The sequence below is a fragment of the Candidatus Villigracilis saccharophilus genome, from assembly GCF_016711665.1.
Map to the genome: position 1 here is coordinate 56,865 of NZ_JADJSO010000017.1, position 57,488 is coordinate 114,352.

Sequence of the window (57,488 nt, forward strand, 5' to 3'; positions counted from 1 at the left end):
TGATTATGCGTGCTGTGATACTTGCTGGTGGAAAAGGCACCCGCCTTGCTCCTTATACAACCGTTTTGCCGAAGCCGCTCATGCCGGTCGGTGAAATGCCGATTCTTGAAATCGTCATGCGTCAATTGGTAAACCACGGCTTTGATGACCAGACCCTTGCGGTTGGATATTTGGCAGAATTGTTGATGGCCTATTGCGGCGACGGAAGTAAATTTGGCGCCACGCTTGAATATTCGCGTGAAGGGCAGCCCTTGGGGACGGCGGGACCAATTGCGCTCGTTCCAAATCTAAATGAGACTTTTCTCGTGATGAACGGTGACCTGTTGACCACGATCGATTACAGCGCCATGCTGAAAAATCATCGTGAACGCGGCGTGCTGGCTACGATTGCCTGTTATCAGCGCGACGTGAAAATTGATCTTGGCGTGATCGATGTCGACTCAGACAACTGGGTGGCCAATTATATTGAGAAACCGACCTATCATTATGAGGTCAGCATGGGCATCTATATTTTTGAGCCTGCCATTCTGAATTACATTCCTTTAAATCAAAAACTGGATCTTCCCGATCTTATGCTTAACCTGCTCAAGGCAGGACAAAAGGTCAATGTGTTTAAATTTGACGGTTATTGGCTCGATATTGGTCGCCCGGATGATTATGAACGCGCGATTGATGAGTTTGCAAAACATCGCCAGGAATTTATAAAAGAATAAAAAGGCTGATATCGTGAATTTGATTGTATTTACATCTTCCTACCCCTATGTTCGCGGTGGGGAGCAGAATTTTTTGAATGTTGAAGTCCGACACCTGCTTGATGAGTTTGACAGGGTTATTTTTGTTCCCGAAACAGTTGAAGGCAGTCGTTTTGGTGACTTATTTAATGCGGAAGTCGATGTCAGTTATGCTGAATATCTTGCCTCCCATAGCGTGTACACCATTTTTCTAAAAGGTCTTTTTTCTCCATTGTTCCGTCAGGGTATGATGGAGAGTAATTTCCCGCTGTTTTCATATAAAGCATACAGGAGGTTGGTTTCTTTTGCAGGCAAAGCCGAGATCACACATCAATGGGTTATCAACTGGCTTGACCGTCAGAAATTAAATGGCCAGGATTGTCTTTTTTATACCTACTGGTTCGATCAAGCCTCTGGAGGAATCAGCCTGGCAAAGAGGCAGGTTCCAGAATTGAAGCTGGTGTCGCGCGCGCACGGTTATGATGTCTTTGAAGAGCAATATTACGATCCACCCTTTTTTCCCTGCCGCGCCGCGGTGTTAGAACTTATTGACAGGGTTTTCCCTGCTTCTTTCGCTGGGAAAACCTATTTTATCGATCATTACCGATTTTTTTCCGCTCTTTTTGAAACAGCTTTGTTGGGCGTTCCAGATCCTGGTTTTTTGAGTCGGTCCTCACAGGATGGCGTATTTCGTATGGTCTCCTGTTCCATGATCCGCTCTGAAAAACGAGTGGAAAGGATACTGGAGGCAGTTCTTCAGGCAGCATTATTACGTCCCGGACAGCATTTTGAATGGACCCATGTCGGGAATGGGGTGACGCGCGATGAACTTCAAAATCTTGCCAATAAAAAATTTCCAGCCAATGCAAAGGCGTTTTTTTCAGGGTACTCAGATAATACAGCCTTGCTTCAGTTGTATAGGGATGAACCATTTGATGTATTTATCAATGTGAGTGAAACGGAAGGAACACCGGTTTCCATTATGGAAGCAATAAGCTGTGGGATCCCCGTGATTGCCACTGCGGTGGGCGGGAACGTGGAAATTGTATCCACACAGAATGGCATTCTTATAGGTCCCAACGCCGCTGGGGAGGAAATCTCGTCAGCAATGTTCTATTTGATCGATCATCCGGGTGAAGCTGAAACGAAACGAAAAGGAAGCCGCTATATTTGGGAAACTCGCTATAATGCCCATCTCAACTTCTCTGACTTTGCCAGGAGACTGAAAGAGATACGCCTTGAGTCGTAAATATCTGTAAATCCCGGGGATATCCAACCAGGATAGGAGTGTGCTTTTAATGTGCGGAATATTTGGAGTTTGGAATCTTCATAAACAACCGGTTGATTTGGGCGCTCTGATTAATTCATTGAATTCAATCCGTCATCGCGGTCCGGATGATGAAGGCTATCTGTTGATCAACTCGAGCAGTAATGAAGTCGCGTCCTGCCTCGGACCGCAAAGCGCCGCGCATGTGCGATTGCCCCGTATTGAGAATGTTTTCAATCCGCAATTTGATCTTGCCTTTGGTTTTCGGCGCCTGTCTATTTTGGACCTTTCCCCAGCCGGCCATCAACCCATGAGCAATGCGGATGGTTCTCTTTGGATCGTGTTCAACGGGGAGATCTATAACTATATTGAACTGCGGGATGAATTACAAGCGCTGGGGTATGTGTTTCGGACACAGACAGACACCGAAGTGATCTTGAACGCATATGACGCCTGGGGGGAGGGTTGCCTTGATCGTTTTAATGGGATGTGGGGATTCGCCTTGTTTGATAAACGGAATAAACGCCTGTTTTGCGCCCGTGACCGTTTTGGGATAAAGCCCTTCTATTTTTTCTTTGATCGTGAACGCTTTGTCTTTGCTTCTGAGATCAAGGCTGTGCTTCAATATTCAAATATTGAGCGTAAACCCAACGATGCCATTGTTTATGATTATTTAAATTATGGTTTGCTGGATCATACTGCCGAAACATTTTTTACCGATATTCACCAATTGCCCGCAGCTCATTTTCTTATGCTCGAAGATTCAAATCTTCATATTAAGCGTTATTGGAACATTAACCCTGATGATAAATTAGACTTCGGCTCAGGCGCGCAAGCCGATGCGAAATACATTCATCAATTTTACGATCTGTTTGAAGATTCGATCCGCTTACATCTGCGCAGCGATGTTGCCATTGGTAGTTGCCTGAGTGGGGGGGTGGATTCATCTTCGATTGTCTGCCTGGCGAATAAGCTCTTGTTTTCGGATCATTCTGTACCCACTGACCTGATCGGCGGAAAGCAAAAAACATTCTCCTCCTGCTTTGAGGATCTGCGCTTCGATGAAAGAGAGCATATCGAAAAAGTTTTATCTGTTACATCTGCCGAACGGAACTATACTTTTCCCAAACCGCAAAATCTATTAAGCGATTTGCCTGACCTGGTCTGGCATCAGGAAGAACCTTTTGGTTCTACAAGTATTTATGCCCAATGGTGTGTTATGAAAATCGCGTCTCAGCGCGGAGTGCGGGTCCTGCTGGATGGTCAGGGCGGGGATGAACTGCTTGCGGGCTACCACCCATATTTCGATTCGTACTGGGGGACTTTGTTGAGTCAGGGGCGATTTCAAGACCTGCAAAAGGAATGGTCTGCTTATAAAAATATGTATCAGGTTTCTCCTGCTTATTTAATTCAACACACGCTTTTTTCGATCGCGCCGACGTTTTTCCAGCGCCAGGTGCGTGCGAGGCGCGGGGCGGTCGGCCTTCAAGCTGATCTTGTATCCAGGTTTCGGAGCCGCTACCCGGATGAGCAGATTGAGTATTCGGGAAACCCGTTTTCAAAACGCCTCTATCAGGCGTTGACACGTTCCTCCCTGCCGGGGCTGCTGCATTATGAAGACAGAAATTCCATGGCGCACTCCATCGAGGCCCGTGTTCCATTCCTTGATTATCGATTGGTTGAATTTGCTTTCTCCCTGCCTGCAAATCAGAAGATCAATAACGGTTATACAAAAACGATCCTAAGGGATTCCATGAAAGGAATACTGCCTGAGGCTATCCGAACCCGTACTGATAAAATGGGATTCGTTACCCCGGAAAAAATCTGGCTGTCGCTTGATCTAAAAGGCTGGACCGATGATGTCTTTAATTCCGCGGCTTTTCGCTCCAATCCATATCTGAATGCATCTGAAATCCGCCTGCTTCTTGAAGAGCATCGGGCTCAAAAGCGCGACCTCGGCTTTATGATCTGGCGCTGGTTAAGTCTTCAACTTTGGCTGGATCGATTCGTAAATTCTCCATCCTGAAATTAAGAGAAAACTGTCAATGCGTATTGCCTATGTCACCGTCCACGTTGCGCCTGAGATCATGCAAGGCGGAGTCGGTAAAAAAATAAAAAGCCAGGTTTCGATCTGGCACGAACAGGGTCACGAGGCGGCTCTGTTTAGCCTTACACCTGCAGAGCTCTCGTTTCCCGATGCGCGGCAATTTAATTTTGAAACCCGCTCCAGGTTTAAGTTACTTCGCTTGCTTGAGCGCGAGATCAAGCGTTCGGTCATGCTGAAGCGCATGTTTGTTTCCATTCAACAGTATCACCCTGACATCATCTATTTGCGGTTTGGATTATATTCATATCCATTGCATGCCCTGTTTAAGATAGCACCTGTCGTCTTGGAAACGAACTCCAACGATGTGAATGAATACCGTAAGCGCGGGTTGTTTTTTTACTGGATGAACCTGCTCACGCGTAATCTGACCATTGATCCTGCATGTGGAGTGATCGTTCCATCCTTCGAGTTGGCAGAAATGTTATTCCCTGATGGTAAAAAAAACGTTGTTGTGATCTCCAATGGGATTGACTTGAAGGATACCGAGGCGCTCCCGCCTGCGCACAACAAGTTCCCTGTGATTACCTTGGTTGGTTCGCCCGGCATGGCATGGCATGGCGTTGATAAGTTGATTAATTTCGCCAGGACAAATTCTGATCTGGTTGTGAACATCGTCGGATATTCAAAAAAGGATATTGAGATTGATATTCCTGCGAATGTGCGTTTACATGGCTTTCTAAGCAGGGATAAAGTGCGCGAGATCCTTTTGAATACAGATGTGGCTTGTGGCTCCCTAGCCATTCATCGTAACGACATGGAGGAAGCATCGGTACTCAAGATCCGTGAAGCGCTGGCTTATGGAATCCCTGTGCTCATTGCATACCGTGATACTGATCTGCATCAAGTTGATCTTGAGACCATCCTGCATATCCCCAATACGGAAGATAATTTGTTGAGAAATGCTGAACGCATCCGCAAGTTTGCTTACGATATGATGGGGAGGCGGGTCCCGATCGAATCTGTCGCGCCGTATCTTGACCAGCGTTTGAAGGAAAATACACGGCTCGATTTTTTTCAGAAGATCATTAAGCTAAAAAGCAGATGAATTATCACGACTCTCTCTCTGTTCTCCTGCTCGGCACACAAATGGCGACCGGTGGCGCGCAAAAGGTGCTGCTCGACCAGGCGCGCTGGTTCCATGAGCGTGGTCATAAAGTGACTGTCATCTTTTTGTATGACAAGGAAGGTCTGCATGAAAAATGGCAGGCTCTTTCACCTGTCCCGATCATCAACTTAAAGGCGTTTCATGGACATGGCCAGGGCATAAAGAATTTCGCCCCCTTTGTAAATGGGCTATTCTCGCTTTGGAGTATCCTGCGACGCGAAAAATTTGATGTCATCGAAACTTTTACGCATGACAGCAATATGGTTGCGCTTCCGATTGCATGGTTGGCGCGTGTCCCTGTGCGGATCGCGACCCATCATGGAGTGATCGAAGGCTTTTCCAGATGGCGTGAACTAACCCATTCATGGATGATCAATCACAATATCGCGCATAAACTTGTGACCGTTTCCCAAAAAACGTATGAAGTTGCTTTGAACGAAGGAGTCCGGGCAGAGAGAATTCTGGTGATACAGAATGGGATTGCTCCACTGCCGCTCGAAAGCCGACGCAGGCTCGAGGTTCGAAAAGAGGCCGGGATGGATGCGGATGATCTTGTATTGTTGGCTGTCGGGCGCCTTGTTTATCAAAAAGCCCATCAAGTTCTAGTCGCAAGTATGCCTGCAGTATTGAAGGAATTTCCAAATGCGAAAGTTTTAATTTGCGGCGAGGGCGTTTTACGGGCAGACCTGCAGTCGCAGATCGAAGGACTCGGTCTGTCACACTCGGTAAAATTATTGGGAAAATCAGATCATGTTGCCAGTTACCTCGCAGGCGCAGATATTTTTGTTTTGCCTTCCCGTTGGGAAGGGCTGCCCATTGCGCTTCTGGAGGCGATGAGCGCGGGGTTGCCAAGTGTTGCCACAAAGGTGGAAGGGGTGGATGAAGTGCTCGTGGAAGGTGTGCATGGTTTATTGGTGCCGGTTGAGAACCCGGCGGTTCTGGCAGAGGCTATATTACAATTACTGCGCGACCCTGAAACCCGAACCAAAATGGGAATGGCGGCGCGGCAGCATATTTCCCGTTTTTATACCGTTGACCGCATGGGCCAGCAGTATCTTGATCTCATGTTAAACTGTTTGAATGAAAATAAGTGACTCGGAGTTGAAGAGATTTGACGTTGGATCGTAAGAATAAACAGCTTGGGAATATTTTAGCTATTCTAGGCACCGCAATATTATTGTATGGCGCGTGTCTCGAATTCTATAATGTCGCCTGGGGTACGGGCGTTTGGCTGGGCGAATATTCCTTGAAGTGGTTTATGTTATTCATTGTGTTTGTCTTTTTCTGCGTTGCCCTGTTCTTGGGCATCACGTTCTTGATTTGGATGCCTGACAAATTCATAGTTTTTTCAACGCGGGTGGCCGTGATTCGAGAACGGATTTTTTTCCTGCGCTGGCTGCTCGCTGTGACGCTGCTTGTTTTTCCGGTATGGTTTTTACAATATTCAATGTGGGGTATTGTTTTTCAAGGATTATATATTCGTGCTTTGATATGGGGCACAGTGGTATTTATTATTGCCGGAATTTTTACCAAAGGCAATTCGCTGATCGGGTGGAGGGAGTTTCTTGCCGCGCTCATTCTGACTGGCAGCGCTTTTTCGATCGCGGCTTCATTAAGCGGGGCAAGTAATTATCCATTTTCGTTAGGCTGGTCTGAAGGTAATCGTCTTTGGGATTATTCGACGGTGTTCGGCCGCGCATTATACGATTATCCCGTTGATCGTAGTATTCCAGTATTGTCAGATAGAAGCAGGCTGTTGGTTGGAGGTTTGCCCTTTATCATCCCTGATCTAACAATAGGAATGGAGCGGTTTTGGGTTGGGTTAACCCAGATCCTTCCGTATTTTTTTGTCGGCCTTGCCTCCTTCAGCAAATCAGCACGGAATAAATATACCTGGTTGTTGACCATTCTGTGGGTATTTCTATTCCTGAAACAAGGACCGATCTACTCGCCTCTCGTTTTGTGCGCCGCATTGACCGCCTTGCTTTGGCGGAAACCCTTATGGATTTCCATACCATTAATTATTTATGCCGGATACGCCGCGCAGGCCAGCCGGTTCACATGGATGTTTGCCCCGGGAATTTGGATCGGCATGTTGGAATTGTCCGGTGCGGCTCTTCTTAACGGGAAACTGGCCGCCAAACACTGGGCGCGTGCCATCTCTTTGGGCTTTGCGGGGTTCTTCGGAGGCTTTCTATTGCCAAAGATCATGCCCCTGTTTGAAAAGAACGTGGATATGGCAGATATTGGCGGGCAAATTGCCAGTGCGGGAAACAATATGCAGACGATCACCAGTGAAATTACCCATCAACCGCTTCTCTGGTACCGACTCCTTCCCAACTCAACGTATGGCAATGGGATTTTACTCGGGTTGCTGATCGCAGTAGGACCCTTGCTGATAATTCTAATATGGCTTGCAATAAACAAAAAATGGCTGTTGAATATCTGGCAGAAACTTGCCATATTTGCCTCATTACTGGCGTTTCTTGCTGTGGGATTGGTCGCCAGTACAAAGATAGGCGGCGGTGGGGATTTGCACAATATGGATATGTTCCTGATCGGCTTGATGTTTACTGCTGTCATCGCCTGGTTCAATGGCGGCAGGGAACTGATCTTGGATGGCGATCAACTGCCGTATTGGATCAAAGCGGTTGTGATCCTATCTCTAATCCTCCCTGCTCTTGGACCCTGGCGTCAGATGCGTTCATATAATTATGGCGAAAAATCCATGGCGCTTGTGACCTTGACAGATGCTCCCGATGAAAAATCACTCGAGTTGCTGCCCTCTCAGGAAAAAATTGATACCGCACTTGAAACAATTGAAGAAGAGATCTCACTGGCCCGGCAAAAGGGCGATATTCTATTTATCGATCAAAGGCAATTGTTGACATTTGGTTTCGTCACGAAGATCCCCCTGGTCCCTGAATATGAGAAAAAAGTTTTGATGAATGAGGCATTAAGTTCAAACAGCGCATATTTCGAGCCGTTTTATAGCGACCTCGCCGCGCATAGGTTTGTTTTAATTATCAGTGAATTATTGCGTACACCGGTCAAGGATGATTCTTTTCAGTTTGGCGAAGAGAACAATGCCTGGGTGATGTGGGTCGCGAATCCGATCCTATGCTATTATGATGAGAAAACCACCCTGAAAGAAGTCGGCGTTCAATTGCTTGTCCCGAAAGATGGACAGCTTGATTGCTCTGAGCAGCTTCCGTAGGGAACCCACTTTAAAGTAAGAAGCGGATTGTTATGCAGTTTAGATCAAAACCACTATTCATAAAAACCTTCTTTTTGATAAACGCGCTTGAAAGCGCGGTTGTTTTTTATTATTTATCCTCGGTCTCTTCTGACTTAAAGAATGCCGTATTCCTGGGATACTCCTTATCCCGCCTTGCCATGGTGGGCTTAACCTTTATTCTTTTTGTACTCTTTGGTTCATTGTTTTTAAGAAGCAGCTTCTCTGAACTTTTTTTGAATAGATTGATTTTTCATATTGATAATATTTCAAGTACACCTTTCAGACGATATGTTCTGAATCTCTTTACCGCGATTTTGGTTTTCTTGGGCGCAGTTTTGCTCCTTACGCCGTCAGGCAGAATATTGGAATATGGCATTCCGATTGAACGCATCTTTCCCTTTGTTCATTTTGGGATAATCCTGGGCATCCAGACTCAAGTTGGCGTTTTTCTCTGGCGCGGAAATAAATTAAATTGGCGAATTTTGTTTGCTTGGAAGAAGCTTTTCATAACTACCGGCATCATCAGTGGCTTTTTAGTATTGTTTTCGTCCTGGGTGGCCCGGACTCGCATAGGGTTACAGCCCGAGCTTTATGGCTGGCACGCCCCTGGCACCCCTGTCTTATTCTCACAAGTTATTGTGGCATGGCTCTTCGGTCTGCTATTGATTTCTTGGGGTAATGTCGCTCGGGATTCGGCGGGGATGCGGCTCAAGAACTGGCTGCCTCATATCCGTTTGGATTTGTTCATTTGTTTGGTGTTATGGATTGGGGCGTTTCTTGTCTGGTGGGGAGAACCCATGCGGGAGGAAAGTTATTTCAATCCGTCTCCCACTCCGCCCAATTTTGAATATTATCCGTATTCGGATGCTGCGCTTTATGATCAGTCGGCACAAAACTTGATCATTGGTGCAGATCAGAACAATAAGATCATATTACGTCCGCTTTATGTTTTTTTTCTTGCTTTCCTGCATATGATTGGTGGGCAAAAATATGATACTGTGATTTCTTTTCAGATCGTGTTTCTTGCGGTTATTCCTGCGCTGGCTTACCTCTTGACGTTCCAGATTGGTGGACGTCCCGCCGGGTTGGTCACCGCAATATTGCTCATCTTTAGGGAAAAGAATTCCATTGAGTTAACCAATGTAATTGAAGTTTCTCACTCAAAATTGTTAATGTCTGATGTGCCAACCATGGCCTTGATGCTATTAATGACCTATGTTTTGATTAAATGGCTCAAAAGATCTTCCACTACATGGCACCTTGGGATTGTCGCCGGGGCTTCATTTGGATTGGTGATGCTTGTGCGCAGCCATCAGGCGCAGTTCATCATTCCCGCATTGCTGATTGGCATGTTCTTTTCAGGTGGGTTTCAATTAAAACGAGGGTTTCAGCGCAGTCTGGTTTTTGTTTTGGGGTTTGCCGCGGTGGTTTTCCCATGGGTTTTGAGAAACGATCAGGTAAATGGAAAACCCGCAATTGAGAGTTCGGAATTCTATATATCCTGGTATGCCGGTGCGTACACAGAGCCATCTGATACGGTGGATGTTCTTCCCGAAGAATCTCCTGATGAATACTCTCGTCGGATCAGGAGCCAGATTATTCAGTATGTGATTGATCATCCGGCGGAACTGGCGCGTATCTACGCGTCCTATTTTGTTCGTAATGAAGTGGATTCTGTTATGTATCTGCCGATGTCGCTTAAGTTGTACGATCCGCGTTCCTACGTTTCCGAGATGAAGATTTGGAGCGATCCATTGATTGATCTGAGGGCGGATTCTATTTTGATTTTCTTTGTTACCCTTGGCCTAATTTCTTTGGGCATTGGCGCGGCATTCCAATGGTATGGCTTTCTTGGATTGTTGCCCCTTTTCATTCATTTTACTTACAACTTTAGCATGTCCCTTGCCCGGATTTCCGGGTGGCGGTTCGTTTTGCCAGTGGACTGGATTTTCCTGCTTTATTTTTGTGTTGGTTTGATCCACCTCACAATTATATTGTCGTCAATGATTGGAATCAAAACTTTATCGCTTGATGTGAACCGGGATTTGAACGAAAGACCCGCCGAAGATTTGGCAGAAACTCCCAGTAAAGTATTGCTTTATTTTGCCTTATTCTTGATCATGGGTCTGGCTTTGCCTCTGACCGAGAAAATCGTTCCAGGGCATTTTGTTGATCTATCGCCTGATCAAATGGCCTCTCGATTTACGGCGGATGGACCGATGGTCTTGAATGAGAATGTGGTCACAGTTGAGGAGTTAAAGGTTTTCCTTGAAACAGAGTCAGGCGCGAAGATTTTGATTGGCCGCGCGCTGTATCCATCGTTTTATAAAGCTGGTGATTTTTGGGGAGATCAACAATCAGCTACATATTTAGCACGTGATTTCAACCGCCTGCACTTTACTTTGATCGGCCAGAAAGGTGCTCTGGTCTTTCTTCCCATGGATTTGCCGCCGGATTATTTTCCGCATGCATCTGATGTTTTTATCCTCGGCTGCGAGACCAGTGGCGGCATTCGTGCTTTGGCTGTAAAAATAAAAGATCAGCCTTCTTTTGTTACGACTTCTCCGTGGCATGGTTTAACTTGTTTTCCTCGGAAATGATTGCGTTGGAGAGAGTGAAATGGTTCAAAGAATTAGGGATTTTATTTTTCGAACTGAGATTTTATTGCCAGCAGGTATATTCCTGCTTTTCCTTGGATTCTCCCTTCCAGGCATTAGCTGGGGCACGCCAGCGCTTTGGAATCCGGATGAACTTGTTTGGCGCGTGGAGAGCGCCTTGCAGGGCGAAATGGTTTTTGATGAGACAGAGCCTGATTTTAATTACCCGTCTTTGCCAAAATATGTGATGTTTGGGATAGGCAAGCTCGTTTATGGAATGGGATATTCAAGTTCGATATTTATCATTGCGGCGCGTAGTTTCTCGGCTTTGTTGGGGGCAGTCAGCGGTGTTCTCATTTATTATTTGGCGCGTACGATCGGTGTAAATATGCCAACCTCTGCGCTGGCCGGTTTGTTATATATTGCCAGTGCTGTGGCGGTTACAAACGCCCGTTTTGCGCACAATGACCTGTACTTGCAATTCTTCGCCATTCTTTGTATTTATTTTTCAATAAAATATCAATTTACCAAGTTGCGTTTTTGGATTTACGCCTCCTTTTTTGCCGTAGGACTTGCCGCGTCCAGTAAATATACGGGCGGGAGTCTTTTGCTTGTGCCTTTATTTGTGATGATCGTTATGAACTGGGGTGATCTGCGAAAGAATTGGTTTCGATCTTTTGTGATGGCGTTGATCGGCGGCGCGCTTAGCTTTGCAGGATACGTCGTTGGGACTCCCAAAGCCCTGTATTTTCTATCTTATTTTAAAAATGTCATTCCTGCGCTTCAACGGTATCCGCAATATGGATTTAATTCCGGAAGTTCGATCGGGCTATATGGCCAGTGGAGCGTTTTTGAATCTGCTGTAGGTACATTCGCTTATTATCTTTTTATCCTTAGCTTTATCTGGTTCGCCGCGCGCCTGATCTTGATATGGTTTGTAAAGATCCAGGCGGATGAAAAGCGGATTCAAGCCGTCGTTATTCTGGTTACCGCCATCCTTATTTTTGATCTGCCGTTCATGGTGTCCATTAATTACATTCCGCGCTACTTCATCCCCTTTGTGCCTTTCCTGTCCATTCTTGGCGCGTTGTTTATGGATGAAGTGATTGATCTGGCACGGAATAAGAAATGGAAATTTATCCCCTCGGTTATTGCCATTCTTCTTGTTTTGGGAATTTCCTATTCCATGCTGCGTTTGGTCAGCACCACTCTGCTTTTCGTAAATGATGCGCGTATGCCTGCCAGTGAATATATTTCATCGCTTCGCGGATTTAAGAAAACCATTGAATATACTTTGTACCCGCCGATTGTGAATAAGAAGCAGTTTTATGGCGCGGCTCGTAACTACCCGATCTACTTCATTAAATATCCGGATGACATCGTGCCTACCGGTGGACGGTTTGAATACAATCAAGGCGAGCAGGGTCTGCTGGATAGAAATGTCGATTATTTTGTTGTTGACTCGTTTACATATTCAAGGCTTTACACTGACTCAATTTGTATTACAAATCCGGTCGAGTGTGATTTCTTCAAGAGGTTGCTTTCGGGTGAAATTACTTCATTCCGTTTGATGGAGGAGTTTACCTATTCCCTGCCGCCATACTTGCCGCAGTTGACTGTGACAGCCGTTAATCCGGAAATTCGTATTTACGAACGTGTGCATTAAAAAATCAGCGGCCGCACCCATGCGGTCGCTGATTTTCATTTGATGAAATTTCCTACCGTGTACACCGTCCCTGCAATGGGTGGTGTACTTTTCATTCCGGTCACATGCCCTTTTGAGAAAATTCTGTGAGCTGCGGCGGCGATTTCCTCTTCAGTTGAAAAATGTTCGTCACGGATATCATGTCCCAGCATACGAAACATGAATACCATGAACGGCTTTTCGACCGGCGTGCCGTAAACCATCTGCCCGCCCGGCTTGAGCACGCGTCGAACCTCAACGAAAGCCTGCTCCAGTTCAAGGGGTTTTAAATGCTCCAATATGCTGACCAGTAGTACCGTGTCAAAAAAATTATCTTCATATGGCATATTTAAAACATCGCCTTTTTTAAGGAAAAGCGGAATGTTCATCGGCTCAAAAACAGATTTAACGGCGTCAATATCCGCGGTCAGGTCAATGCCGTGGATTTCCGTGTAATTGTCGTGCAGATTCGGGAATGCCAATCCAGTTCCAAAACCAACTTCCAGGACGCGTTCACCGCCTGAACATTGCTCCAGCGCCAATTCAACCCGGCGGCGATACATGCGGCCGAAGACAGGCCAGTAATAATATTTGATTGGGTCATATTGATTGACACCTTTATACTGTTCAGCGGGTAACAATTTTAACTTTACAGACATATAAGATCCTTCTTGTTAATTTAGTCGTCGAATTTTACCTCTTAATACAGGCGTCATGACAGAATACTTTTTTTCCTGTACAATGTTCTGATAATGAGATCTTTTTTAAGAAAACTCTCCAGTCAAATTAAATGGATTACTTTATTTTTTATCTGGATATTACATGGTGTGATCGCTTTCCTTCAATTCCAGGCGATCACAGTACATGAAAATTCCTTGCCATTTTTTTTCATTCGCGCGCTTTTCATCGTGTGGATCTTGTTTGGTTTCATGTTGATCGCCTCTGCTTACAAGGATTTGGTGGTGTGGAGGAAATGGAAGAACATTCTTGACAGGCCGTTAACAAAAGACATTCTGTTGACCGCGGCGGCGTCCCTGCTTTTTCTTCGAATTTGTTTGTGGGTATTTAAGGAACTGCTGACAGAACCGCTCAGTCAAACGATCGGCGGATATATCGGCTTGCTCACACCTGCTCTTGACCTGATGGGGTACGTTTCCTTTGAAATTGTTTTTCTGGTCTTTTTTGTTAATCTGAGCGGAAATCTTGAATATAAAGGGCGGGCTGGAAAATTTATTTTTACTGCCCTTGTGGTGTTTTTTCTGTGTGGGGGGGCGCTGCAATTGTTTCTGCGACCGGGTTGGGAATTGTCTCAGGCTATAAGGGAGACTGGCAGCGCGGACTCCCTGCCGTTGCATTGCTTGAATGGCAGATCCTGCTGGTTTGTGTTTTTTGCCTGGCAATATTTTTGGCCGAGTCGAAATGGAAATTGAACGAAATCCCCCGGCTCGAGTTGTGGATTTGCGTTGCAGTATGGTTGGCCGCAACTGTAATATGGTTGAGCCAGCCTGTGATTCCAAGCGCATCAGCACTCACGCCTCGCGAACCCAATTTTGAGATTTATCCTTTTATCGATTCTCAGGTCTATGATGAATTTGCCCAATCCATCCTGATCGGGCAAGGTTTCGGGGCTGACCGGATTCCTCCCCGCCCACTGTATGTGGTCTTTCTGGCGGCTTTGCACTTATTGGCTGGGCAGGATTATCACACGATGATTTTTATTCAAACCCTTGTTTTTGCCATGTTGCCAGTGCTTCTCTATTTATTTGGACGGGAATTCTTTGGACGTCCCGTCGGTGTTGCAGTCGCATTCCTTGCAATATTTCGTGACTTTACTTCTAATCTCGTTTCTCCCTACACTGGGAACCTGAGTTACTCCAAGGTGTTTCTCTCCGAGATTCCAACAGCGATGCTGTTGATCTTGTTTTTATTCATTGGGATGCATTGGATCAGGTCGGGTTTCTCTGCTTTTAAGGGTTTTTTACTGGGTGGAGTTTTGGGCGCGGTGATGCTGATTCGCACGCAGTCTGTGGTCGTTCTGCCGGTGATCATCCTTTTCGGGTTTCTGGCAGGGAAAGGGAAGATTAAACCTTTCATGAAAAGTATGTTGTTTATGCTGGTTTCCCTAACCCTTGTTATCGGTCCCTGGTTTTGGCATAACTGGAAGGTGACTGGAGAATTGATTTTTGATAGTCCCGAATATCAGACCATCAACCTTGCTTTACGTTATAGCCGCTTAAACGGGCTCGAACCGAATGTGATGCCGGGTCCAGGCGAGTCGAGCGTGGACTATAACCAGCGTTTGATCAAGATGGCAAAGGACGCGATGTCCGTCAATCCATCGCGGGCGGTTTGGGGGGTATCCAACTTTTTTCTAAATCATGCCGTCAATAATATTCTTTTGTTCCCGCTTAGAAATGAAATAAAAAATTACACGGATATATTTGTTCCGACCGATGCATTTTGGGAAAAATGGGAGGGACAGCCAACCGCTCATCAATCCCTTTTGCTGGTGTTTTATGTCTTTCTCTTTGGGCTTGGGGTGACAACCGCCATTCAAAGAAACGGCTGGCTTGGACTGATGCCCCTGGCGCTTAATCTTATTTATAACTTGTGGACATCACTTGCGTTGCTCTCAGGCCAACGATTTATGCTGTCTATGGATTGGTCGGTCTATCTATATTACATGATCGGCATGTTTACATTAATTGGCGGTTTTCTTTTTGCGCTTAATGGAAAGCGCGCCGCAGTGGTTGATTGGGTAAGATCCAATCCTTTTTTGCTGACATTGCCAACAGCCGATGGCAATTGGCGGCGGTATGTTGTTTTTGGCTTCTTATTTTTTGGAATTGGTTCCGCGCTGCCGCTTAGTGAAACGGTCTTTCCAGATAAATACCCGCCTCTTTCTGGCGCGGTCCTGGCGCGCCATCTGATGGATTCTTCTGCGTTGCGCCAGGCTGACTTCGATTTAACTTGTTTTACACATCTTAACGATGCCGCTGTATTAAGTTTTACACAAGGTATGGCTGTCTATCCGCGTTACTATGGCGCTGGTGAAGGCGAAAAAATAACGGATAAAGTCGGTTACAAGGCTGTGGATGAAGGCAGGCTGGTCTTTGATCTTATCGCGAACAGAAGAAGTTCACGTATCATCTTCCCGATGACCGAATCACCGCAATTTTTTCCTCACGCATCTGATGTGATCTTGGTGTACGGCTTGGACGGTGAATTGTGGTTTATTTATGTCAAACAGCAAGGTCGTGAGAAATTCTATATGTCAGGATCTTGGGATCCATTACTGTGCCTGGAAAAGTAAATAAAAATTGCATTCAAATGAATGCAATTTTTATTTCGTCAGATGAATTTTATTCTTCTCGCAGCAAAGGCCACCATCCTTAGCAGCAGTACCCCATGTTTCCAGCGTGAGATGTTGGTGGTGCCATACGTGCGTTCGCGATAGCGGATGGGGAGGTCTACGATCCTTCGGTTTAACTTTGCTGCGCCGAAGATCAAGTCAAAATCGCCGAATGGATCGAAATCTCCAAAATAGGAACGGTTGGCTGAGATCTTGTCGTAATCTTCGCGCCACATGACTTTTGTGCCACACAAAGTGTCCTTAATGGGCTGGCCCAGCAGCCACGAAAAAGCCATGCTGAATAATTTGTTGCCGATAAAGTTCAGTGTGCGCATGGCTTCCTTTTCCATTGGATAAACCAAGCGCACGCCGTTGATAAATTCACCTTTGCCGGAAACGATGGCGTCATAAAATCGCGGCAGGTCTTCGGGTGGGACGGTCAGGTCTGCGTCAAGGATCATGAGAATGTCGCCGGTGGACTTTTCGAAGCCGAGGCGGATCGCATCAGCTTTGCCTATGCCTGGTTGACGGAAGAGCAGGCTCGGGGTGGAGGGGTGAAGCGGCATTTCCCCTTCAATAGCTTCATAGGTGTTGTCGCGTGAATGTCCTTCCACGAAGACGATCTCGGTTCCGCTGCCCATTGTGGGTACACGCTCAAAAATGGATTTGATATTACCAGCTTCATTTCGTGCAGCGATCACTACGGATACGCTGGCGGCGCGTGCTGGTTGCGGCGCGGGGCGCGCGATCACAAAATTTGAAAGCGCTAAATTATGGAACGGCCAGAGCTTTACGAGATAACGGTTTGCGAATCCGCCCAGGGGAAGCGGCCATAGAATTTCCTGCGAGGATCGAATGCTTTCAAAGCCGGCCAGGTGAAGCATGTTATTGACATCTTCAGGGGTCAGCCAGTTTTGATGGAGCATCGGCGCTGCGAGGTTCAATGTTTGCGCAATCGTAAGTGGGATCTGCCAGAGATGATTGTAGAAGTTCAAGATCAGCCGCGTGTGCGGTGTGCACAATCTTTTGGTTTGTTCGAGGGCGCGCTGTACATCCCACAGGTCATTGACTGTGTCGGAAAGGATGATGACGTCAAATGGACCGTCAATGCCGGATAGGTCATGCGCATCCATTTGATGGTACTCAAGTTCAGGGTGTCGTAATTTTGCGCGCTCGATCATGTCGGCAGAGAAATCAATGCCGACTCCGCGTGAGGGTTTCAGGCGCGCAAGCAAACTTCCCGTCCCGCATCCGATTTCCAGCACCCGTTGATTTGGGCTGACAAGAAATTGATATATTTCGATCAGGCGGCGGTGATACCAGCTCCCCATACCGCGCCAGGTATCGCGTTTGCGCGCGACCGAATCCCAGTGAGATTGACGTGTGTTTTGATAGGTTTCCATGAACATCCTTTGATTTTGCCGTCGAGATTATAATTGGTTTTTCCCTGTAGTATTCCATGACGTTAAGATATCAGGTATTGTAGATGCAAAATCAAAAATTTTATTTTTTTCGTTCCCTGTTCCCAGGGAAGATCGTCACGTTGATTTGGATGGGATTTCTGGCAATGGGGATACTCTCCAATCCCTTTATTTCGTATCCGGGCCGCGACGGCGGGATCTTTCTGTATGTTGCTTCGCTCATTTTGAAAGGCAAGATCCCCTATCTGGCGGTCTGGGAAAATAAAGGTCCCCTGGTTTTTTATATCAACGCGCTTGGACTGGCTTTCTCCGGCGGATCCCGCTGGGGGGGCTGGTTTGTGGAATTCCTGTTCTTTTTTATCTCTGGCGTCATTGGCTATCTTGTGATCAAGCATTTGATGGGTGTGATTCCTGCATTGGTTGGGACTTTTATTTGGACTATCTCAGCTGGGAATGTTTTGCAGGGTGGGAATTTTTCAGAGGAGTACTCCCTGCTTTTTAGTTTTATTGCTGTGTTGGGCTTTATGCTGAGTCTGGGACAACCGCACAGGAACATCTACAGTTTTCTGGTTGGTATTTCATTGGGACTAAATATCCTATTGAGACCTAATAATATCAGTATGCAGATTGCAGCCGCGGGTGCTTATTTTATTCTAGCGATCAGTGCAGGGGAATGGCGGTTATTTTTCAAACGGGCTTTGTGGTATGCGATGGGTGCGGTGATTGTTATCATTCCCATTATTTTTTATTTTTACTCGCAGGGCGCGTTGACTGAAATGATCAACGTCGTGCTTGTTTTTAATCTCCAGTATAGCGACGGCTTTGATCTGGCCGGCGTTTTGGATGGCATATTGAGCGCGGCGCGTTCAATTGGCGTGTTTCCCATTTTATTTGCTGTACTCGGGTATCTTTTCTCTTTGTGGATATTGTTTAAGAGCAGGTTCAACGATCCACTGGCAAAATTCTTGTTGATCTTGCTGATCGGCTGGCCGATGGAAGCATTGTTGAGCGCGTTATCGGGGAGAAACTACCTGCATTATTTTATTGGATGGGCGCCTTATGTCGGCTTGCTGTGTAGTTATTCAGTGTATTTGTTTTTACGCCGATTTGGATCGGATTTTGACAGGTATTCAGTTTATGTCCTTCTCTTGTTAATTACAGTGACGCTTGCCGGCAATATGACCACTTGGAAGAATTACGGTACTGTCTTTGCCTATAAATGGTCAAACCCAAATGCTGATCTGGATTATCGTGACCCTGTTGCTTTGTATATCATGGAGAATACAGATCCGCATGATAAGGTGTTGGTTTGGGGATTTCGCCCGATCATAAATTTCGTGTCAGGCAGGGAATCACCGGTTTCGTTTCTGCCATACCCGCTTATCCATGTGGATACTCCCTTGGGAAAACATTGGGCGGACCAATTTTATTCCCAGCTTACGAACGATCCGCCTGTCTTGATCGTGAATGTGATCGAACCTGCCGACCGCGAGCGCATCCCGGATCTCGACCCGGATATCCGCAAGCAATATAAAATAAAGCGCAAGGAGGTTGTCCTGGCTCCAAACCTTCAGGATACCTTTGATTTTATTGAGCAAAATTATGTGCGTATCGGGGATGTTGATGGGTACGATATTTATCGCTTAAAAACAAGTCTGCCCTGAGAAGCGCCTGCGTTCGCGGAAAACATGAAATTACCTTCTGTTATTCTGTTATAATTCAGTCACTGAATTTTGAATTAAAATATAACCTATGGAATCAACAAACGACGAAATCCGCGAACTCTCCCTGCTTGAGCAGATCGAGAGCGACCCAAACGTGAACCAGTCCACACTTGCCACCCAGCTCGGGGTCGCGGTTGGAACGGTCAACTGGCATTTAAAACGGCTCATCGCAAAAGGCGCAGTGAAAGTTTCGCGCGCTGAGCGTAAAAAATTGCGATATATCATCACACCCGAAGGACTTGCGTTGCGGGCGCGCCTCGCTGTGGATTATGTGGAGCGTTCTTTTTCTGTGTATCGCCGCACCCGTCAGCGTGTGAAGGACCATGTTGTGAAAATTCGCCATGCCGGATTTGACCGCGTGCGGATCGTCGGCTCAGGCGATGTCGCAGATATTTGCAAACTCACTTGCCTTGAACAGGGAATTTCGGTGGTGACAGATAAATCGGTGCCAGCGCTTGTGCTGGATGGTTACAAGATTCGATTGGAGGGCTTGGAATGACAGATCATCATGTGTTGATCACAGGCGGAGCAGGGTATATCGGCTCGATCCTGACCTCGGAGCTGCTGCGCGCCAATTACAGAGTCACCGTCCTCGACAGTCTTCTGTTCGGCGGCGAGAGCATTGTCCCGTTCCTGAATCATCCAAACTTTCACTTCGTCAAAGCGGACGTGACCGAGCCGCGCGCTGTGCGTGATGCGGTTAAGCGTGATTGGCAGAAGCCCACTTCAGTTGTGCACCTTGCTGCGATTGTAGGTTTCCCCGCCTGTCAGGCGGTGGGAAAGCAGGTATCCTGGAAGTACAATGTCGAAGCCACGAAAAATGCATTTGGTCAGTCAGCAGATCTGGGCGTGGAAAGATTCGTGTTCGCATCCACGTACAGTAATTACGGCATGTCCGAAGACGGCCAGCCGGTCACTGAAGAGACTCCCTTAAATCCGCAATCCTTATATGCCGAGACAAAGATCGCGGCTGAAGATTTTTTGCTTTCACAAAAAGACTCAACCTGCTCACCATTGCTGTTCCGCTTTGCGACTTTGTACGGAATTTCGCCGCGCACAAGGTTTGACCTGATCGTAAATCAATTCGTATTAGAGGCATTTACAAAACGCTCGCTGATCATTTATCAGCGCGGATATTCGCGTTCCTTCGTTCATATCCGTGACGTGGTGCGCGGCGTGATGATGGGCCTCGAGGCAGAGAAAGAAAAAGTGCGCGGACAGGTTTTTAATTTGGGGACCGATCATGGGAATTACACAAAGAGCGATATTGTAAATCTTGTTTTGAAACGCATGCCCGAAACGGTCGTGGAATATAAGAACCTGACCTTCGGCGGTGACATGCGCGATATTACGGTTTCCTTTGAAAAAATTAAGCGTGTGCTTGGCTTTGAAACCACCCTTGATGTGGATGACGGCGTCCGTGAAGTGTTGTTCGCGTTGAAGACTGGGTTAATAAAGACCCGACCGACGATCGTTATGGAAACGCGCAATTTATTGTTCAATACAGAAAACCTGACAGGTTCCAACAAGAAGCACAAGACTCAGGTTATAAAGGAGAAATCTCATGACAGAAAATTTTTGGCAGAACAAACGTGTGATCGTGACTGGCGGAGCGGGTTTTCTGGGCTCGTTCGTCATTGAAAAACTAAAACAGCGCGGCGCGTCGGATATTATCATTCCGCGTATCGAAAACTATAACCTGGTTGACCCGAACGATATTAAACGCATGTATAGCGATACCCTTGCCGGGGTGGACCCGAAGAATGTGGTCATTATCCACCTTGCCGCGAATGTGGGCGGTATCGGCGCGAACCGCGAGCATCCCGCTGACTTTTTCTACGATAACCTGATGATGGGTGTTGAGTTGATGCATCAGGGCTATAAGAACGGTATTGGCAAATTTGTTGCGATCGGTACGGTGTGCGCTTATCCAAAATTCACACCCGTTCCCTTTAAGGAAGACGACCTGTGGATCGGGTATCCTGAAGAAACAAACGCACCATACGGCCTCGCCAAGAAGATGATGCTTGTGCAGGCGCAGGCTTATCGTGCGCAGTACGGTTTCAATGCCATTTTCCTTTTACCTGTCAATTTATACGGACCACGTGACAACTTTAATCTGGCGACCTCACACGTCATCCCTGCTTTGATCCGCAAGGCGGTGGAGGCGGGCGAGCGCGGCGACACGGAATTGCAAGTCTGGGGTGATGGTTCTCCCACGCGCGAATTCCTATATGTCGAAGACGCGGCGGATGGTATCGTGACCGCTGCAGAAAATTACAATGGCGATCTGCCTGTCAATCTTGGTTCTGGCTACGAGATATCGATCAAGGACCTGTCTGAGATGATCGTCAAATTGACAGGCTTTCAGGGCAAACTAGCCTGGCAAACCGATAAACCAAACGGGCAGCCCCGCCGCGGACTCGATGTTTCCCGCGCAAAGGAATTATTTGGCTGGGGCGCGCAAGTCTCTTTTGAAGAAGGCATGAAGCGCACCATTGAGTGGTTCAAAGCCAACCGAGATAAGATCCGTTAGATGGTTTACAGGTTTGAGCGTTAAAACGTTTCGACCTGCAAGCTTGGAAATGAAATTATGAATGAAATCACAAAGCACGAACCAACTACCATTTACATCAAACCATCCAAAGGTCTGGCTGCGTTGAATCTGCGTGACCTATGGATATACCGTGAGTTGATCTTTTTCATGGTCTGGCGCGACGTAAAGGTGAAATACAAACAGACTCTTTTGGGTATGGCATGGGCTGTGATCCAGCCTGTCATGACCATGCTGATCTTCACCTTCCTGTTTGATCGAGTCGCAAAACTTCCAACAGAAGGAATTCCATATCCAGTTTTCTCCTTTACCGCGTTATTGCCTTGGGGGTTGTTTGTCGTTGCCCTTAACCAGGGCAGCCGCTCGCTCGTGGCGCACAACAATATGGTGACGAAGATCTATTTTCCGCGCTTGATCCTGCCCATGTCATCGGTCTTTGCGGGACTGGTGGATTTCGCCATCGCATTTGTTATTCTGGTCTTTTTGATGGTTTACTATCAAGTGGCTCCCGCCTTGAATTTACTGTGGACGCTTCCCTTTTTCCTCCTGCTTGCCATTGTGACTGCGCTTGGCGTGGCGCTTTGGCTTTCCGCGATCAATGTGCAATATCGTGACGTGAATCAAGCGCTGCCGTTCCTGACCCAGTTTTGGCTGTTTGCCACTCCCGTGGCATATTCCGCCTCTGTGATCTCTGCGAAATGGCAGATCCTGTACTCCCTCAATCCAATGGCTGGTGTGGTCAATGGTTTCCGCTGGGCATTGCTCGGAATTGGAAACGGACCTGATATCACCTTTTGGGTTTCAGCTGGAATTTCAATCTTAATTTTTGTCTCTGGCCTTTTCTACTTCCGCAGTATGGAAAAGACCTTTGCGGATACGATCTAATGGCAACGGCGATCTCAGTCAAAAATATCGGCAAGCAATATAAGATCGGTGCGGCGGAATCGAAATTCCGCTATAACATGCTGCGCGACGTGATCGTGGATACAGTTGCCGCGCCTGTTCGTCTCGTAAAAGCCATGATCGGAAAATCCGACAGACGCTTGAACCAAAATTATGTTTGGGCATTGAAGGATGTCTCTTTTGACCTTGAAGAGGGGAAGGTTCTTGGCATTGTGGGGCGCAACGGCGCTGGAAAAAGCACGTTGCTCAAGATACTTTCGCGTGTTACCGAGCCGACAGTGGGGACGGTTTCTGTGCGCGGACGGGTCGGGTCGCTGCTTGAAGTTGGCACAGGGTTTCATCCCGAATTGACAGGCCGCGAAAATATTTACATGAACGGCGCCATTCTTGGAATGAGACGCGCTGAGATCGATGCTAAATTCGATGAGATCGTGGAGTTTTCTGAAGTCACCCAGTATATTGACACACCCGTAAAACGCTATTCTTCCGGGATGTACCTGCGCCTGGCCTTTGCGGTTGCCGCGCATCTCGAACCTGAGATCCTTGTCGTTGACGAGGTGCTGGCTGTGGGCGACGCGGAATTTCAAAAGAAGTGTCTCGGCAAGATGGGCGATGTGGCGCAGCAGGGGCGCACCGTTTTATTCGTGAGCCATAACATGTCTGCGATTCTACGCTTGACCCAGGAGGCCATTGTCTTAAACAAGGGACAGATGATCATGCGCGCTCCAACACAGGAAGCCGTTGACTTTTATCTTTCATCGGGGCAGGCGCAGGCAGGTCAGCGGGATTGGGGTGTGGAAGATGTGCCAGTGTCGAGCGCTCCGTTTAGACCGATCAGCTTGAAGATTAAGAGTCGAAGCGGAAAGGTGGTGGATACGGTCCGCTCGATCGAACCTGTTACAGTCGAGTTTGAATACCAGCTTGATGCTCCAGTCACAGGTCTGCGTGTTGGCATGTATCTCAGCACCATGCGCGGTGAATATGTGCTGGCTTCATTCGATACTGATGAACCGAATCTTTTCGAGAAGTTTGATTCCCGCAAGTCTGGCCGCTACGTCAGCCGCGCTGAGATCCCGGCTGACATGTTCAATGAGGGTCGATATACGATCGGTGTGAACGCGAGTTCGTTTGGCGTACGCCGTTATTTTATGGATGAGAACGCGATCGCATTCAACGTGGATATTTCCGGCGCGCCTGGTACACATTGGCCTGAGCCGCGTGTTGGCCCGGTTCGCCCGCGCTTGAATTGGGCGATCGAGAAGATGGACTAGTGGCACCAAAATCAACTCTCAAAAAAATTATTGGCGACCTGCCATTCACTGCCGAAATCGATTGGATGCTTCGGTCGAAGAATCGTCCCCGTCATGATCATTTCAATCTAGACCGGCTGCAAAGATCTTTGAAGATGGCGCGGACTGCGGTTGAACCCATTGCAAGAAAAGCAAAGCGCGGCAAGCAGGTTTTGTTCTTTGCCACGCTTCATTATTGGATCGAACAATCTGCTTATCTCGGGTTGGCGCTTGCCGGTCTTGGACATCAAGTCACTTTGTTGACGCTGCCTTATTCCGAGTGGCATAAGGAAAAGGATGGTTTCACACAGCGCCAGCGCGTGCTTCACACAAAGGATGCACTGGCTCCACTGTCTCCTTTGGTCAAACACGATTCAATGCTTGACCTGCGGCCTGTGACCGTTCTTCCCGCTGTGCTCCAGGCGGATGTGAAAGAAGTTTCCCTTTGGGATGTTCAATACACCCTGATGCGTGAAGAAGTGGATATGAATGACGCCGGTGACCGTGCGTTATATGAACTGCGAATCCAGCGAAACACATTTGCCGCAAGAGCGGCCTTTGAATATTTGCAATCGAATAAGCCTGATGTCGTGCTTATCCCAAACGGCTTGATCCTCGAAATGGGAATTGTTTTCCGCGTGGCGCGTTACCTGGGGATTGACGCTGTCACTTATGAATTTAATGACCAGCGTGAACAGATCTGGCTCGCGCAGAATTCATCCATCATGCAGCAGGATACCGACTATATCGTGGATGCGCGCTGCCATTTGCCGGTCACTGAGAAGATGTTCGAGCGTGTAGCAGATCTGGAAAATGCCCGCCGCGGAGCGCGTGTGTGGGGTAAATCAAAACGCCTCTGGCAATATGTCTCTTCACAAGGCGCACAAGAGACTCGTAAAATGCTCAAGCTGGATGATCGTCCCGTGGTGATGCTCGCCGCGAATGTTCTTGGCGACAGCCTTACCCTTGGCCGCGACATTTTTGCCGCTTCCATGACGGAATGGATCACGAAGACCGTCCAATATTTTGCAAAACGACCTGATGTGCAATTTGTCATCCGCGTTCATCCCGGCGAAAAACTTGTCCCGCAAGCAAAATCCATGGGGACGGTTGTACGCGAAGCACTGCCTGAACTTCCCAGCCATATTCACGTCATCGGCGCATTGGACAAGATCAACACCTATGACCTGATCGAGGTGGCGGATGTAGGACTGGCATATACCACGACCGTAGGACTCGAGACCGCTATGAACGGCCGCCCCGTCATTTCCTGCGGTGAGACCCATTATCGCGGACGCGGCTTCACGCTTGATCCAAATTCGTGGGATGAATATTACGCGATGCTCGAAAAAGTTTTGGCGGATATTCCAGCATATCAGTTAAACGAAAAGCAGACCGAGTACGCGTGGAATTACGCTTATCGTTTCTTCTTTGAATACCCGCGGCCGTTCCCCTGGCGCTTGATGAATTTCTGGGACGATCTTGAAGTTTGGCCTTTGGAGAAAGTTCTGAGCGATGAAGGTCTTGCTCAATTCAAAGACACTTTTGATTTTTTGGTAAATGAACCGTTTACATGGAAATAATAAAACCCCCCCCCCCGGGGGGGGGGCCTTTCCCCCGGACCCGGGGGGCCGGGACCCTTGGCGGGGTTTGCCCCGCCCGGCCCGCCAAAAAGGGCCCCCCCCGCAGCCACCAAAATTTTTTTTTTCTCCCCGGGGTTTTTTTTTTAACGGAACATTTTTTTTTTCCCCCCCCCTTTTCCCCTTCTTTCTTTTTTTTCTCCCCAACAAGCTCGGCCCCAAAAAAAAAACTTTCACCCAACCCAACACAAATTAAACCAAAAAAAAAAAAAAAAAAGGGCAACCACGGGGGGCGGGGCCCCCCCTCCCCATGACCAACGAAACAAAACAAAAAGTACGCGAATTCTATGATGATATCGGCTGGCAGCAGGAAGAGGGCGGCTTATATCAAAATGCGCGTTACGATGACCTGCGCCCTGTTGTAAAGGATTATGTCCATGATACTCGCATGCGGGTCAATCGCGGCATTGCGCCAAATGGACGATTCCTGCTGGACGCCGGGTCTGGTCCAGTGCAATATGATGAATATGTTACTTATTCTCAGGGATATGAAAAACGCGTCTGCTTTGACATTTCAATTCAAGCCTTGCGCGAGGCGCGAAAACGGATCGGCGGTCACGGTCTTTTTGTGGTTGGTGATATCGCCAACCTGCCGTTTAAGCAGGAAGCCTTCGATGGAATTGTCTCCATGCACACCATTCATCACCTGCCATCCAATGAACATAAACGCACATATTTGGAATTGTTCCGCGTCCTGGCGGTTGGAAGAAGCGCGGCCATCGTTAACGGCTGGACAAATCCCGCGCTGGTGGGCTGGCTGGATAAACTGATCATTTTCTCGCATCGTCTGCGCCGATTATTACGCGGCAAACCGATGCGCGCTCAACCGCACGACAAGAAAGCCACCTTCGTGAAAAAAACAAATGCGCGCTGGCTGCGTCGTGAAATCGGGAAGGAAATCCCATTTGAGATCATCGCCTGGCGTTCGGCCAGCACACTGACCATGCGGACTTTGATCCACGAGAGGTTCGGCGGCAGGAAAATATTGCAATGGTTGTACCGCATGGAAGAAAAATATCCAAAATTCTGCGGGGGCAGCCGCGGACGATCAAGAAATAATATGCAAAGTCTTACCGACCCAAAATATCTTGTCAAGAGTCAATACAAGGATTCTTCCAACCTGGATGCGCGGATTACGCTTCATCAAAAATTCAGCACGAATCCTCAAGGCTGGCCCAACTGGGTATTTGACCAATTGCTCCACCCCCCGGGAAAGGGGAAAACCCCGGGAAGGGGGGGGGGGCGGGGGGGCCGTGGAAGGAAACTTCACAGCGTGTTCCCGCAGGCTGGACCATCACCCTCTCGGATCTTTCCGATGGAAGGGTGGTTTCGGGGGGGGGGGTGGTTGTTGGGGGGGGGGGGAGTCTTTCGTTTGAGAGGATCGACGCGCAATCCATACCCTACGCGGACGGAACATTCGACGCCGTCATTGCCAACCACATGCTCTATCATGTCCCTGACCGAAGGCGGGCGTTGAAGGAAGTGCGGCGGGTCTTGAAGGATGAAGGTATCCTGTTTGCCTCCACCCTCGGGAAGAATCACAGGGGGTGGGGGTTTGAGCGGCGGGCGGGGCCGGCGATAAATGGTCACCGGCTTTCACGCTCGAAAATGGGAAGGAACAAGTGCAGGAATTTTTTCCGCATGTAGAATTGTCCCATTACCCCGACAACCTGCACGTGACGGATGTTTCCGCGATGATGGCGTACATCCGCTCGATGGCATCCACCGCGGAATTTCAGGAGGATGCGTTTCGGTTGATTGAACGGGAACTCAAAGAGACGATGAAACAGAACGGCGATATCTTTATTGAGAAAGCCGCAGTATTGTTCAAGGCATCGAAATAAATCGTGGACATGTTTGGCAGGTTGCCAAATCGCCAGATAGATAATAAGGAGAACTCATGGACTGGAAAAATCAAGTCGTTCTTGTCACCGGCGGAACGGGGTCGTTCGGCAAGAAATTCACAAAAATTCTATTGGAAGAAAAGCAGCCGAAGAAGGTCATTATCTTCAGCCGCGACGAATTGAAGCAGCACGAAATGCAGGTGGGTGGATATAACGACCCGCGGCTTCGTTATTTCATTGGAGATATTCGCGACCGTGAGCGTCTTGTCCGTGCCATGCATGGCGTGGATATTGTTGTGCACGCGGCGGCGTTGAAACAGGTCCCTGCCTGCGAATACAATCCGATGGAAGCCATTAAGACCAATATCATGGGCACTGCCAATGTGGTCGAAGCGGCTTTGGATGCGGGCGTGAAAAAAGTGTTGATGGTCAGCACCGACAAAGCCGTCAGCCCGGCGAATCTATACGGCGCCACGAAACTTGCCGGGGAAAAGTTGACGATCCAAAGCAACGCATATGCCGGGGGGGCAGCGACCAGATTCTCGTGCGTCAGATACGGGAATGTGGTCGGCTCGCGCGGCTCGATCGTTCCGCTCTTCCTCAATCAACGCGCAGGCGGCAGGATCACGGTCACCGATGACCGCATGACCCGTTTTTGGCTCTCACTTGAACAGGGTGTTCGCTTTGTGATAACCTGTATTGAACAAATGGAAGGCGGCGAAGTTTTCATACCGAAGATTCCCAGCACGAAGGTCATCGATCTGGCGCATGCCATTGCCCCCAACGCGGCAATTGAAATTATCGGCATTCGCCCCGGCGAGAAATTACATGAAGTATTGATCTCGGAAGATGAAGCTCGGCACACCATTGAAGTTGATACGATGTTCATTGTGCAGCCTGCCGAGGCGACCTGGTTTGGATATTCCTGGAAGGATAAGGGCAAAGCCCTGAACGAAGGCTTTGTATATTCCAGCGATAATAATTCAGAATGGCTGGATGTTGACGGCATTAAAAAATATATTGCTCCGTTCGAAGAATTGTTTGCGCAGGGAAAGCTCGAAGGATAGGCATGACCCGCATTCTTGTTACGGGAGTCAGCGGTCTGCTTGGCATAAATCTCGCGCATGAGTTAATGCGTGATTTTGAAATTGTCGGCATGGATCGTGGAAAACTGATGAATGCGCCGTTCAAGATCTGGAAGGCGGATCTGCTGGATGCGGGTGTGGTGGACGCGGTCCTCGACTCTGTGCGCCCTGATTGGGTGATCAACTGCGCGGCTCTTGCCAACCTTGAAGATTGCGAAAACAACTCATCCCTTGCCCGCACCCTGAACACCGATCTGCCAGGGCAAATGGCGAAGGCATGCAAATTTAGAGATATTTCTTTTGCACACATTTCAACAGACGCTGTTTTCGACGGCACAAAAGAAGGTTTTTACACCGAAAATGATGCGCCGAATCCGTTAGGGGTTTATTCGCAAACAAAATTAGACGGCGAATACGCAGTAATGAATGAAAACAACAATGCCATGATTGCCCGCGTTAATTTTTATGGCTGGAGTCTGAGCGGAAAAAGAAGTCTGGCCGAGTTCTTTCACCACAACCTTGCCAATCATAAAAGCATCAGCGGTTTTACGGATGTGACCTTTTGTCCGATGTTTGTCAATCATACAGTGCGGACCCTGGCGAAAATGCTTGAAAAAAAACTGAGCGGCGTATATCATCTGGTTGGGACGCAGCCTATGAGCAAGTATCAGTTCGGGGTGGAAATTGCCCGTAAATTTGGTTTGAATGAAAATGACATCCAGCCGAAATCCATCAATTCTTCGAACTTAACCGCCCGGCGTTCCCACAATTTAGCTCTTTCCACCCACAGGTTATCCACAGATCTGGGTGAGTCTCTCCCTGAGTTCTCCACAGGTTTGGGCGAGTTTTTCGCACAATATCAACAGGGTTTTCCACAAAATATCAAAGGTTATCTGGTGTAGCGGCTGGTTTTACCACCATCCTTACACAAACTTACCCACAGGCGAAAGGCAGTTATCCACAGATTTTGCCAACTTATCCACAGGATACGCTTTGCTATCGACAGAAATGGAGGATGTATGGAAATCAAATTCGGAAAACACACAATTGGACTAAATCACCCCACGTATTTCATTGCCGATATCGCCGCCAATCATGATGGTGATATGGAGCGCGCCAAACAACTGATTCGCCTTGCCAAGCAGGCCGGCGCGGATGCAGCCAAATTCCAGAATTTTGACGCGCCGAAGATCGTCTCCGATTACGGTTTTCAATCCATGAATGGCGGGCAGGTCAGTCATCAGGCGGCATGGAAAAAATCTGTCTTTGAAGTATACAAAGGGGCATCCATTCCGTTTGAGTGGTCAATGACTCTCGTAGAAGAATGTAACGAAGTCGGCATTGACTATTTCTCCTCCCCCTATGATTTTGAGGCGATCGATTTTCTCGATCAGTATGTGGAAGTTTACAAGGCTGGTTCTGGCGAAATTGACTGGATCGAAGCCTTGGAACGCATGGCCTCCAAGGGCAAGCCGTTTTTTGTCGCGACAGGTGCATCCACGATTGGAGAAGTGCAGCGGGCTGTTCATGCCATTTTGAAGATCAATAAGCAGCTTGTCTTGATGCAGTGCAATACAAATTACACAGCCAGTCCCAATAATTATGACCACTTGCATTTGAATGTCTTGAAAACTTTCGGGACTATGTTCCCGGATGTGATATTGGGATTGTCTGACCATACTCATTCAGTCGCGCCAGTACTTGGCGCGGTGACTTTGGGCGCGCGCGTGATCGAGCGTCATTTTACGGACAGCAATGACCGCGAAGGCCCCGACCATAAATTTGCGATGAACCCTGAGAATTGGGCGAAGATGGTCGAAGAGACTCGTTTGCTCGAGCGCTCGCTTGGAAGCCCGGATAAATTCATTGCAGAAAATGAGCAGGAGACACAGATCGTACAGCGCCGCTGCTTGCGCGCGGCGCGTGACATCAAGGCAGGCGAGGTGTTCACCCGTGACATGATCGATGTGCTGCGCCCAGCTACACCGGGCGCGATCAAGCCTGACCAGCTTCAAAATGTCGTTGGAACAAAGGCGTTGACGGATATGCCGCTCGGCAAGGAGTTGCGCTGGACAGATCTTGGCGAGTAAAAATCTGAAGTTCGAAAATCGCACATCATGTATTTATGTATTAGGAGTTCTGCAGTCCATTGTCCGATGAAAAAGGTGCTTCTTTATGAATCGTAAAGTGATGATACGGATTGTCATCTTGCTTGCAGGCGCTGGAATTGCGTTCATTAGTCTGTTTGCCTACCGGTTGGGATTGGATAATGACCCAGGCTGGGGTGGGGGACGGCTGCGGATCCTGGTTTTGGGATTGCTTATTATTTTGTTCGGCTCGGCGTACTGGATCATGCCCGCCATGCAGCGGATTCCGTTCATCGCCAAATGGTCCGTCTTGTTTGAAGCGGATGGCTTGGATGAGATTCCGCTTTCTTCGAAAGCGCGCAGCTCTTTCATGGACATCCTGCTCGCATTGGCGGGAATTATGGCTATCTGGGTGTACATCTGGGTGATTAGTGTTGGTGGTTTCGACAAATTTCCTTCCGGCAGGGATTATTATGGTCTGCTTGCCCGAGCTTTTCAAATGGGGCAGACACACCTGCTGGTCGAGCCTGGGTCCGATTTGTTGAACCTGGAGAATCCCTACGATTACAAACAACGCAAGGATCTTGATTATTTATGGGATGTCACGTTATATAATGGAAAATACTATCTATATTGGGGGCCTATTCCAGCGGTGCTGGGTAGTATCTTTTCATCTGCCACCTCCATTCCTGTAACCGATGCCGGGCTGGTCTTTACCTTTGTGGCCGGCTCTGCACTATTTTCCATCTTGCTCCTGCGCGCGATAAAAAGAGAATATGCATATCCCGACTGGTTGTATGGGGGCGCCGCCCTGGTTTTGTTGGTGAATATTCCCCTTATTTGGATGTTGACCCGCCCAAAGTTTTATGAAGTCTCCGCTGCGGGTGGAATGTTTTTTATGATGGCGGGTTTTTATTTCCTTTTCCTCGCTTTTCGTTCCGCCCCACTGAGTAATTTTTTACTTGCGCTGGCTGCCCTTTCATTCGGTCTGGCGGTTGGGTCGCGCATTAATCTGGCTCCCGCCATCTTTTTTCTTGGGCTATTCATGCTCTGGCGGGTTTACTCTCTGCGCGGAGAAAGGTTGAGCGACTCCTTGCCCGCATTCCTGTCGGTTGTCATTCCGCTTCTTGTGGTCGCAGTTTCACTTGCCTGGTACAACTATATTCGTTTCGGATCGATCTTGGAATTCGGGCATCACTATCAATTGACGGGGGCATCAGTGACGCCTGTGTTCAATGATACGATGTCGCTGAATTACGTATTGCCAAACCTGTATAATTATTTTTTGCGGCTTCCGGGTATCAGTATGCAATTTCCATTTGTGACACTCGGCTGGATTCGTGAAGATATGTGGCCTTCATTCATACAGCCGCCGGCAGGCTATTATTACACAGATCCGGTGGGCGGATTTCCATTTATTGTTCCGTTGATAGGTCTTGTTATTCTATTGGGATTACGGTCTTTGTGGCGCAGCATTAATGGAGATGTTGAAATTCGTGCATCTGATTCTGCCGGGTGGCTGGCATTTGCTCTGTTGGGATATTGTCTGATTCAAACAATAGTACTCCTGATGTACATTACCTCCAACATGCGCTACCTGGTTGATATTGCTCAAGAGACCATCTTGCTATCGGTGATCTTTGCCGGTTCGTATATGAGGACCTTTGCCATTAACCGATTTCAAAAGAAAGTCGTTGGCATCATCTGGATTTTAGCTTCTGCTCTCACCGTCATCATGGGGCTGCTGATCGGTATCACAGGTGATAAGAATAATTTTTTGAATCAAAATCCGCAGGTCTATTATCAATTACTGGAATGGTTTTCCCGTTGATGCGCATTCTCTACTTCTCTCTTGGTTATTGCACTCACGATCATCGCTTCTTGAAATCAATTTCAGACGGCGGGCATGAAGTATTCTTTGTCCAATTGGAAGGTAATCAAAGACAGGTGGAGTCGCGCCCTGTGCCAGTAAATGTGATTCAAGTTATTTGGAAGGGTGGACGAGAACCATTCCGCTGGAGCAATCTCGCCAGGTTAACTTTAGACTTTCGGCGTTTGACCCGAGAGATCAAGCCTGACCTGATCCACGCGGGACCGATTCAAACCTGCGCGTTCATTGCTGTGTTAAGCGGGTTTTGTCCCGTTCTGACCATGTCGTGGGGATTCGATTTGATGGATGATGTCCACCGCAATAAATGGTGGGAATATGTTACGCGTTACACCTTGAAGCGTTCCACGTTTTTTACGAGTGATGCTAAAGTAACTCGTGATTCAGCAGTCGCTTATGGAATGGATTCAAAGAAAACGATCATCTTTCCCTGGGGAGTTGATCTTGAGCATTTCAAACCTAAGACTTTTGACCTTCAATCTACGACCTTCACCCTCTTTTGCAATCGTTCCTGGGAGACCCGCTATGGCGTGGATGTGCTCGCGCGCGCATTCGTAAAAGCGGCGCAGCAAAATGAACATGTGGATTTGATTCTGCTAAATGGCGGTTCCCAGAGCGGACATCTCCGCCAGATATTACAGAATGGCGGTGTGCTGGATCGTGTTACATTCGGCGGACAGATCTCGCAGACCGACCTGCCGCGCTGGTATCATATGGCTGATGTCTACATTTCACCTTCGCATGTGGACGGTTCTTCTGTTTCGCTGATGGAAGCGCTGGCGTGCGGACTGCCTTGTCTGGTTTCAGATATTCCCGCCAATAAAGAATGGGTTGTTGAAAACGAGAACGGCTGGTTGTTCCGCGATGGCGATGCGGATCATCTGGCGGAAAAGATTCTCGCGGCCATCTCTCAAAGGGAGAAGCTCTCCCAGATCGGCAGGGCAAGCCGATGGTCGGCAGAGATGCGCGCGGATTGGAAAAAGAATGCCGAGGTGTTGATGAATACTTATCGAAATCTCATGGAGAGGAATTAATATGTTGAACCATAAGGATTTGCTTGATGGATTTCGTCAGACCAGCGTAAAGCAGGGCGACACGATCATCGTGCATACTTCGTATAAATCGCTGGGTGGGGTGGAAGGCGGCGCGGAAACGGTTATTGACGTGATGCGTGAACTGGTTGGTACGAATGGCACGGTGATGTTCCCTGCGTTCAATTTTCAATCATGGACGGAGACCCATTATTTTGATGTGCTGGAGACTCCGTCGAAGATGGGCATGATCACAGAACTTGCACGCATCCGACCTGACGCGAAGCGGACTCCGCATCCGATCTACAGTTTCTCCGTTTGGGGCGCGCGGGCGGATGAATTCTCCAAAACGGACGATATCGAAGCGTACGGCCCGAACTCTGTTTTTGCATTATTCCACAAAACGAACGGGACGATCGTGAGCATCGGACTGGATTTCAACAGCACGTTTTCTCTGCACCATTATGTGGAATTCAACACAGGTTGTGACTATCGCCGCATCAAGGAGTTCTCCGGTATTTATGTCGGATATGACCGCGAGCCGCGCATCAAAAAATATTCGATGTTCGTGCGCAGGAACGAGCGCGTCAAGACATACATTGTGCCAGGCATGAACGACTTGCTTCATGCAGGTGTGATCAAGGAAGTTCAGGTTGGCGCTGCGAAAGTCCACTTTGCGACCGCGAATGATTTTTACGATAATATGTCCGTTATTGTGCGCGAACACCCTGAGAAACTGCACTATATTGAAGAACCGAAATATTAATTATGCCGTAGGGGCGGAGCATTGCTCCGCCCCTGCAAGGTGACATAAATGAAACCATACACATCCCTAAAATCCATCCTCGCAGAATTCTTCCCGCTGCACCGTACATTGGCATCCGATGATCATGATAAGACGTTGGAGATCATTGGCTCGTACATGCCTGATTCCTCCAACTACACCATCGAGACGTATGCTCCGCTCGAAAAGGCGTGGACATGGTATGTGCCTGAGCGTTATGTTGTCCATGAAGCCTATTTGGAAGTTGAAGGCGGTGAGCGTGTGGTGGATTTCAAGAATAATCCGCTTAATATTGTTTCATATTCCCTGCCTGTTGAGAAGACACTTTCGTTCGAGGAACTTCAGCCGCATTTATATTTCAATGAGAAACGTCCGCATACGATTCCGTGGGTCTTCAAGTATTATGACCGTGACTGGGGATTCTGTCTGCCGAAGAATGTCTTCGATAAACTCCCGCGTGACAAAAAATACCGCGCGGTCATCAAATCTGAATTCGTCACGGATCCCAAACAGGGATTCAAAACGGCAACCGCTGTCATTCATCCTGAAGGTGGAGCGAGCGCTTCGGCAGGCGAGATTATTGTGCAGGCGCATACTTGCCATCCCATGCAGGCCAATGACGATGGCGCGGGTGTGGTCAGCGCTATTGAACTGGCGCGCCGACTCGCTGAAAAGCCATTGCCCGCAGGTTCAATGAGCGTCCGCTTTTGGTTTGGCCCCGAAACCATCGGGACGATCGTTTATCTCTCGCACAACGAAAAAATTATTCAAAACTTACGCGGCGGCATCTTTATGGAAATGACGGGAAATAAAAATAAGATCGCCTGGCATCACACCCGCCAGCATACACACCTGCTCGACCGCATTACTAATTTTATTGTCAGTAAGTTTGCACATGAAGAACGTGATTTCGCCGCGGCTCCTGCGAACGATGAACGTGTCATCAATGGACCCGGAGTCAATGTGCCGTGCATCTCGATCAACCGCTGGCCGTATGACGAGTATCACACCAGCGATGACAACCTCGACATTATGAACGATGATATGCTGGTCGGCGCGGCGGACACGGCGGAACAGATCATCCGCATCTATGCCAGCAATTACATTCCAAAACGCACTTTTCGCGGCCCTGTTTTCCTGAGCGGCAACGGCCTCTGGGTTGATTGGCGCGAGAACTGGGCGCTCAACCGCGCCATTGAGAAGATCATGATGCGCTTCGAAGGCGAGCTTTCCGTCTTTGAGATCGCTGAACAGGTTGGTCTTGATTACTGGATGGTGCGTGACTATATCGAAAAATTCCGTGCGAAAGGATTTGTCACTGCTGAACCGATTCCGTCCGAGGCGCAAAACGCGTAAGGGCGGATCGCGATCCGCCCCAACAATATATGAAGCAAAAAGTTGTAGCCATTATCCAGGGACGTATGTCCTCCTCCCGCCTGCCTGGAAAGATCCTTGCAGACATTGCGGGTCAACCAATGTTGACCCGTGTATTCACACGCACTGCGCGGGCACAAACTCTGGATGAAGTCATCTTCGCCACGACGACAGACGCATCAGACGACCCCGTAGCGGAGTACTGCGACTTTAGCGGCATTCCCTTCACCCGCGGCAGTTTGTTCGATGTGCTTGATCGCTATTATCAAACTGCTCTGCAGGCAAAAGCTGATGTCGTTGTCCGCATCACCGCGGACTGCCCTGTGATTGACCCTGAATTGATCGATAATGTAGTCAACACTTTGCTTGAAGATGAATATGATTTTGTTTGCAACCGCCTCCCGCCGCCGTGGAGGCGAACCTATCCGATCGGTCTGGATGTGGAAGCATGTACTTTCAAAGTGTTGAAAAAGGCGTGGAAGGAAGCCAGGGAACCCCAGCATCGGGAACACGCCATGCCGTATTTTTATGAAGGTGTAAAACTGGAAACAGTCAATCGTCAATTGCAAACCGGCCTTTCCCCGCGTGGATTCAATATCGCTCTCCTTCATCACACCACCAACTTCGGCGATTACCGCTGGACGGTGGATACTCCCGAAGATCTCGAATTCATGCGCCGGGTGTATTCCTGCTCTGACGATCGTGATGATTTCACTTGGAAAGAAGTGCTTGATCTTGTCCACGATAACCCTGAGTTGATGAAAATCAATGAAGGGGTTCAACATAAGACTCTTAAAGATATTGATATTCGCGCAATTAAGAAGTAATACCCAATGCCTTTACTTACCCTTTTCTCCGCCCCCAAGCCTTTTACCAATCCGCATATTGCGATGATTCAACGCAACGCTTTCAAGTCTTGGACTTTGCTTCCTGAGGTTGAAGTCATTTTGCTTGGCGAAGAAGAAGGTCTGCCTGAAGCCGCGCGCGAATTAGGCGTGAAGCATATTGCTCACGTTTCACGAAATGGGACGGGCATACCGTTGATCTCGTCCATGGTTCAGCTGGCAAGAGAGGATGGCAACAGTGACCTGCTTTGCATCATCAACGCGGATATGATCCTCATGCCCGATTTTCTCGAAGCGGCGAAACAGGCTGTAAAGTTGAATGATAAATTTGTGTTGTTGAGTCAGCGTTGGGATTACGACTTCGCCGCTGCGCTGGATTTTGCCGAAGGGTGGGAGACAAGGTTAAGGGAATCTGTCAGAAAACAGAATCAGCTTCACCGTCCTGCTGGAAGCGATTTTTTCCTGTTCCCAAAAGCCTGTTATCAAGACATCCCGAATTTCACGATCGGCAGGGCAGGCTGGGATAATTGGATGATCTATCAGGCGCGCATGCAAGACTGGCCCGTCATTGATTGCACGCCGTCGGTGATGATCATCCACCAGAATCATGATTACAGCCATCTGCCGGGTGGGAAGCCGCATTACAACAACCCTGACACCGATGTGAATATTCGTCTGGCCGGGGGGCAGGCGCATATCCGTTATACCATCCTCGACGCGACACATCAACTCGCGGATGGTAAACTTATCCGCCCGAAGATGACTTCGCTGCGCTTCGCACGCCGCTTTGAGTTGTTTCTGCGTTCGATATTTTTTTTCCTGCCTGAGAAGACGCTCGAGAATATCGCGAGACCGAAGCGATGGAAGAAGCGATTTAAGAAATTATTCAAATAAGCGAAGGGCAAGGTCTGCATGCTGGAAAGCTTTGAAGCGTGCCACCTTAGTCCTACGAGGAATATAAATGCGTAAAGGCCAAAACCCTGCCAAGTTCGTTAAAGATGTTGCCCGCCCTGAACGGGTGACAGTTGCATTATTAAATTACATCCCGTTCTTAAGCGGATTCTATGCCGAGACTCTGGATGTGTTGAAGGTAAGTTTGGAATCCATGCGCAAGGATGCGGGACTGCCGTTCGATCTGATGGTCTTTGATAATGGGTCCTGCCCCGAAGTGCGCGATTACCTTGTGAAAGAAAAGGAAGAGGGAAGGATCCAATATTTGATCCTCTCCGAGAAGAACATGGGCAAAGGCGGCGCGTGGAATGTGATGCTGACAGGCGCACCGGGCGAGATCATCGCCTACACCGATGCGGATGTTTTGTTTTCCCCGAACTGGCTTTCGCGTTCTGTGGAAATTCTCGAAACCTTCCCGAACGTCGGCATGGTGACCGCGCGTCCCTTCCGCACACCGCCTGAATTTTACGAAGGCACATTGAATTGGGCGCGTGAAAACGCGACTCTGGACGAAGGTCAGTTCATTCCGTGGGATACCTTCCTTGAGTTCAATCTTTCCCTTGGGCAGACAGAAGAAGAAAATAAGAAAGTCTATGCCGAGACAAAAGACTGGCGTATTCAATACATGGGTGTGACCGCACTCGCAGGCGCGTCGCACTGGCAGTTCACGGCGTACAAATCCACATTGCAGCAATTCCTACCCTTTGACATGGACAAGCCCATGGGACAAGTCCGCCAGTTGGACAAGCGCATGAACGACGCGGGCTTGCTGCGATTGATGGTTTCCGATCCGCTGGCGATGAACATGTCCAATACGCTGGGGTATTTGCGCGGAGAGTTGGGGCAGGGACGAGGGGCGAGTAAAAAGAAGACGAGTCTTGGGAAACGGTTGTTGGAATTGGCACCGATCAAGAAGATCTTGTTGACGGTATATAACAAGATCTTCAGTTGGTATTACTCTTAAAAAACTAACCGCGGAGACCGCAAAGATTCTTTTCTTTGCGGTCTCCGCGGGCTTGGTGGTTCAAAAGATTTCATGACAAAACGTATCTTCATCTCCGCCGACCACGGCATGGCAATCATCTATTTCCTGCAAAGCGATGTCGTCTCGACTCTGCTTTCTGCGGGCGTTGAGATCATCATCCTCACCGACGATGACACCAAGGAAAAGATCGCGTCACGTTTCACTCGTAACGGACTCACTTTCGAAGGCTTGCGTTTAAGGCAAGCCAATGACTATGCCAAAAAAGTCAGCCCGCGCTGGCAATGGCTGCTTGGCTACCTGCGCCGTGTCGGCGGTTCATGGCGCATCAACACTGAAGCCATGGACAGTCACGTGTGGGAAGTCTGGGGAGAGAATGGCTGGAAATTCCGTTTGGGTATTTGGATTCCCTCCGCGCTAATGATTCTTCTCCTACGGAATTTTTCCTTCGCCCGCAAACTTTTGGTGCGGATGCAGAACCGCTTTACGTCCATCCCGGGTGTCTACTCTGATCTGTTCAAAAAATACCAGCCCGACATGGTCATCGCCTCGACCCCCGGCTGGCGCATGGACCGTTACCTCCTGCGCGAATCTGCCCGGCGCGGAATCCCGAACATGACCGTCATTGTCGGCTGGGATAATTCATCCTCGTACAACATCTCAGGCGCGAATGTTCAATGGGCAACCTGCTGGTCCGAGCTGCAAAAAGAGGAGCTTGTCAAAGGTTCAGATTGGAATCCCGCGCATGTGCACGTGGGCGGGATTCCTTCTTATGACGGATATTTCCGCAAGCAATGGCTTATGCCGCGTGACGAATATTTCAAACTGCACGACCTTGACCCGAAGCGCAAGTTGATTTCATATGCCAGCAGTTTTGTTCACTTTGCGCCGAACTTCCCGAACATCGAAGTGCTGGCAAAGTTGGTTTCGTCCGATTCGCTGGCAGAGCCCTCGCAGTTGTTGATCCGTTTGCATCCCAGTCATTTTCAAGACAAGCCGAAGATCTTTGCAGATGAACGCGCGCAGGTCTTTGAGTTGGAGAAAAAATACCCGCATGTGCATGTTGTCCAGCCGGTGGCGTTGGGCGGATCACTCGGCTACTACGGCGGCGAGGACATGGACGAGAAGTCATCCATGATGGCGTATTCGGATGTGGTGGTGACGGTTTATTCCACAATGCTGGTCGAGACCGCCGTTCACGATACGCCGATGATCGCCGCGACAATTGACACTCCCGGCGGATGGAATAAGCCGAAGAAATTTTCTTTGTCTTTGAAGGAAATTGGCAACTGGCCCACACACAAGCGCTTCCGTGAAGCGAAGGCGGGGCGCGTGGCCGCCAATGAAAAAGAATTACGTTCCATGTTGAATGCATACCTTAAAAACCCATCCCTTGATTATCCCGAACGCAGAAAATTTATCGAGGATGAAATCACGTTTACAGATGGAACATCTGGCAAAAGAACGGCGGAGTTTATTTTGAAAGTGTTGGAGAAAACGAACCGCAAAGAGCGCTAAGAAAAATCCTTTGTGCTCCTTTGTGACACGTCGCGATAAAAATGATTAAACCCATGTTCCTCTTTTACTTCTCGATCACTCTCGCCATTTGCTCCAGCGCACTCTATCATTTCGTCGCCAAGAGCACGCCGGCAAATGTGAATTTCACCGTGTCCCTTTTGGTGACGTATGCCGTTGCTTTTGCCGTGACCCTTCTTACTTTTTTCCTTTTCCCCGCTCGAAATGGTATCCTTGCCGAACTAAAACAACTTAACTGGGCCAGCATCGGACTTGCCGTTGCCATCGTCGGAATTGAGTTTGGCTTTTTGCTTGTTTATCGCTCTGGCTGGAATTTGGGCATCGCCGCAGTGCTGACGAATGTGGTCGCGTCGCTGATCCTGCTGCCTGTCGCGATTTTCCTTTTTAAGGATAAAATCTCATGGGTCAACATTGCCGGGATTTTTGTCTGCCTGGCGGGGTTGGTCATGTTGAATTGGAAACGATAGTTTGGAGATACCCTTATCATGCTTTCCCGCTTAAGGTCCGCCGCCCGCATCCTGCTCAAGGGTGACCCAAGAAAGAATAAACGCAATCCCATTCCCGCCATAACCCTTGAGGAAGTCGCGGAGATCAAGCAATTCTTCTCGCGCGAGAAATTCTTTATCTTCGGTCACGCTCGTTCGGGAACGACCCTGCTGACCCGCCTTGTGCGCCTGCACTCCGAAGTACATTGCAATTATCAGGCGCATTTTTTCACGCGCCAGCCTTTGCTCAAGTCACTGGTCAACACGCCCGAAGCGGAAGAATGGCTGACGCGCAAATCGAACCGTTGGAATCAGGGTGGGGATCTGTCTGCGCTGGTACTGCGTGCTTCCGCCGATTTCATACTGGAACGCGATGCCGCCCGCGAAGGGAAAAATATCGTCGGCGACAAGAGTCCTTCATCCACGATCCACGGGCAGGCAGTCCGGGATATGCATGCGGTCTATCCTGATGCAAAACTGGTGTACATCGTCCGCGATGGACGCGATGTGTTGATCTCGGAACGCTTCCGAAATTTTGTGGAGGAATCCAAATTTCTGACCGCGGAAGATCAGCGCATTATTGCCGACCTGAAAGTTGATCCGACTCCATTTACAGATGGCCGCTGTTCGATATTTACCGAGGCATTCATCCGCCGTGTGGCAAAAGGCTGGGTTGCGAATCTTAAAGAAACTGACGATGAAGGCCGCAGGTTATTCGGGGGTCATTATTTCGGTATGCGCTACGAAGACCTGTTGCAAACTCCTTTTGATGAAATGAGAAAATTGTGGAACTTCCTTGGCGTGAAAACTGTCGATGCGGCGCTGGGGGAGAAGATCAAAACTGAAATGTCATCCAATCCCGATGAGGAGTGGCAGGCCAAACGGAATGAAGGAATCGCATCCTTCCTTCCGAAAGGGCACGCCGGGAACTGGTCGCGTTTGTTCACTGAAAAAGATAAAGCCGTCTGTAAGGAATCTGCGGGGGAGATGCTGGTTAGATGGAATTACGAGAAGGATTTAAATTGGTGAAACAATGAAATATTTAATTGCAGGTCTGGGTTCCATCGGACGTCGCCACATGCGGAATTTGATCGCGTTGCGAGAAAAGGATATTGTTTTATACCGCACGCGCAAAGCGACCATGCCCGATGATGAACTCGCGGACTTTCCCGTTGAAACCGATTTTCAAGAAGCGTTAAAGAAACATCAGCCCGATGCGGTGATTGTTGGAAATCCAACATCCATGCATTTGGATATTGCCGTTCCCGCCGCGGAAGCAGGTTGTGCGATCTTGCTTGAAAAGCCCATTTCAAATTCAACTGCGAGGCTGGATCAACTTGAATCAGTTGTGAGGAAGAGTGGATCAAAGGTATTGGTTGCTTTCCAATTCCGTTTTCACCCGGGGCTGATGCGCGCCAAACAATTGATCTCTGACGGTGAAATCGGGCGGATCATTTCTGCGCATGTGCATTTCGGTGAATATCTGCCTGCCTGGCATCCGTGGGAGGATTATCGCCAGGGCTACGCGGCGCGCTGATATGGGTGGCGGCGTGGTGTTGACCCAATGTCACTCACTGGACTATCTCCCGTGGCTGGTTGGGAAGGTCAGATCCGCCTGGGGGTTCACCGCGAAGTTAAGTGATCTTGAAGTGGATGTCGAAGATACAGCCGAGATCGGACTGCGTTTTGAAAGCGGGGCACTGGGTAACCTGCATTTGGATTTCAATCAGCAGCCGCCCGCTCATCGTTTTGAGATCATCGGCACGAAAGGCACGATCAAGTGGGATCTTTCAGATGGCGCGGCGCGTATTTATCGTGCCTCAGTGGAATCGCTAGTCATTTCAACGGGCAGGGATATCAAGGCGGGCGGGGAGTGGGAGGCGTATCCGCTTCCTGAAAATTGGGAGCGCAACGTGATGTTCCTCGAACAGATGAAGCATTTCGTCGCGGTGGTGCGCGGCAAGGCAGATCCAGCCTGTACTTTGGAGGATGGCGTGCGCGTTCAACGATTGGCGGAAGCGATCCATGCATCCAATAATACGCGACAGCTAGTGGATCTTGTTTAGGTAAAAAATGGTCAAGTTATTTGACATATCTTTGAAAAACCGAAGGCAACTCGTTACTCTATTTTTTGCTTTGATGGCAATTTCTGGAATAGGGTTGTTTGGCTCCTTCGTTTATCCGCCATCGGAAGAAGGAGCACAGTTTTTCTTGGGGTTGTCACGTATTCGTTTTGTTGTCGCGGGTTTGTTTCTTGGCCTTTTATTGCTGAATATTGGTCTGACGATTATTTTTTCGGGGAATAGATGGGCTTCGCAGAAAAAAATTGAAGAAAAACTGAAGTCCTTGCTTTTAAACCAAATGATATTGGTGTTGGCTGCTCTTTATTTTTTAGTGGTGGCGACTGGGACTTTGTTGCTGCTCACCATTCCGCCGATACCCGTTTCGCTCCTCTTTCTTGAGTCTCTCCGTGTGCGGTTACTACCCCTGATTGTCTGGTTATTTCTGTGTAGTTCCCTGCTGATTGTTCTGTTGCGGCTGCTATATTATGTAGAAATAAGCCACTGGGGAAGCTTTGTTCGAAAGCTGGATAGCTACCTGCTTGTTGTTAGTGTCTTTTTGTTTACTTTCTTTTTCTACACGAACATTTCGCGGCATTAATCGGCTGGTTCAATAAAATAAAATACTCCTATTGGAATCTGCTTGCGGATGAGTTTTTGCATGGGCGGTTGTACTTGAGCCGCCCACCCAGCAATACGCATGACCTAACTTTTTATAACGGACATTGGTATGTCCCTAGTCCGCCTATTGTTGCTGTTCTCATGATGCCTTTAGCATATCTAGTTGGTGGCAAAAATATCAGTACTGCTGATTTTTCAATGTTCTTCAGTGCATCTAATGCTGTGCTTGTGTTTTTGATCTTGAACAAGCTTGTGGATCGTCAGTGGATTAAGCTGCCGCGTAAAAGCATCCTATGGCTAGTTTTACTTTTTGCCTTTGGGACTCCGCATTTATGGGTTGGCATTAGCGGACGTTTTTGGTTTGTCAGTCAGATTTTGACTGTAACTTTTTTAGCACTATCTGTATTTGCCTCTTTCAAGTCATGGTCGCCGTGGATCGTTGGTTTTTTCATCGGTCTATCGGTGAGTGCACGCCCTAATGGACTTATGTCCTGGCCTTTTGTGTTTGCCATTGCCATGCAAGTCATGAGGGAGGATGGGCAGACTATTGATCTCAAGAAGATGTTTGCTTGGTCATTCAAATCCGCAATCCCAATCCTGATTGCTGTGCTGAGTTTGCTTTGGTATAACCATGCGCGTTTTGATAACTATTTTGATTTTGGATACGTTACTATTGATGGAGATCCAGTCGTTGTCCAAAATGCAAAAACGCATGGATTATTTTCAACCTATTACATTCCCTATAATCTTCGAGTGATGTTTTTATACTTGCCGGAAATACACCCAGATGGCCCGTGGCCGTTTCTTCCCTCAGGTGCCGGGATGAATATCTTTTTGACCACCCCGGCATTAATCTATCTTGTTCGCCGCTACGAAGGCCGTTGGTGGATACTTGGAGCATGGGCGGCTGTGTTTTTTAATTTTGCCCTATTGATTATGTATCACAATACTGGCAAGGATCAATTCGGTTATCGATATATTTTGGATGCGCTAACGCCTTTGACTGTACTTTTAGCTGTGTCCCTTGGAAAAAAGATTCCCTGGCATTTTATACTGTTCGTGGTTTTGAGTATTATCATCAACCTATATGGCGCAAACTGGTTCATGAATGGCTAAGGAAAACTCCGTTATGAAAGTTGAAGGAAAAACGAAACGTTTGGTGTTTTTGTTCTTGATTTTATTGATATCGTTGGTTTCCGCCATCGTTTATCTGGTGTTTGTGCCCAGGTTCGGCTATTTCAACGATGACTGGTATTTGATGTACGCGGCGGGTGCGAAGGGGACTTCTGTCTTTTGGGATATTTTCGCCATTGACCGTCCATTGCGCGCATTGGTGATGATACCGGCGTATACTCTTTTTGGCCCGAACCCGCTCTATTACAATTTGAGTGCCTTCCTGTTTCGGCTGCTTTCCGGCTTTTCCTTTCTGTGGGTTCTGCGGATGCTCTGGCCGGAGAAAAAGCAGCTTACTCTTTGGATGTCGCTTTTGTTTTTGCTGTACCCGGGATTTTTATCCCAGCCAAATGCCATTGATTACCTTTGCCACCAAACGGGGCTTGCCGTGGGCATGCTTTCCATTGGATTAACGATTCGGGCAGCTCAGGCAGATTCGTGGACTCGTAAAATATCTTTTTATGGCGTTTCGATCCTGCTGGGTTGGTTCTGCCTCGGACAAATTGAATGGTATATCGGGCTGGAATTTTTCAGGTTTGCCTGTTTGCTAACCCTTGCGTTTCGTTGGAATGATACATTGTGGGCAAAGGCTGTTGCGTTTGTTCGGTATTCGCTCCCGTCATATTTAATACCAGGTGTGTTTTTAACATGGCGGCTTTTCTTTTTTGAGAGCGAGCGCGGCGCAACCGATGTGGATTTGCAATTGGGCGATATTCGGGGGGAGCCTTTCAAATTTCTCTTCAACTTCCTGTCTGCACTTGTGAATGACTTTGTGGATGTGCTCGTCAATGCTTGGTGGTTGCCGCTTCGCCGTTTGAGCGCCGGGTTTTCAGTCACACATTGGCTGCCGGGATTTGGCCTTGCATTATTGGTGCTGCTTTTGTTGTGGACATTTTCCAGAGTGACACAAAAGGACGGGAACATTGAATTAGGTCCACGGTCCGGTTGGAGGCGCGAGGTTGTTTTGATCGGCCTTGGAGCAATCATCTTTGGGTTGTTCCCCGTCATCCTGGTTGGCCGTTCTGTCGATTTCAAAAATTATTCAAGATACACATTGATCGCATCTGTTGGCGCGGCATTGTTGTGGCCGCTGTTGTTAAGCTATGTTCCCAATGTGCGGCTGCAGAATTTTCTTTTGGGATGTTGATTGTTTCTGCGTCGTTGACTCATTATTTCAATGGATATATCAAGGTTCGTGAGACCGAAGCCACGCAATTTTTGGTGGCAGGTGAGCTGGCGCATTCCGCAGCTCACCCCAAGCGCCACGTTGATCACTCGTTACGCCGTGGCCGCCGAAGAGGATTATTTCACGTGGGGACCTGCCAATCTGCTTTATTATCCCGAATCGAATCATGAAAAATATGTTCAGCGGCGCTGCCTGCTTTTGTGCTAAATGAAGATACGGTTGCCAGTGTTTTTGCGCATGAACCGCAGAACTATTCCAATCGTCGCAGCATTCGTACCTACCCTAATTCCCGCAATATTTTAGTATTAAGTCAGCCAACTCCATTTTCCTGCGTGCAAGTGATGGATATGCGTCAAGTAGAATTATCTTCCAAAGAAGATCCGCGCGTGGTGGAACTTGCGCCGTTCTCCGAGGCTGACCAAATTTTGTTTAATGAAGACTTCCACGTTCCACCTACAATTCCATTTGGTTCTGCACCACCCGCTGAGTGGTGCTACTATTTTGAGAAAGCATCCTATGCCCGCCAGACGGGAGATTGGGATGAAGTCCTTCACTTAGGAGAGGACGCCATCTCCCGTGGATTTTTCGCAAAAGACCAAATTGAATGGATACCCTTCCTGCAAGCCTACGCGTATGCAGGTAATACAACCCGCTTGAATGAAATTGCTTCTTTTATGATCTCAGATCCGTTGGTGTTTCAGCAAGCTTGTCAAACACTGAAAGAAATGCAGCTAGATCCATCCACTGTTGAAAAAGCCAGTCAATTATTTTGCGCCAAGTAAGTTAGACAAAAATGTTATACTCCAAAATTCATTGACTGAATTTTGGAGTATAATTTTCTCTTATCTGAAATTAGTAGTAACGATTGTACAGAACGGATCGTTGCTTCATAACAATATTGGAGTGAAAATGACAAAAGCAAAATTAATTCCCCCCTATGGCGGCAAATTGGTTAATCTGATTGTTGAAGGCAAGGAGCGTGAAGAGCTGCTCGCCCGCGCCGGGAAACTGCCTTCCATCAAGATCACCATGCGCAACATGTGCGACCTTGAGTTGATCGCCACCGGGATGTTTTTCTCCGTTGACGACCTTCATGGGCAAGGCTGATTATGACCGCGTGCTCAAGGAAATGCGTCTCGCGGATGGAACTCTCTTCCCGCTTCCCATCACCCTGACAGCTGATCCGAAAGAACTGCCTACAGTAGGTGAAGAACTGGCCTTGCGCAGCGCAAATTTCGATCTGATCGCGGTCATTACATGATGAGGTCTACCACTGGGATGTTGAGGCTGACCGCTCACGCTTACGGCTCAACCGATTCCAAGCACCCGATGGTTTCTGAGATGGCACGCTGGAACAAAGTTTGCATCTCTGGTCCATTGAAAGTTGTAAATCTTCCCAAGTATTATGATTTTGTGAATTTACGCCACACTCCTGCTCAGGTGCGTGCCATGCTCGAAGAGATGGGACACGACAACGTGGTTGCATTCCAGACCCGTAATCCCCTGCACCGCATCCATGAAGAACTGACCAAACGCGCCGCGGCGGAAGTCAAAGGTTCGTTGATCGTACATCCTGTGGTTGGCATGACCAAGCCCGGTGATGTAGATCACTATACCCGCGTCCGCACTTACAAGGCATTGGTCGATAATTACTACGATAAGAAAGACACCATGCTCAGCCTGCTTCCACTGGCGATGCGCATGGCTGGTCCGAAAGAAGCTTTGCTTCACGCCATCATCCGCCGTAACCATGGCGCCAATCACTTTATTGTTGGCCGCGATCATGCGGGGCCGGGCAATGATTCGTCGGGCAAACCATTCTACGGTCCGTATGATGCGCAGGAACTCATGCAGAAGTACGAAGCGGAGCTTGGAGTCAAGATGGTTCCGTTCGAGATGCTGGTCTATCTTCCCGATGAAGATCGCTATGTCGAAGAGAAGGATGTTCCCAAGGGCGCGAAGGTGGCAAATATCTCCGGCACACAAGTCCGCGATGATTACCTTGCCAAGGGCAAGCTGCTCCCTGAATGGTTCACCCGCCCTGAGACCGCCGAGATTCTGCGCGAGATGTATCCGCCCCGCCACAAGCAGGGATTCTGCATCTGGTTCACCGGTTTGAGCGGATCAGGCAAGAGCGCGACCACCGAAGTTGTGACCACTCTATTGCTTGAGCGTGGACGCGAGATCGCCATCTTGGACGGCGATGTTGTCCGCACGCATCTTTCGAAAGGTCTCGGTTTTAGCAAGGAAGACCGTGACACCAATATCATCCGCATCGGCTTTGTAGCCGGTGAGATCGTCCACGCGGGCGGCGCAGTCATTTGCGCGGCCATCAGTCCCTACCGCGCTACCCGCGCTGAGGCTCGCAAGATGGTTGGCGAGAATTTCATCGAGGTTTACATGGATACTCCCGTTGAGGTCTGTGAACAACGCGATGTGAAGGGCTTGTATGCCAAGGCGCGTCAGGCGATGATCGATGGCAAGCCGATGGGATTCACCGGCGTGGATGATCCCTACGAACAGCCGATCGAGCCCGCAATTACACTTAAGGGATTTGGCGCATCAGCGGAAGAAAATGCGCACATCGTTATCTCATATCTTGAAGAACAAGGTTATATCGCCAAACAGGCGTAATTGATCCCCACGTAGAGACGCTTCCGAAGTTTCTCCCCCGATGAGAGAGGAACTTGAGCGAGGGGCGTCTCTACGCTTTATTTAAATGAAACACTTTTTGAAATCCCATTTTTTTTTTCTTGCAGTACTCAGCTTGATCACTGTGAGCGCAGTGTGGGCTGTTCTTTACAGCACACCGCAGGGACTCGGGCTTTCAGACGACTCGATTGCATATATTGCCGGCGCACGCAGCATCCTCAGCGGACAGGGCTATCGTGAAGCCTGGCTGGCATCCAACCAACCCGTTACACACTTTCCTCCAGCGTTCTCATCCATCCTTGCGTTGATCGGCGTCAGCGGACTTGACCCATTGCGCGGCACGCGTTTTGTCAATGCCCTGCTGTTTGGCGGAAATGCGTTTTTGCTTGGAATTCTCGGCTGGCGCATGACCCGCTCGCAGGTTGCGGGTCTGGTGCTGGCGTTGTTGTTTGCGGTCAATGCGTCATTACTCAATGCTCATGCTGTTGCGATGAGCGAACCGCTCTATATTTTTTTCAGTCTTGCCTCATTCCTCGCATTTTTTCATTACTTTAATACGAAACAAAACTCCTGGCTGGTATTAACTGGTGTTTTAGCGGCGTTTGCTTATCTTACACGTTATGCCGGTCTTGCATTAATTGCCACATTCCTGGTTGCGCTTATCCTGCTGCAGGATACCTGGAAGCAAAAACTGACCAGCGCCGGGATTTTTATTTTCAGCGCTCTTCCATTCCTGCTGGGCTGGAGCATCCGCAATAAACTTGTCGCCGACAACGCCACCAACCGCACATTGATCTGGCATCCGCTCACAAATGAAAACATCAATACCGCTATATTTAATTTCTCCGAATTTTTCATTCCTGTTGAAACCTGGCGGCGTGCGCTTATAAAAATCCCCGACTTCTTTGTTACCTTATTGTCATTCATCGCATTGGTTTTGCTGGTTTGGTTGTTGTATAAAGGCTTGAGGAAATTTCTTGATCCTTCTGCCGAACAACCGGAAATTTTATCCTTCACCAGCGGACTGTATATCTTTGGATATCTTGCCTCGATCGTCTCTTCGATGATGTTGTTCGATGCCAGCACCAAATTTAAACTCCGTATCCTGGCGCCGGTTTATATTTCGCTGATCATTCTGCTTGTTTTTGTGGGATATTGGCTGTGGCAGAGACGCGCAATGATTTGGCGCAGTATTGTTATTACTTCAACATTGATTATTCTTGCACTTTCCTTTAACGATACAGCCGCTCTCGCGGCAAAACTCCACAAAGGAGGACAGGGCTATGCCTCCTTCCAATGGTATGATTCGCAGGCCATGGATTTCCTGGTCACGCTCCCTGAAGGAACACGTATCTATACCAATCAGCCCGGTCCTGTTTACCTTTATACCGATCGCCCCAGCTATGTCCTGCCAGATCTGGTCGACCCGGTCACTGACCTGCCGCGCGAAGGATTTGTTGAAGGGGTGGGCGCGCTTCAACAAGACGTGCTTTCGGGTACCGCCGCGCTCGCCCTCTTCAAATTCGGATCGGAAGAAGAGGATGTCCAATCCATTTATATACAACTCGCCGATGGCTTATATCTTGCGCACAACACGCATGGCGATAAAATCTATACAGCCTTTCCATAAGAGGAGCATATCATGACCGTTCTGGATAAATTCAACTTGAAGGATCGCGTGGCCGTTGTCACAGGCGGCGGCGGACAATTGGGATTTGAGTTTTGTAAATCGCTTGCCGAGGCAGGCGCGGCTGTTGTCGCGGCCGATCTGAATATGGAACTCGCCACCCAGACAGCCGTCCGCCTGACCGAATCCGGCTACTCTGCGATCGCTTTCCCGCTCGATGTCACCCGCATTGAATCGACCCGTGAGCTGGTTGCTGAGACGACGAAGCAATTCGGCCGCCTTGACATCCTCGTCAACAGCGCGGCCCTCGACCCGAAATTCGACCCCGAGGCCTCCTCAAAAGGGATTGCCCCCGGCGCCTTCGAAGATTATCCCCTTGAACAGTGGAATGCCGCCTTGAATGTGAACCTCACAGGTATCTTTCTTGTCACACAAGCCTGCGTCAAACAAATGATCGCGCAAGGCAAGAAGGGCAGCATCATCAACATCTGCTCGACCTATGGACTGAACGGTCCCGACCAACGCATCTATATCAAAGACGGCAAACGCGTGGCATTCAAACCCGTTTACTACACCACCACCAAAGCCGGCGTAATGGGATTTACCAAATATCTCGCCGCTTATTATGCCGAGACCGAGATCCGCGTTAATGCGCTCACTCCCGGCGGCGTGTATAACAACCACGAAGAATATTTCGTCAAGAATTATTCCGCCAAGACCATCCTGGGGCGCATGGCCAAGAAGGATGAAATGAACGGCGCGTTGTTATTCCTCGCTTCCGATGCCTCTTCTTATATGACAGGTAATAACGTCATTGTCGATGGCGGATGGACTGCCTGGTAGTGGCGCAGCACTGCGCCACTACGGAGAATGAATGACCGAAATCCTTGCCCTCATCCCAGCGCGCGGCGGTTCCAAAGGAATTCCGCGCAAAAATATCCGCTCGTTCGCGGGCTATCCGCTGATTGCGTGGAGCATTGCCGCCGCCAAACAATCTCAGTTGGTGACCCGTGTCATTGTCTCGACCGATGATGAAGAGATCGCTGCGGTTGCTCGTGCGTGGGGCGCAGAGACTCCCTTCCTGCGTCCTGCTGAATTTGCCCAGGATAAGACCACCGACCTGCCCGTCTTTGAACATGCGTTAAAGTGGCTGGAAGAGATTGAAGGATATCATCCAGATATCGTGGTTCAACTTCGCCCAACATCTCCCATTCGTCCTCAAACAATGGTGGATGACGCCATTAGTATCCTATTAAATCATGAAGATGCGGATTGTGTGCGCGGTGTGGTGCCTGCGGGTCAAAATCCTTTTAAGATGTGGCGATTCAACGGCGAAGGCAAACCATTGAATCCATTACTCGGAGTTGAAGGGATTGCCGAACCGTATAATGCGCCGAGGCAGATCCTGCCGCCCGTTTATTGGCAGACTGGGCACATTGATGCGATCCGTGTTTCCACCATCGTCAACAAAAAATCGTTGACCGGCGATGCCATCTATTCATTATTGATCGACCCAAAATACACAGTTGATATTGATACCCTGTCTGATTGGGCGAAGTACGAGGCCTTGGTCAATAGCGGACTTGAAATGGTGTCAGCGGGAAAATCCCGATGTACTATGCCCGAGACGATTAAAATGATCATCTGTGACTTTGATGGCGTAGTAACGGATAACCTTGTCATCACCGATCAGAATGGAAAAGAATCGGTCACAGCCTCACGCAGTGATAGTATGCACATTAAGAAACTGCATGAGCTGGGTGTTGAGGTGATGATCCTCTCCTCGGAACCGAATCCTGTTGTGATGGCGCGCGCGAAAAAGATGGGGGTCGAGGCAATTCATAATGTGGGGCTGCAGAACAAGGGACGTGTGATGCGCGAAGTCCTCGAGCAGAAAAAAGTCAAAGCGGAGAACGTCATCTATATTGGCAACGACCTGAATGATCTCCCATGTTTCGAGGTCGCAGGCTGGTCTGTGGCTGTCGCGGATGCATATCCTGAAGTGATCCGCGCGGCTGATCATGTGTTGACGAAAACAGGCGGTCACGGCGCGATCCGTGAATTGTGTGAGGTCGTATTGAAGCATTTATCTCAAAAGGAGAATTAAAAATGGCTCGTGAAATTAAATTTGGAAACCGAATGATGGGTGATGGTCATCCTGCCTATGTGATCGCTGAAGTGGGAATTAATCATAACGGCGATCTCGATATTGCCAAGAAAATTATCGATGCCGCCGCTCACTCTGGCGCGAATGCGGTCAAGTTCCAGAAGCGCACGCCCGAGGTTTGCACGCCTCTAGATCAGCAAAAGCAAATGCGTGGGACGCCGTGGGGTTATATCACTTATTTGGATTATCGTTACAAGGTTGAGTTCAACGAAGTTCAATATCGTGAGATTGACCGCCATTGCAAGGAAAAGAAAATTGATTGGATGGTCTCTGTCTGGGATGAGCCCTCGGTTGATTTTATGGAAAAGTTTGATACTCCCGCGTACAAGGTTCCGTCTGCATCGTTGACCGATCACAATCTTTTGAAGTATGTCCGCAAGACAGGCAAGCCGATCATTATTTCAACGGGCATGTCCACAATGGAACAGATCCATGCGGGCGTGAACGCTGTCGGGGAAGATAACCTCGTCATTATGCACTGCACCAGCACCTATCCATGCGAGCCTGAAGAATTAAATCTCCGCATGATCGAAACGCTTCGCAAGGAATTCCCGAATAATCCCATTGGCTATTCAGGCCACGAAGTTGGACTCGTGCCTTCAGCCGTTGCGATCGCTCTTGGCGCGACTTCCATTGAACGTCACATTACATTGGATCGTGCGATGTGGGGCAGTGATCAGGCGGCGTCTGTTGAACCAGGCGGTTTTGAACGTCTCGTGAAATATATCCGCGTGACTGAAGCTGGTCTTGGTGATGGCGTGAAGAAAGTCTACGAATCCGAAAAGGGTTCAATGAAGAAGCTCCGCAGAGTCGTTAACGAATAGTTTTTTAACCACAAAGGAGACAAAGGGCCACTAAGGTTTTTCCTTCGTGTTCCTTTGTGGTAAATTTTTACTCATGGCATTCAAACAAAAAATCCGCCGTACATTGCGCCCCGCTGGGAAAACCGCTCAAGCCATTTTGCGCTGGAAGCGATTTTCGTTCAATGATGCGGCGCCCGTCTTTGGAAACTCTAAACCGAAGAGCGGCTCGCATTTATTATTGCAAATCCTGAACGGCTTTACGCAGATCATGCCATATAGGTATGTGGCTGCGGACCCGATCCGTACTATTAAATATGAAGGTGGCAGGCGCAGTACGGAAGAAATCCTTACGGACTTGAAGCGTGTGCCAAACGGAGTCATCGGCTGGGGATATGTGGATGCGACCAAAGAGAACACATCCTTCTTAACGGAAGGAGGTCGCGTCAACTATTTTATTTATCGTGACCCGAGAGATATGCTCGTTTCACAAGTGTTCTTTGCGACTGATATGCACGGTGACCACGGAATGCACGATTACTATAATTCGCTTCCTGATTTCGGCGCGAGATTAAATGTCGCGATTACCGGCATTGATAAAGACGAATTTAAAATGGTCAGCGTGAAGCAGCGATATGAAGGCGTCTTTCAATGGCTCGAACAAAAACATGTAATGTGCATCCGCTTTGAAGATTTGATCAATAACCGCGATGTCACCCTGAATGCAATGCTAGATGAAGTGGAGAAAACTGGTTATAAGATTCCAACTCCGCGCGAGAAGGCATTATCTGTTTTGACGGATGCCATCCAACCGAAGAAGAGTCATACCTTCCGCTCAGGGAAGACTGGCGGATGGAAACAACACTTTACCGAGGAACATAAAAAGCTATTTATTGATGTGTCAGGTGATTTGCTGGAAAGATTAGGCTATGAAAAAAATAATGATTGGTAGGTCGGGATGAAGGAATTCTTTACCCAACGCATCAAACGCGGACTTGTCCGCAGGCTCAATAACCTCAAGATCATGTCTGTGGCTAGTGAGATTGCCCGCAAGGAATCCCAGCCAAATGGTGCGCCTGTTATCTTCTTTAAGGCATCCACCGGCATTGACGATCTCTCGTGGAACAGCGGGTTTCACCTGTTGGTTTCGTGGGCATTTCGCTTGCAGGGCATCCCTGTTGTTTACTTTGCCTGCAATTCAGGTTTGAGCAAATGTGTGCTTGGCACGAACCGTGATGATCCGCATAAGGGAATGCCGTGCAAATCATGCGTGATGCAGTCGAAGGTGTTGTATAAAAACATTCAGGCGTTGAGCCGTTCAATTGTGCAAACTTCCAGCGTTAACTGGTTCGATCTTCAACGTGACCCCGAACTGGAAAAAGAAATTTCTGGTCTGGATGTCGAACAGTTATCAAAATTTATATTTCACGATCTTCCCCTTGGCGCTTTGTGTCTGCCCGGATTGAGGTGGGTGCTGAGGATCCACCATCTGAGCGATGATGAATCGACTCGTTATCTTTTACGTGAATATATTTTGTCTGCGTGGAACGTGGCGCAGAAATTTGACGCACTGCTCGATCAGATCCAGCCTTGGGCGGTTGTTGTTTTCAATGGGCAGTTCTTCCCCGAAGCGACAGCGCGCTACGTCGCCCAAAAGCGCGGATTGCGCGTCATCACCCATGAAGTTGGTTTACAGCCTGCGACCGCCTACTTTACCGAAGGTGAAGCGACTGCTTACCCGATCCACATCCCCGATCAATTTGAATTGAACTCCGAGCAAAATTCCAGGCTCGATGCCTATCTCACCAGGCGCTTTCAAGGCGACTTCACGATGGCGGGTGTCAAATTCTGGGCGGATATGAAAGGACTCGACGAGTCGTTTTTGCGAAAAGCCGCGGACTTCAAGCAGATCGTCCCCATCTTTACCAACGTCATCTTTGATACCAGCCAAACACACGCCAATACGGTCTTTGAGGATATGTTCGACTGGCTGGATCTGGCGCTGGAGGAATTTCGTTTACACCCAGAAACCTTATTCGTCATTCGTGCACATCCTGATGAAACCCGTGTCCGCAAAGCCAGCCGCGAGACTGTCGAAGGTTGGGTGGCAAGCCACAGGTGGATAAAGAACCGAATGTCGTTTTTGTCAGCCCGAAGGAATCGCTCAGTTCGTATGAGTTGATTTTAAGATCCAAATTCGTAATGGTCTATAACTCAACGATTGGTCTCGAAGCGTCCATCATGGGCGCAGCGGTATTGTGCGCAGGCAGAGCGAGATTTACACAGTATCCCACGGTGTTCTTTCCGCAGACGATTGAGGATGTAAGAAGTAAGATGAAGGTTTTTTTGGCGGCGGATGTGATCGATGTTCCGCTTGAATTCAAACGCAATGCGCGCAGATTCCTTTATTACCAATTATTTAAAACATCGCTGCCTTTCGGTGAGTTTCTTGAGCCGTCTGTCCGAAGCACGCAGACAAGATTGAAGTCGTTTGAACTGGGGGATTTGGCCGCGTCCGAGTCCGTGCAGGTCATCACGCAAGGCGTGATGGAAGGCGGGGATTTTTTGCTGGGCGGGTAGTTTTCCCCATATCATGCTCATGTGGCTGGCGCGCCGTTTATAATGGGCAAAATATTTCAAGTTTTGGAGACGCGATGAGGAGTATTAGAAAACGACCAATGCTGTGTTTAAGCATTCTATTGTTTTGCTTGTCGCTCCTGATCCGTTATCGTATTTACGGCCTGTCGAATGAGGATGTGGTAATTCTACAGGATTGGTATCAGCACTTTTATAAGAGAGGGATCGTAAGCCTGGCCAACGGCAACTTTTCAAACTATCCGCCCGCCTATTTATATTTATTGTGGATATCCAGATTGTTCTCAGAGTGGATCGATTCTATTACGGCCATCAAGATCATACCGACTCTATTCGATTTCATTTCCGCTTTCACGATTTTCTTGATGGCGCGCCTGAAATTTAAGGATGATATGCCATATCTGTTTTCAGCGGTTTTCTTTTCACTCCCCACCATCATGTTTAATAGCTCCGGTTGGGGGCAAATTGAAAGCCTATACACTTCCTTTTTATTGCTCTGTGCGTATTTTCTGCTGAAGGAAATACCGTTTTGGGCGCTTATTATGTTTGGCGCGGCTTTTTCAATTAAATCCCAATCCATATTTTTTCTGCCTTTTCTTGGAATTCTATTCCTGAAAGGATTGATCCGCTGGTATCACTTTCTGCTTGTGCCTGCGGCGTACGCTGTTGCGGCGCTTCCCGCGGTCTGGATTGGTAGAAGCTGGGAGAGCATATTAACTATTTATATCGGCCAGGTGGGACAATTCCGAAGTCTATCCATGAGCGTGCCAAATTTATATACTTTTGTCCCGGACACTTTTTATGATGCCGGCGTCTGGATGGGGATGGGGGTTTTGTTCTGGCCATGTGTATATGGGGCTGGGTGAACTGGCAGGCAAGGTCATATATGATGATCGCAGGATCATGCTTCTGGCGCTGACTTCGCTTGTGCTTGTGCCGTTTGTCTTGCCCAAAATGCATGACCGCTATTTTTATCCCGCGGATGTTTTCTCTTTTGCGATTATTATTTTTGTGCCTGAAATGTGGTTCGTGCCAATTCTATATCAGATCATTTCCGGCCTGTCTTATTCCGTTTTTATTTTGAATGCCTCGACGGGTTTTGTCATGGCAGCCGCACTGATTAATACAGGCGTGGTTTCCTACATCTTGAGGAAACAATACCTTTCCTTGAGTGTATGAGATTCCATACGGCCAGATTATGGATCTATCTTTGGCAGAAAAACTTGATACTTATTGAATCTTTTGGTTTTGTAATTGATGTTGAAATTGGGGGGCTCCTCTTTTAATTTTAGAACGTAAACAGCGCCGTCATCTTCAACACAGTCCGACATTCTAAATCTGAACATCCCCAGGACTCTTGGGGACCTAGACGGGTCCAATGGATGAGCCTCCGGTAGAAGCCATTCGAGCGAATCCAAATATTCCGAAGGCTTGAGTTTGGTCACATAGAGCGTGTAAATGTAGGCAAAGCGGGTCTGCTCTGAAATGCAAATAATGGAATTGTGATTCTCGCCCGCGTATTCAATGGATGGGAGGATCCCCGCGTTGAAAGCTTCAGCGGCCGGCTTTTGATAGCTTTCTCCGTGATAGGCCAGAGTAAAAAAGACAAATCCAACCGACACCGAAAAAAGCGCGATCGGCGTTACATATTTATTAAGTTTGTCAAATTCAAGCAGGCAAATAGCCAGACAAAATAATAGCGGTGTAAAGATCAGGTTGAGCCGCGTCAAGTTGACCGGATGAATGATCCCAATGGCCAGCGATGTGCTGATCCACGAAAATAAAAGCCAATGCTCATAAACGGTCTCTTTTGATTTCTTGAGGGAGGTCATTAAATAAATGAAACCGATGAATATCAGCGGGAAAGTCACTTTGTAAAAATAGCCGAAGGGCTCAACAAAATTCCAGAGGAAATCATCCTCTTGCTGCCAGAGCAGTTTGAACATGATCGCCAAGTTGTTTGCCATTCCGTTCTGCGGATTACTTCCAAATACCGCCGCCAGGGATTGATAGCGCGCTTCCACTGGCAGGCGCGGTATCGTAACCAGACCGATCTTAATAGTGTCCAGGTTGAAGGTATTTATGATTACGAAGAGCACAATG

The 57,488-nt window shown here is 48.4% G+C and carries 54 protein-coding genes; 51 read left to right on the forward strand and 3 right to left on the reverse strand.

Annotated elements, in window-relative coordinates; translation table 11 throughout:
• The first annotated feature begins 5 nt into the window (after positions 1 to 5).
• The 8 genes from IPL17_RS07690 to IPL17_RS07725 all read left to right on the forward strand — a co-directional run bounded on the left by IPL17_RS07690 (position 6) and on the right by IPL17_RS07725 (position 12,711).
• Positions 6 to 713: a sugar phosphate nucleotidyltransferase gene (locus IPL17_RS07690; RefSeq protein ID WP_345306493.1), complete on the forward strand. Its 708-nt coding sequence runs from the start codon at positions 6 to 8 to the stop codon at positions 711 to 713.
• Between the two features lie 13 nt (positions 714 to 726).
• Positions 727 to 1,980 carry a glycosyltransferase gene (locus tag IPL17_RS07695; protein WP_345306494.1) on the forward strand — a complete coding sequence of 418 codons (1,254 nt, stop codon included), beginning with the start codon at positions 727 to 729 and terminating at the stop codon, positions 1,978 to 1,980.
• Between the two features lie 49 nt (positions 1,981 to 2,029).
• Complete coding sequence (gene asnB, locus IPL17_RS07700) at positions 2,030 to 4,024, forward strand: asparagine synthase (glutamine-hydrolyzing) (protein ID WP_345306495.1); 1,995 nt, start codon at positions 2,030 to 2,032, stop codon at positions 4,022 to 4,024.
• A gap of 19 nt (positions 4,025 to 4,043) precedes the next feature.
• The gene (locus IPL17_RS07705; protein ID WP_345306496.1) at positions 4,044 to 5,150 is read left to right on the forward strand and encodes a glycosyltransferase; all 1,107 of its coding nucleotides are present in this window, start codon (positions 4,044 to 4,046) and stop codon (positions 5,148 to 5,150) included.
• Positions 5,147 to 6,304, forward strand: a complete 1,158-nt coding sequence (locus IPL17_RS07710) for a glycosyltransferase family 4 protein (RefSeq protein ID WP_345306497.1) — start codon at positions 5,147 to 5,149, stop codon at positions 6,302 to 6,304. Before IPL17_RS07705 ends, IPL17_RS07710 begins: the two co-directional genes overlap by 4 nt.
• A 23-nt stretch (positions 6,305 to 6,327) precedes the next feature.
• Positions 6,328 to 8,427, forward strand: coding sequence for a hypothetical protein (locus tag IPL17_RS07715; protein WP_345306498.1), 2,100 nt, complete (start codon positions 6,328 to 6,330; stop codon positions 8,425 to 8,427).
• Between the two features lie 818 nt (positions 8,428 to 9,245).
• Complete coding sequence (locus tag IPL17_RS07720; RefSeq protein WP_345306499.1) at positions 9,246 to 11,048, forward strand: glycosyltransferase family 39 protein; 1,803 nt, start codon at positions 9,246 to 9,248, stop codon at positions 11,046 to 11,048.
• A gap of 19 nt (positions 11,049 to 11,067) precedes the next feature.
• Positions 11,068 to 12,711: a phospholipid carrier-dependent glycosyltransferase gene (locus IPL17_RS07725; protein ID WP_345306500.1), complete on the forward strand. Its 1,644-nt coding sequence runs from the start codon at positions 11,068 to 11,070 to the stop codon at positions 12,709 to 12,711.
• A gap of 35 nt (positions 12,712 to 12,746) precedes the next feature.
• On the opposite strand, the gene IPL17_RS07730 is transcribed toward IPL17_RS07725, so the two are convergent.
• On the reverse strand, positions 12,747 to 13,388 hold the full coding sequence (locus IPL17_RS07730) for a class I SAM-dependent methyltransferase (protein ID WP_345306501.1): 642 nt from the start codon (positions 13,386 to 13,388) through the stop codon (positions 12,747 to 12,749).
• 168 nt (positions 13,389 to 13,556) lie between these two features.
• On the opposite strand from IPL17_RS07730, the gene IPL17_RS07735 reads away from it, so the two are divergent.
• Complete coding sequence (locus IPL17_RS07735; RefSeq protein WP_345306502.1) at positions 13,557 to 14,159, forward strand: hypothetical protein; 603 nt, start codon at positions 13,557 to 13,559, stop codon at positions 14,157 to 14,159.
• A complete protein-coding gene (locus IPL17_RS07740) occupies positions 14,156 to 16,042 on the forward strand; it encodes a hypothetical protein (protein WP_345306503.1) in 1,887 nt (628 codons plus the stop codon). The genes IPL17_RS07735 and IPL17_RS07740 overlap by 4 nt, the downstream gene beginning before the upstream one ends.
• A gap of 38 nt (positions 16,043 to 16,080) precedes the next feature.
• Here IPL17_RS07740 and IPL17_RS07745 read toward each other — a convergent pair whose 3' ends face one another.
• Positions 16,081 to 17,484 (reverse strand): glycosyltransferase, encoded by a 1,404-nt coding sequence (locus tag IPL17_RS07745; protein ID WP_345306504.1) that lies wholly within the window; start codon positions 17,482 to 17,484, stop codon positions 16,081 to 16,083.
• An 83-nt stretch (positions 17,485 to 17,567) separates the two neighbouring features.
• On the opposite strand from IPL17_RS07745, the gene IPL17_RS07750 reads away from it, so the two are divergent.
• From IPL17_RS07750 to IPL17_RS07950, 41 genes are all read left to right on the forward strand, one after another.
• Entirely contained in the window at positions 17,568 to 19,166 is a 1,599-nt protein-coding gene (locus IPL17_RS07750; protein ID WP_345306505.1) for a glycosyltransferase family 39 protein, read from the forward strand.
• 88 nt (positions 19,167 to 19,254) lie between these two features.
• Positions 19,255 to 19,725, forward strand: a complete 471-nt coding sequence (locus tag IPL17_RS07755) for a winged helix-turn-helix domain-containing protein (protein WP_345306506.1) — start codon at positions 19,255 to 19,257, stop codon at positions 19,723 to 19,725.
• On the forward strand, positions 19,722 to 20,867 hold the full coding sequence (locus IPL17_RS07760) for an NAD(P)-dependent oxidoreductase (RefSeq protein ID WP_345306507.1): 1,146 nt from the start codon (positions 19,722 to 19,724) through the stop codon (positions 20,865 to 20,867). The genes IPL17_RS07755 and IPL17_RS07760 overlap by 4 nt, the downstream gene beginning before the upstream one ends.
• Positions 20,791 to 21,762, forward strand: a complete 972-nt coding sequence (locus tag IPL17_RS07765; protein WP_345306508.1) for a GDP-L-fucose synthase — start codon at positions 20,791 to 20,793, stop codon at positions 21,760 to 21,762. Before IPL17_RS07760 ends, IPL17_RS07765 begins: the two co-directional genes overlap by 77 nt.
• 57 nt (positions 21,763 to 21,819) lie before the next feature.
• Positions 21,820 to 22,665, forward strand: coding sequence for an ABC transporter permease (locus IPL17_RS07770; RefSeq protein WP_345306509.1), 846 nt, complete (start codon positions 21,820 to 21,822; stop codon positions 22,663 to 22,665).
• Positions 22,665 to 23,954, forward strand: coding sequence for an ABC transporter ATP-binding protein (locus IPL17_RS07775; RefSeq protein ID WP_345306510.1), 1,290 nt, complete (start codon positions 22,665 to 22,667; stop codon positions 23,952 to 23,954). Before IPL17_RS07770 ends, IPL17_RS07775 begins: the two co-directional genes overlap by 1 nt.
• Positions 23,954 to 25,555, forward strand: coding sequence for a hypothetical protein (locus tag IPL17_RS07780; RefSeq protein WP_345306511.1), 1,602 nt, complete (start codon positions 23,954 to 23,956; stop codon positions 25,553 to 25,555). Before IPL17_RS07775 ends, IPL17_RS07780 begins: the two co-directional genes overlap by 1 nt.
• 307 nt (positions 25,556 to 25,862) lie before the next feature.
• Positions 25,863 to 27,089 (forward strand): class I SAM-dependent methyltransferase, encoded by a 1,227-nt coding sequence (locus IPL17_RS07785; RefSeq protein WP_345306512.1) that lies wholly within the window; start codon positions 25,863 to 25,865, stop codon positions 27,087 to 27,089.
• Positions 27,090 to 27,234: 145 nt separating this feature from the next.
• Positions 27,235 to 27,456, forward strand: a complete 222-nt coding sequence (locus tag IPL17_RS07790; protein WP_345306513.1) for a hypothetical protein — start codon at positions 27,235 to 27,237, stop codon at positions 27,454 to 27,456.
• A gap of 56 nt (positions 27,457 to 27,512) precedes the next feature.
• Positions 27,513 to 28,523: a UDP-N-acetylglucosamine 4,6-dehydratase (inverting) gene (pseB, locus tag IPL17_RS07795; protein WP_345306514.1), complete on the forward strand. Its 1,011-nt coding sequence runs from the start codon at positions 27,513 to 27,515 to the stop codon at positions 28,521 to 28,523.
• 2 nt (positions 28,524 to 28,525) lie between these two features.
• Complete coding sequence (locus IPL17_RS07800; protein ID WP_345306515.1) at positions 28,526 to 29,443, forward strand: SDR family oxidoreductase; 918 nt, start codon at positions 28,526 to 28,528, stop codon at positions 29,441 to 29,443.
• A 117-nt stretch (positions 29,444 to 29,560) separates the two neighbouring features.
• Complete coding sequence (locus IPL17_RS07805; protein ID WP_345306516.1) at positions 29,561 to 30,631, forward strand: N-acetylneuraminate synthase family protein; 1,071 nt, start codon at positions 29,561 to 29,563, stop codon at positions 30,629 to 30,631.
• Between the two features lie 85 nt (positions 30,632 to 30,716).
• Entirely contained in the window at positions 30,717 to 32,459 is a 1,743-nt protein-coding gene (locus tag IPL17_RS07810) for a hypothetical protein (protein ID WP_345306517.1), read from the forward strand.
• Entirely contained in the window at positions 32,459 to 33,550 is a 1,092-nt protein-coding gene (locus IPL17_RS07815; RefSeq protein WP_345306518.1) for a glycosyltransferase, read from the forward strand. The genes IPL17_RS07810 and IPL17_RS07815 overlap by 1 nt, the downstream gene beginning before the upstream one ends.
• 1 nt (position 33,551) lies before the next feature.
• Positions 33,552 to 34,313, forward strand: coding sequence for an AAC(3) family N-acetyltransferase (locus tag IPL17_RS07820; protein ID WP_345306519.1), 762 nt, complete (start codon positions 33,552 to 33,554; stop codon positions 34,311 to 34,313).
• A 48-nt stretch (positions 34,314 to 34,361) separates the two neighbouring features.
• A complete protein-coding gene (locus IPL17_RS07825) occupies positions 34,362 to 35,687 on the forward strand; it encodes a DUF4910 domain-containing protein (protein WP_345306520.1) in 1,326 nt (441 codons plus the stop codon).
• A 29-nt stretch (positions 35,688 to 35,716) separates the two neighbouring features.
• Positions 35,717 to 36,532 carry a glycosyltransferase family protein gene (locus IPL17_RS07830; RefSeq protein ID WP_345306521.1) on the forward strand — a complete coding sequence of 272 codons (816 nt, stop codon included), beginning with the start codon at positions 35,717 to 35,719 and terminating at the stop codon, positions 36,530 to 36,532.
• A gap of 6 nt (positions 36,533 to 36,538) precedes the next feature.
• Positions 36,539 to 37,444, forward strand: a complete 906-nt coding sequence (locus IPL17_RS07835; protein WP_345306522.1) for a hypothetical protein — start codon at positions 36,539 to 36,541, stop codon at positions 37,442 to 37,444.
• A gap of 67 nt (positions 37,445 to 37,511) precedes the next feature.
• On the forward strand, positions 37,512 to 38,465 hold the full coding sequence (locus IPL17_RS07840) for a glycosyltransferase family A protein (protein WP_345306523.1): 954 nt from the start codon (positions 37,512 to 37,514) through the stop codon (positions 38,463 to 38,465).
• Between the two features lie 72 nt (positions 38,466 to 38,537).
• Complete coding sequence (locus tag IPL17_RS07845) at positions 38,538 to 40,001, forward strand: hypothetical protein (RefSeq protein ID WP_345306524.1); 1,464 nt, start codon at positions 38,538 to 38,540, stop codon at positions 39,999 to 40,001.
• Positions 40,002 to 40,042: 41 nt separating this feature from the next.
• A complete protein-coding gene (locus IPL17_RS07850) occupies positions 40,043 to 40,486 on the forward strand; it encodes a hypothetical protein (RefSeq protein WP_345306525.1) in 444 nt (147 codons plus the stop codon).
• A gap of 18 nt (positions 40,487 to 40,504) precedes the next feature.
• On the forward strand, positions 40,505 to 41,533 hold the full coding sequence (locus tag IPL17_RS07855) for a sulfotransferase (protein WP_345306526.1): 1,029 nt from the start codon (positions 40,505 to 40,507) through the stop codon (positions 41,531 to 41,533).
• Positions 41,534 to 41,537: 4 nt separating this feature from the next.
• A complete protein-coding gene (locus IPL17_RS07860; RefSeq protein WP_345306527.1) occupies positions 41,538 to 42,041 on the forward strand; it encodes a Gfo/Idh/MocA family oxidoreductase in 504 nt (167 codons plus the stop codon).
• Positions 41,968 to 42,570, forward strand: coding sequence for a Gfo/Idh/MocA family oxidoreductase (locus tag IPL17_RS07865; RefSeq protein ID WP_345306528.1), 603 nt, complete (start codon positions 41,968 to 41,970; stop codon positions 42,568 to 42,570). Before IPL17_RS07860 ends, IPL17_RS07865 begins: the two co-directional genes overlap by 74 nt.
• Positions 42,571 to 42,577: 7 nt before the next feature.
• Complete coding sequence (locus IPL17_RS07870; protein WP_345306529.1) at positions 42,578 to 43,165, forward strand: hypothetical protein; 588 nt, start codon at positions 42,578 to 42,580, stop codon at positions 43,163 to 43,165.
• 74 nt (positions 43,166 to 43,239) lie between these two features.
• Positions 43,240 to 44,301 (forward strand): hypothetical protein, encoded by a 1,062-nt coding sequence (locus tag IPL17_RS07875; protein ID WP_345306530.1) that lies wholly within the window; start codon positions 43,240 to 43,242, stop codon positions 44,299 to 44,301.
• Entirely contained in the window at positions 44,294 to 45,505 is a 1,212-nt protein-coding gene (locus IPL17_RS07880) for a hypothetical protein (protein WP_345306531.1), read from the forward strand. The genes IPL17_RS07875 and IPL17_RS07880 overlap by 8 nt, the downstream gene beginning before the upstream one ends.
• 48 nt (positions 45,506 to 45,553) lie before the next feature.
• Positions 45,554 to 45,751 carry a hypothetical protein gene (locus tag IPL17_RS07885; protein ID WP_345306532.1) on the forward strand — a complete coding sequence of 66 codons (198 nt, stop codon included), beginning with the start codon at positions 45,554 to 45,556 and terminating at the stop codon, positions 45,749 to 45,751.
• On the forward strand, positions 45,745 to 46,326 hold the full coding sequence (locus IPL17_RS07890) for a hypothetical protein (RefSeq protein WP_345306533.1): 582 nt from the start codon (positions 45,745 to 45,747) through the stop codon (positions 46,324 to 46,326). The genes IPL17_RS07885 and IPL17_RS07890 overlap by 7 nt, the downstream gene beginning before the upstream one ends.
• Positions 46,327 to 46,453: 127 nt before the next feature.
• Positions 46,454 to 46,651 carry a hypothetical protein gene (locus IPL17_RS07895; RefSeq protein WP_345306534.1) on the forward strand — a complete coding sequence of 66 codons (198 nt, stop codon included), beginning with the start codon at positions 46,454 to 46,456 and terminating at the stop codon, positions 46,649 to 46,651.
• Positions 46,638 to 46,805, forward strand: a complete 168-nt coding sequence (locus IPL17_RS07900; RefSeq protein WP_345306535.1) for a hypothetical protein — start codon at positions 46,638 to 46,640, stop codon at positions 46,803 to 46,805. Before IPL17_RS07895 ends, IPL17_RS07900 begins: the two co-directional genes overlap by 14 nt.
• Positions 46,805 to 48,178, forward strand: coding sequence for a bifunctional sulfate adenylyltransferase/adenylylsulfate kinase (locus IPL17_RS07905; protein ID WP_345306536.1), 1,374 nt, complete (start codon positions 46,805 to 46,807; stop codon positions 48,176 to 48,178). The genes IPL17_RS07900 and IPL17_RS07905 overlap by 1 nt, the downstream gene beginning before the upstream one ends.
• A 97-nt stretch (positions 48,179 to 48,275) precedes the next feature.
• Positions 48,276 to 49,826: a phospholipid carrier-dependent glycosyltransferase gene (locus tag IPL17_RS07910; RefSeq protein ID WP_345306537.1), complete on the forward strand. Its 1,551-nt coding sequence runs from the start codon at positions 48,276 to 48,278 to the stop codon at positions 49,824 to 49,826.
• Positions 49,827 to 49,838: 12 nt separating this feature from the next.
• Positions 49,839 to 50,666 carry an SDR family oxidoreductase gene (locus IPL17_RS07915; protein ID WP_345306538.1) on the forward strand — a complete coding sequence of 276 codons (828 nt, stop codon included), beginning with the start codon at positions 49,839 to 49,841 and terminating at the stop codon, positions 50,664 to 50,666.
• Between the two features lie 31 nt (positions 50,667 to 50,697).
• Entirely contained in the window at positions 50,698 to 51,930 is a 1,233-nt protein-coding gene (locus tag IPL17_RS07920; protein WP_345306539.1) for an acylneuraminate cytidylyltransferase, read from the forward strand.
• Positions 51,931 to 51,932: 2 nt separating this feature from the next.
• Entirely contained in the window at positions 51,933 to 52,814 is an 882-nt protein-coding gene (locus IPL17_RS07925) for an N-acetylneuraminate synthase family protein (protein WP_345306540.1), read from the forward strand.
• A gap of 73 nt (positions 52,815 to 52,887) precedes the next feature.
• Positions 52,888 to 53,742, forward strand: coding sequence for a sulfotransferase domain-containing protein (locus IPL17_RS07930; protein WP_345306541.1), 855 nt, complete (start codon positions 52,888 to 52,890; stop codon positions 53,740 to 53,742).
• A gap of 6 nt (positions 53,743 to 53,748) precedes the next feature.
• On the forward strand, positions 53,749 to 54,972 hold the full coding sequence (locus IPL17_RS07935) for a hypothetical protein (protein ID WP_345306542.1): 1,224 nt from the start codon (positions 53,749 to 53,751) through the stop codon (positions 54,970 to 54,972).
• A 20-nt stretch (positions 54,973 to 54,992) separates the two neighbouring features.
• Positions 54,993 to 55,370: a hypothetical protein gene (locus tag IPL17_RS07940; protein WP_345306543.1), complete on the forward strand. Its 378-nt coding sequence runs from the start codon at positions 54,993 to 54,995 to the stop codon at positions 55,368 to 55,370.
• 98 nt (positions 55,371 to 55,468) lie between these two features.
• Entirely contained in the window at positions 55,469 to 56,251 is a 783-nt protein-coding gene (locus tag IPL17_RS07945) for a hypothetical protein (protein ID WP_345306544.1), read from the forward strand.
• Complete coding sequence (locus IPL17_RS07950; protein WP_345306545.1) at positions 56,238 to 56,564, forward strand: hypothetical protein; 327 nt, start codon at positions 56,238 to 56,240, stop codon at positions 56,562 to 56,564. The genes IPL17_RS07945 and IPL17_RS07950 overlap by 14 nt, the downstream gene beginning before the upstream one ends.
• 17 nt (positions 56,565 to 56,581) lie before the next feature.
• Here the strand turns inward: IPL17_RS07950 and IPL17_RS07955 are convergent.
• A partial coding sequence (locus IPL17_RS07955; RefSeq protein ID WP_345306546.1) for a hypothetical protein occupies positions 56,582 to 57,488 on the reverse strand: 907 nt, incomplete at its 5' end.

Excerpts from the sequence above, each read along its gene's own strand:
- IPL17_RS07950 (WP_345306545.1), top strand. The coding sequence starts at position 56,238 with ATGGGGCTGGGTGAACTGGCAGGCAAGGTCATATATGATGATCGCAGG.
- IPL17_RS07825 (WP_345306520.1), top strand. The coding sequence starts at position 34,362 with ATGAAACCATACACATCCCTAAAATCCATCCTCGCAGAATTCTTCCCG.
- IPL17_RS07760 (WP_345306507.1), top strand. The coding sequence starts at position 19,722 with ATGACAGATCATCATGTGTTGATCACAGGCGGAGCAGGGTATATCGGC.
- pseB (WP_345306514.1), top strand. The coding sequence starts at position 27,513 with ATGGACTGGAAAAATCAAGTCGTTCTTGTCACCGGCGGAACGGGGTCG.
- IPL17_RS07725 (WP_345306500.1), top strand. The coding sequence starts at position 11,068 with ATGGTTCAAAGAATTAGGGATTTTATTTTTCGAACTGAGATTTTATTG.
- IPL17_RS07920 (WP_345306539.1), top strand. The coding sequence starts at position 50,698 with ATGACCGAAATCCTTGCCCTCATCCCAGCGCGCGGCGGTTCCAAAGGA.
- IPL17_RS07835 (WP_345306522.1), top strand. The coding sequence starts at position 36,539 with ATGCCTTTACTTACCCTTTTCTCCGCCCCCAAGCCTTTTACCAATCCG.
- IPL17_RS07820 (WP_345306519.1), top strand. The coding sequence starts at position 33,552 with ATGTTGAACCATAAGGATTTGCTTGATGGATTTCGTCAGACCAGCGTA.
- IPL17_RS07770 (WP_345306509.1), top strand. The coding sequence starts at position 21,820 with ATGAATGAAATCACAAAGCACGAACCAACTACCATTTACATCAAACCA.
- asnB (WP_345306495.1), top strand. The coding sequence starts at position 2,030 with ATGTGCGGAATATTTGGAGTTTGGAATCTTCATAAACAACCGGTTGAT.
- IPL17_RS07785 (WP_345306512.1), top strand. The coding sequence starts at position 25,863 with ATGACCAACGAAACAAAACAAAAAGTACGCGAATTCTATGATGATATC.
- IPL17_RS07750 (WP_345306505.1), top strand. The coding sequence starts at position 17,568 with ATGCAAAATCAAAAATTTTATTTTTTTCGTTCCCTGTTCCCAGGGAAG.
- IPL17_RS07755 (WP_345306506.1), top strand. The coding sequence starts at position 19,255 with ATGGAATCAACAAACGACGAAATCCGCGAACTCTCCCTGCTTGAGCAG.
- IPL17_RS07935 (WP_345306542.1), top strand. The coding sequence starts at position 53,749 with ATGAAGGAATTCTTTACCCAACGCATCAAACGCGGACTTGTCCGCAGG.
- IPL17_RS07845 (WP_345306524.1), top strand. The coding sequence starts at position 38,538 with ATGACAAAACGTATCTTCATCTCCGCCGACCACGGCATGGCAATCATC.
- IPL17_RS07880 (WP_345306531.1), top strand. The coding sequence starts at position 44,294 with ATGGCTAAGGAAAACTCCGTTATGAAAGTTGAAGGAAAAACGAAACGT.
- IPL17_RS07720 (WP_345306499.1), top strand. The coding sequence starts at position 9,246 with ATGCGGGAGGAAAGTTATTTCAATCCGTCTCCCACTCCGCCCAATTTT.
- IPL17_RS07855 (WP_345306526.1), top strand. The coding sequence starts at position 40,505 with ATGCTTTCCCGCTTAAGGTCCGCCGCCCGCATCCTGCTCAAGGGTGAC.
- IPL17_RS07730 (WP_345306501.1), bottom strand. The coding sequence starts at position 13,388 with ATGTCTGTAAAGTTAAAATTGTTACCCGCTGAACAGTATAAAGGTGTC.
- IPL17_RS07900 (WP_345306535.1), top strand. The coding sequence starts at position 46,638 with ATGGGCAAGGCTGATTATGACCGCGTGCTCAAGGAAATGCGTCTCGCG.
- IPL17_RS07710 (WP_345306497.1), top strand. The coding sequence starts at position 5,147 with ATGAATTATCACGACTCTCTCTCTGTTCTCCTGCTCGGCACACAAATG.
- IPL17_RS07940 (WP_345306543.1), top strand. The coding sequence starts at position 54,993 with ATGGTCTATAACTCAACGATTGGTCTCGAAGCGTCCATCATGGGCGCA.
- IPL17_RS07850 (WP_345306525.1), top strand. The coding sequence starts at position 40,043 with ATGATTAAACCCATGTTCCTCTTTTACTTCTCGATCACTCTCGCCATT.
- IPL17_RS07830 (WP_345306521.1), top strand. The coding sequence starts at position 35,717 with ATGAAGCAAAAAGTTGTAGCCATTATCCAGGGACGTATGTCCTCCTCC.
- IPL17_RS07865 (WP_345306528.1), top strand. The coding sequence starts at position 41,968 with ATGTGCATTTCGGTGAATATCTGCCTGCCTGGCATCCGTGGGAGGATT.
- IPL17_RS07895 (WP_345306534.1), top strand. The coding sequence starts at position 46,454 with ATGACAAAAGCAAAATTAATTCCCCCCTATGGCGGCAAATTGGTTAAT.
- IPL17_RS07915 (WP_345306538.1), top strand. The coding sequence starts at position 49,839 with ATGACCGTTCTGGATAAATTCAACTTGAAGGATCGCGTGGCCGTTGTC.
- IPL17_RS07765 (WP_345306508.1), top strand. The coding sequence starts at position 20,791 with ATGACAGAAAATTTTTGGCAGAACAAACGTGTGATCGTGACTGGCGGA.
- IPL17_RS07690 (WP_345306493.1), top strand. The coding sequence starts at position 6 with ATGCGTGCTGTGATACTTGCTGGTGGAAAAGGCACCCGCCTTGCTCCT.
- IPL17_RS07925 (WP_345306540.1), top strand. The coding sequence starts at position 51,933 with ATGGCTCGTGAAATTAAATTTGGAAACCGAATGATGGGTGATGGTCAT.
- IPL17_RS07705 (WP_345306496.1), top strand. The coding sequence starts at position 4,044 with ATGCGTATTGCCTATGTCACCGTCCACGTTGCGCCTGAGATCATGCAA.
- IPL17_RS07805 (WP_345306516.1), top strand. The coding sequence starts at position 29,561 with ATGGAAATCAAATTCGGAAAACACACAATTGGACTAAATCACCCCACG.
- IPL17_RS07775 (WP_345306510.1), top strand. The coding sequence starts at position 22,665 with ATGGCAACGGCGATCTCAGTCAAAAATATCGGCAAGCAATATAAGATC.
- IPL17_RS07930 (WP_345306541.1), top strand. The coding sequence starts at position 52,888 with ATGGCATTCAAACAAAAAATCCGCCGTACATTGCGCCCCGCTGGGAAA.
- IPL17_RS07745 (WP_345306504.1), bottom strand. The coding sequence starts at position 17,484 with ATGGAAACCTATCAAAACACACGTCAATCTCACTGGGATTCGGTCGCG.
- IPL17_RS07815 (WP_345306518.1), top strand. The coding sequence starts at position 32,459 with ATGCGCATTCTCTACTTCTCTCTTGGTTATTGCACTCACGATCATCGC.
- IPL17_RS07905 (WP_345306536.1), top strand. The coding sequence starts at position 46,805 with ATGAGGTCTACCACTGGGATGTTGAGGCTGACCGCTCACGCTTACGGC.
- IPL17_RS07800 (WP_345306515.1), top strand. The coding sequence starts at position 28,526 with ATGACCCGCATTCTTGTTACGGGAGTCAGCGGTCTGCTTGGCATAAAT.
- IPL17_RS07860 (WP_345306527.1), top strand. The coding sequence starts at position 41,538 with ATGAAATATTTAATTGCAGGTCTGGGTTCCATCGGACGTCGCCACATG.
- IPL17_RS07810 (WP_345306517.1), top strand. The coding sequence starts at position 30,717 with ATGAATCGTAAAGTGATGATACGGATTGTCATCTTGCTTGCAGGCGCT.
- IPL17_RS07840 (WP_345306523.1), top strand. The coding sequence starts at position 37,512 with ATGCGTAAAGGCCAAAACCCTGCCAAGTTCGTTAAAGATGTTGCCCGC.
- IPL17_RS07870 (WP_345306529.1), top strand. The coding sequence starts at position 42,578 with ATGGTCAAGTTATTTGACATATCTTTGAAAAACCGAAGGCAACTCGTT.
- IPL17_RS07945 (WP_345306544.1), top strand. The coding sequence starts at position 55,469 with ATGCTGTGTTTAAGCATTCTATTGTTTTGCTTGTCGCTCCTGATCCGT.